The organism is Cyanobacteria bacterium QS_8_64_29, from assembly GCA_003022125.1.
Classification (GTDB): Bacteria; Cyanobacteriota; Cyanobacteriia; order Cyanobacteriales; family Rubidibacteraceae; genus QS-8-64-29.
In genome coordinates, this window is the sequence record PXQH01000069.1 from 1 (window position 1) to 46,759 (window position 46,759).

Consider the following 46,759-nt stretch of genomic DNA (forward strand, 5'->3'; position numbering starts at 1 on the left):
AGTACCGTTGGGCAGACGGGAAAAATGCTCGCTGAGGGTAAAGGTTCCGGGGAGCTGGTACAAGCTAGTTCTAGGGCCTCCCAATGAAGCGAGAATCCCTTCCTTTAGAAGGGGAGTGTCAAGTCCTAGGGGTAGAACGCCAGCTGCGGTAGCCCCTTGCATTCGTCCCAGCCGCACATGAGGTTGAGGCACTGCACGGCTTGGCCGGCCTGGCCTTTGAGCAGGTTGTCGATCACGGCGATGGCAATGGCGCGATCGGTGCGCGGATCCACCTCGACGCCCAAATAGCACAGGTTGGTGGCGCTCGCCCATTTGGTTTGGGGGTAGGTCCCCACCGGCAGCACCGCGACGCTGGGCGCGTCCCGGTAGAAGGCCCGATAGATCGTCACCAGGTCCTCGCCCACCAAGCCTGGGTCGCGCAGGGTGGCGTAGGTGGTTGCCAGCATGCCGCGCGGCACGGGCAGCAAGTGCGGCGTGAACTGAACCCGCACCTCGTAGCCGGCCAGCTCGCTGCACACTTGCTCGATTTCGGGGGTGTGCCGGTGGCCGGCAACGCCGTAGGCCCCTACCGAGTCCCCCGCTTCGGCCAGCAGCAGGTGAGTCTTGGCTTGCCGGCCAGCCCCGGAGGTACCGGATTTGGCATCAACGATCGCGCTCTCGGGCACGATCAGCCCTTGCTTGAGCAGCGGCAGCAGCGCCAGCAGGCTGGCGGTGGGGTAGCAGCCCGGACAGCCCACGAGCCGGGCCTCCCGGATGGACTCGCGATAGAGCTCGGGCAGCCCATACACCGCCATGGCGGCCGTGGCCCGATCGCGGCGCTCGATGTTGTAAGTGGCGGTGTAGGTCTCAAGGTCCCAGAAGCGATAGTCCGCCGAGAGATCCAGCACCCAGCACCCGCGCTCCAGCAGTTGCGGGGCCAGCTCGCAGGCGATCCCGTTGGGCAGTGCCAAAAAGACTGCCTGGCAGCGCTGGGCGATGCGCTCGGGCTCGATCGCTTCAATGGGCCGATCGATGTGGTGGCCCAGGTGGGGATAGATGTCGGCAAACGAGCGCCCGACGCTGCTGTTGCCGCCCAGGTAGGCAATCTCGATCTCGGGGCGATCGCTCAGCAGCCGGATAAGCTGGACGCCGCCGTAGCCAGAAGCGCCCACGATCCCAACTGAGACGCGCTCGCCCATGATCTAGTTCCCTTTGGCCGCACTTGGCCGCATTCTACTACCGCGCTCGAGCGACGAACCCCCCATCCGCGCCCGCCTCGGATCGGCAGCGGCGCGGCGAGCTACAATCGGGGGCAGCCGTCATTCATAAAAGTTTATATTTTGCGCGCGTTCGCTGCCAGCAGGCACCGATGGGCTAGTGGTCGCATTTGACAGCATTGAAGCCGCGCTGGATGAGATCCGCAACGGTCGCCCGGTGGTCGTCGTCGATGACGAAAACCGCGAAAACGAGGGCGATCTGATCTGCGCGGCCCAATTTGCAACGCCCCAAGCGATCAACTTCATGGCTGTCGAGGCCCGGGGGCTGATCTGCCTGGCCATGACGGGCGAGCGCTTGGATGCCCTCAACTTGCCGCTGATGGTGGGCGAGCAAACCGACAGCAACCAAACCGCCTTTACCGTCAGCATCGATGCAGCCGCTCACCTAGGCGTCACCACCGGCATCTCGGCCGACGATCGCGCCAAAACCATTCAAGTGGCGATCAACCCCTACTCGCAACCGGCGGATCTGGCCCGGCCGGGGCACGTCTTTCCCATCCGCGCCCACCGAGGCGGCGTGCTCAAGCGGGCCGGCCATACCGAAGCCGCCGTCGATTTGGCCCGGCTGGCCGGGCTGCTGCCGGCGGGCGCCATCTGCGAGATTCAAAACCCCGATGGCTCCATGGCGCGGCTGCCGGAGCTAGTGGACTACGCCCGCCGGCACGGCCTCAAGCTCGTCAGCATCGCCGATTTAATCGGCTATCGGCTGCGCCACGATCGCTTTGTCTACCGCGAAACGGTCTGCCACTTTCCCAGCCAGTTTGGCGACTTCCAGCTGTATGCGTTTCGCAACACCCTGGATGGCAGCGAGCACATTGCCATCGTCAAAGGCGATCCGGCCCAGTTCGAGCGGCAGCCGGTAATGGTGCGCATGCACTCGGAATGCCTGACCGGCGACGCGCTGGGCTCGTTGCGCTGCGACTGCCGCATGCAGCTGCAGGCTGCCCTCAAAACCATCGAGAATGCCGGGCTGGGGGTGGTGGTCTACCTGCGGCAAGAGGGGCGCGGCATTGGCCTGGTCAACAAGCTCAAGGCCTACTCGCTCCAGGACATGGGCCTGGATACGGTCGAGGCCAACGAGCGCTTGGGGTTCCCGGCGGATCTGCGCGACTACGGCATGGGGGCCCAAATCCTCAACGACCTGGGCATCCGCCAGATCCGGTTGATTACCAACAACCCGCGCAAGATCGCCGGTCTAAAAGGCTACGGGCTGGAAATTGTTGACCGGGTACCGCTGTTGGTGGAGGCCACCGACTACAACGCCACCTACCTGAGCACCAAGGCCCAAAAGATGGGCCACATGCTATTGCAGACCTATCTGGTCAGCGTGGCCATCGACTGGCGCGATCGCCTCGATACCCCCACCGAGCGCTACGAGCGCTTGGAGAAGCTGCGCCATCTAGCCTACGCCCACAATCTGGTATTGCAAGAAGAAACGCGGCCGGTGGCCATCGCCATTTTTGGCGAGCCCGCGCTCACGGTGCACCTGGGCTTCGACCAATCGCAGCTGGCCGATCCGGGGTGGTACTGCGATCCCGAGCATCCCTACGTGGGCGCTATTGCGAGCATTCTGGATGCGATCGCGCGCTGGCCCCAGGTGCAGCGGCTGGAGTTTTTGGTCTCGAGCGGCGACGACCCCATGAAGGGGCTGCAAGTGCAGCTCGATCGCGAGAGTTTGTCCTTTAAGCAGGTGCCCTCCGAGCTCTGCAACCGGCTGGAGACGCAAAAGATTTACAGCTTCAGCACCCCTAGTGGGGACTAAGCCCGGGCGCAGCGGCTTTTAGAATTGGGGCGGATTGGCAAGCCACAAACGCATCCGCCCATGCCCGTGGTCCACAACGAGCGGCTCCTGGACTGGCTGGGGACCGACTACAACGCCGCCGGCCTGCAGCAGCTGCGGGCCTTTTTGGCGCACCAGGGCACCCTGCAGTTCCCTAGCTTGCCCAACGGCCTGTTCCCGGCTGCCAGCGTCAGCAGCGAGACCGCCTACACCGGCTACGCCCACGTCTGGATCCGCGACAACATTCACATCGCCCACGCCCACCACGCCACCGGCCGTACGGCGGTCGCGGCCCGCACGCTCGAGACGCTGATGGCCTACTGGCAAAAGCACCGCCACCGGCTGGATGCCATCATTGCCGGCCGCGCCCATCCCCAGGACCCCATGGCCCGGCCCCAGGTGCGCTTTGACGGCCGCAACCTGGCCGAGCTGTCGCAAAAGTGGGCCCACGCCCAAAACGACGCGCTGGGCTATTTCCTGTGGCTCTACAGCACGCTGGCGCGCGAGGGGGCCATCACCCTTAGCGCCGAAGCGGCCGAGACGCTGGCGCGCTTCCCACCCTACTTGCGCGCCATCCAGTATTGGGCGGACCAAGACAGCGGCCACTGGGAAGAGACCCCCAAAATTGAGGCCTCCAGCATTGGGACGGTCCTGGCGGGGCTCAAGGCCCTGCAGTCCCTGAGCGATCGCGGCGATTGCCCGCAGCTGGATGCCCGCGAGCTCGCCGATCTAATTGCGCGCGGCGAGGGGGCCCTCAGCGAGATCCTGCCGGCGGAGTGCGTGCAGTCCCATCCCAGCCAGTACCGGCGCTACGATGCCGCGCTGCTGTTTTCGATCTATCCGCTGCAGGTGGTTGGGACCGAGATGGCCGATCGCATCCTCGAGGACGTCACCACCCAGCTGCAGGGGACCTACGGCATCCGCCGCTACCGCGGGGACTCCTACTGGTGCGGCGACTACAAGCAGAAACTGGCCCCCGAGGAGCGCACGGCCGATTTTAGCGATCGCATTGAGGCGCGCGATGCGCTGCTGGCGCCCGGGGACGAAGCGCAGTGGTGCATTTTCGATCCCATCGTCTCGACGATCTACGGCCGCCGCTATCAAGCCTGGGGCCAACCGCACGACCGGGAGCGCCAGATTCACTACCTCAACCGCGCGCTGGGCCAGCTCACCGGTCCCGACAGCGGCTTTGAAGCGCTCCGCTGCCCCGAGCTCTACCACCGCGAAGGCGAGCGCTACGTCCCCAGCGATGCCACGCCGCTGCTGTGGACCCAAGGCAATTTGGCCGTGGCGCTGGAAGCAATGGCGCAGAGCGTGCAGGAGCCCGAATGAGCGTGGAAGCGGCCACCGGCGAGACCGCGATCGCGCAGAACCTGGAGCGCTTTCTGGCGGTGCTGGCGGTGTCGCTGAGCGTCGCTACCCTCTCGCAGGTGGTGAGTTGGCTGCGCCAAGTTCCCTACACGCTGCTGCTGACTGTAGCCGGGCTGGGACTGGCTGTGTTGGACGTGCAGCTGGTCAGCCTCTCGCCCGAGCTGATTCTGGAGATCTTTTTGCCGCCGCTGCTGTTTGAGGCGGCTTGGAACATCCGCTGGCGCAACCTGCGGCGCAACTTGGTGCCTGTCCTGCTGTTTGCCGCGGCCGGCACGCTGGTCTCAGTGGTGGGCATTGGCTGGGCCCTGAGCGCGTTCACGGCGTTCTCGCTGCCGGTGGCGCTGCTGGTAGGCGCCAGCTTGGCTGCCGTGGATCCGGTGGCGGTCATCGCGCTGTTTCGCGAGTTGGGTGCTGGCGAGCGGCTGACCGTGCTGATGGAGGGCGAGAGCCTGTTCAACGATGGCGTCGCCGTGGTGGCGTTTAGCCTGCTGGTGGGTATCCCGCTGGGCACCGAGACCTTCGACTGGACGGTGACGGCCACCCGATTTTTGACCTTTGCCGGACTGGGGGTAGGCATCGGCTGCCTGGTGGGCTTTGGCATTGCCTACCTCACCCAGCGCTTTGACCTGCCCTCAGTCGAGCAAGCGCTGACGCTGGTGGCGGCGTACGGCACCTACTTGCTGGCCGAGGAAGCAGGCGGCTCGGGGGTTATTGGCGTGGTCGTCGTGGGCCTGATCCTGGGCAATTTTGGATCCCGCATCGGCATGAATCCGCGCACGCGGTTGCTGGTAAGCGAGTTTTGGGAGTTTTTGGCCTTTTTTGTCAACTCCATTGTCTTTTTGCTCATTGGGGACCAAATCGACATTGCCAGCCTAGGCGACAGCCTCGACTTCATCCTGCTGGCGATCACTGCAACGCTCATAGCGCGGGCCGCAGCCATTTACGGCCTGGGCAGCCTCAGCGACGCGCTGGCTGGCACCCAACTGGGGTGGCGCGTGCAAACCGTGCTCTGGTGGGGCGGGCTGCGCGGCTCGGTCTCCATTGCCCTGGCGCTGAGCGTTCCGGTAGCGCTGGAGGCGCGCCAGAGCATTATCGAGACGGTGTTTGGGGTGGTGCTGTTTACGCTGCTGGTGCAGGGGTTGAGCGAGCGCTGGGTGCTGCAGAGGCTGGGCATGACCGGCGACCGGGCGACCCAGCAGGCCTACGCCCAAGCGGTGGCGCGCCGCGTGGCTCTGCAGCGCGCGCTGGATTACCTCTCGCAAGCCGAGGAATCGCCCGAGATCGAGCTGGCGTCCTATCAGCCCGAGCACGAGACGGTCCGCGCCAAGCTCCAGGACGTCGAAGCCGAGATCGAGCGCTTGCAGCAAGCCAGCCCCGGATTGCGATCGCTGGATCGCGAGCGCCTGCGCGAGCGGCTGCTGGACATTGAAGCCGATACCTACGCCGAGTTCCTACAAGCGGGACGCCTCGATTGCAACCTGCAACCGCTGCTGCGCGATCTGCTAGACGAGAGCACCTAGAATTGCCTTTTGCTGTAAAGGCGCAACGCTACTATGGAAAACGCAGGCTGTTATTAGCCCTCTTTGGGGATGCCAATACTAATTGAAATATACCTGTAGTAGCAGCACTCAGGGGGAATTGTTATGACCTATAAATCCAAGGCAATCGCAAACTACTTTATCGACCGCGCTAGAGAGGAGGGACGCAGTCTTACTCCCTTGCAACTGATTAAGTTAGTTTATATTGCGCACGGCTGGCATCTTGCTATAACGGGAAACCCCTTAATAGAAGAGCGGGTTCACGCCTGGAAATACGGACCAGTAATTGAGGATCTATACCATGCCTTTAAAGAGTTTGGGGGCAGGCCAGTCGAACGGAAAGCCCAGGAAGTTAGGCCGCTAAACAATAGCTTCCATGCCGAAATCCCCGAACTGGATGAAACCGATCCAAGCTACAATAAAGCGATCGAGATACTCGACCGCGTATGGAAATCGTACTCGCACTACTCGGCTGGGAACCTTGTAGAAGTCACGCATGCTGCAGGAACACCTTGGTCCGAGGCTTACAACGAGCGTGGCCCCAATGCTGTCATCCACGATGATGACATTCGGAAATGCTTTATTGAAAAAGCGCACGCAAGGCACGCTCGAAACCATTAACGCTTGAGATGGCAAATGAGCCAGAGCAAAGCGATCCTCCCTCTGTCGAGGATATTGGCGAAACCGCACCGGACAAACCTAGTGAAGAGTCTAAAACTCTAGCTCAAGAGTTCGGTCAAACTTCCAAAAGGGATTACGATCGGGAATTACAGGACGAGAAATTAAAGCAGCAGCAGCAAGACCGTCAAGGCCGTGGAAAATTCACCTGCACCATATTTATCTTAATTTGCTGTTGGCTGGCTGGACTTATAACGATTCTGCTTTTTCAGGGATGGGAATTCTGCGGATTCAAGCTCTCGAATGCTGTTTTGATTACCTTTATTGGTGGCACAACCGGTAACGTTATTGGCCTGCTGTTTATCGTCCTACGCTATCTGTTCCCAAAAGGTTGATTGAGGAGATCTCTTTAGCAGAACGACTTTGTTCGTGAACGATATCTGTTAAAACAATTGAGAGGCTAGTGGATTTCCCACTAGCATAGGGGGTGCTGGTAAGTGGGTCGGCGTCATACCAATTTGAGCAGTGGATGCACGTTTACCAAAGAACATGACTCCCATATTGAGGGGGTTTCGAAGGTCAAAATCTAGTGCACAAGCCACGAGAATTGGTATCAGTGGGGTCGAACAGTACGGAGCCGAGGGAGTCCTCCGCTCTCTCGTCATTGAATCCTCGAAGCGCGGGATGGGGTATGGGAAAGCTCTCTGTGACGCTCTGGAAACGAGCGCGAAGGCAGCAGGCGTCACAACGCTATACCTCCTAACTGCGAGTGCAGCCAAGTTCTTTGCCGCCCGAGGTTACGTCAAAATCGACCGGAGCGATGCTCTAGTCGTGGTCCGCCGAACGCCAGAGTTTACCGATCTTTGCCCCGAGATGGCGGTCTGTATGTACAAACTGCTGTAGCTCACGCCTCCACAAACAGGAGCTGGCTTTTCGTACGTTCTGCTTTTAAGTTTGAAGTTGCATGCACTTGAAATCACATTTTATTTTACTCTTAGCCATGACTGATATCAACTACGGGTAATATTACACTTTCTTAGCGGAGCAAACCGCTCGGCTCGTCTACGCAGCAGGAAAAATTTTTTCCTGCTAGAGTAAAAGCATGCATCAAAAGGTTGTCCGCTACCGCCAGGAGCAGGAGTTGACCCAAGCTCAGCTGGCCGAGCGAGTCGGCTGCACCAAGCGTCACATCCGAGGGGTTGAAGCCGGCGAAAACGCCTCAGCGCCCTTATTCGCCGGTTGGAAGTAGCCTTGGGATGCAGGCCGCAAGACCTCATTGGAGACCATAATGAAACCTTGTAACCTCGCTGCAGCGCTAGTTGTTGCCGCAGCTACTACCGCTGCATCCGCCCCCGCGTTTGGGTATTCGAACGCAACTCGCATTAGCTTTCCCAGAGGCGGCTACTGCGGCTCTTTCTCCGGTGAGATCTCGACTCCTCATCGTTTTCTGCTGGGGCTACGTTCAGGGCAAGTGCTTAGAGTTGAAACGTCGGGCGAAACGTATCCTGTTAAAGTGGTTGTCCAACAGTTGAGGTGGCACCATCTCAGCACCACGGAGAGGTTTATAACTATCAACTGCCTGCAAGCGGCGATTATGCAGTAGCCGTTCGCTCGCAGACTGGCTACGCCCGCCTGCAGTTTTGCGCCAACTAACCAAGCGTGGTTGGGGAATTGAGTCTGGAATGTCCCAGGCTCTGCCGCAGCCGTCCTCTAGCGCCGTGGTGGCATGGCTGCAGCGCAGCCAGTAGGGCGAGACCTGCTCGGTAATGTCGGTCCAGCGGACTGCCTGCGGCAGTTGGTGCAGTCGCTGCCAGAGGGCTTTGGGGACTAGCACCGTGAGCGTCTTGTGCCTGCTATAGACCGTGGCCTAGCTGCCGCAATCGCGCGGTGCCAGGTCCTGCCAGTGCAGGTTGTAGGCCTTACTGACTCGCAACCCGCAGCGGTTACAGCAGTGCCAGCGGGACACGATCGCGCTCGGCGCTGCAATCAGCCGCTCGGCATAATCAGAGCTTAGGATGCCCCCATTGCAGGTGTCCCAAACAGCCGGCGGCGAGATGGCTGAGCCAGCGGACAAAGGGACCGCATGGGGCTGGCCCGATCCGGAGGAGCTACCCGAACCGTTGCTTCCCTAGCCTATGGTTCGCTAAGCGCCTATGGTTCGCTAAGCGCCGATAACACTACTACTTGCGAGGGAGGAGCGGCGAGTACGTTTAGTAAGCACAAAACTCGATTTTGCCGCTACGCGCGGGCGCACTCACCTCGACGATGTAGTCGCCGGCTTGCGGGATGCGATAGTTCGCTTGGTTGGGGGCCGCTTGCCACCCCGAGAGCATCCCGGTTGGCCCCGAAACGGCAATCCGATAGCTAGGCCCCAAGTTTCGCGTCACTAGCGTTTGGCCGCGGGCTAGCTCCAACAGAAACTGCCGGTCGCCACTCAATTGGCCGGCGTAGGTACTGCAATAACTTCCCCGCGGAAACTCGATTCGCGTTGTCTTGCCCTGTCCCCACGCAGGCACGCTGCTTGCAGCAAAGGCAACGATGGAAGCAACGGCGGCGTTAGCGAGGGCTCGATAGGTCATTGGATGCAGTCCCAACAGCAGCAATCGCCACTCTTGACTAGCGCTTATACGAATAGCCGAGCGCTTCCCAGGTGTCAAGCGGCAAAGCAGCACGCTCGCAACCTTGCGGTTGGTTGGCAGTGGCAAAACTACCTAGGTAGCGCTCACTTACTGAGTAGCGCTATTGACAATCCCCCTAGCGGGGATTGCGTTTTTGGCGACCTTCCCAAAAAGCTGGATTCAGCAGTCTTTGCTGCTTCAAGCAACGCCGCCATGCCGGATGGCAGCAAGGCCGGTGCCGGATTGCGTTTGACGCCAACCGCCGTGATCGCTGCCTCTACCTGCCACCTGAGGAGGCCAAGCATTACCTAGAAGGCTTAGTCGCTCCCTTCCAGCCGCCGGATGCCGAAGCGCCCCTGCCTGCCGACTGCGGTTGAGCGTTGCCTAGCGGCTCAAAACGCAAACTCCGTCCGGAGGACGCCCACAAAGACCGTATCGCTATCGCTGTTGTGGTTGGGGTTAATGAGCGCATAACCGCCGGGCGTAATGTGGAGGCGCTCCGTGATGGGATAGCGGTACTGTCCCTCAACCAACACCGAGGTCCCTTCGTCTTCGTAGGTAGCCGTATTGCCGCTACGGGTGTCCTCGAGCGTGGCGTCGCTAGCAGCGACCTTGGGCGGAATGGCAACGCTCACCCCCAACCGGTCGCCTTCCCGGGCTAGGTCCAGAAATGACAGGGTGGCACCGACGCTCCAGAGATCGGCATTGTCGCCGTCTGCCGCTATCAAATTTACGCTGGGGTCAAGACTGACGGATCGGCGACCGGTCACCTGCGGATCGGCGTTGGCATAGCTCCCCCACAAAGCGAAGTTAATGTCCTGGCCGATTTGGAAGTTGCTTTGGAGGCCGAAGCGATCGCTGGTTGTGGGAAGGGAGCCAAAGGGCTGTTGCCCGATGGGACTGCCCGCACCAACTACACTGGAGGCCGATTTGAAGTCGCTATCAGTGTAGGTGTGCGCGTAGGTAAAGGCTAAGTCGATACTGTCATTAGGCTCAAAGCGGAGTTGGGCGAGCGCGCCGGTATTGCCTTGAAACAAGCCTTCTCCGCCGGGGCGGGGATTGCGCGCATCGCCTCCAACACCATAGAAAACGCCCAAGCTCAGCGCATCCGAGAAATCAAAGCTCGTGCCCACTGAAAAATCTTGCGGGATGCCAAACACGAGTTGGTCGCGCTGCAGCATCGAGCTCAAGCTGCCGCTATTGTCCTGCCTAAAGAGTGGATTGAGCGGGCGGATGGCGCCTTCATCGGCATCGACACCAGCAGCGCCAATAAAGACGCGCGTACGCTGACCGAGGGGAAATTCGTAGGCCAGCGCATCGAGCACGATGTCATTATTGCCACCACCCAAATCCAGGGCAGTCATGTCAGTGCCGGTGGTTGCGGCGCCAAACGATTCGATATTGCGCGCTTCGTACTCTACCGCCAGCTCATCGCGACCGGTAAAGCTGCTAGTGATGGCCAAAACCGCTCGGTTGCCAAAAACGGTTTCGTCTTGGACGGCGTTGGTCCTTGGCTCTCCGTCGAAGGTCAGGTTCTCGAACTGACCGGCTAACGTCCCGACCGAATCAGCATCGAAAGCCTTAGCAAGAGTAAAAACGACCGTCCCGGAGAGCTTGGCCGTGGTGGAAAATTGGTTTTCCTCCAGCGTGGCAACGCGGCCTTCCAGGTTGTCCGCGCGCGTACCTAGCGTGGCGAGCTCGGCCTCGAATTCTTCGACTAGGCGCTGCAGTGTTTGCAGGTCCTCCTGACTTACCTGTTGCTGCTCTAGAGCCTGCAGGCATGAGTTGAAGCCGGCAACGAATTCGTAGCGGGTTAGGGCGCGGTCGCCGCGATAGGTTTGGTCTGGATAGCCCTCGATGCAGCCGTAGGTCTCGACCAGATTGCGCAGGGCTTCAAACACCCAGTCGCCTGGGGAAACATCGCGCAGTTGCGAGACGCTGTTGATCTGACTCTGGATGCGATCGCTTCGATTGCTGTAGTTCTCGATGCGATCGAGCGTTGCCGAGCGATCACTTGCCGGGACAGGGCTTGCCTCGCTGGCATTACCCCAAGTCCCAAGCAGCAGAGAAGCACCTGCCACGGCCGGGACCATCCGTTCCCAGGGCTGAACTAATTGTTTCATTACCGACTCCTCACACGAACAGAAAAACCGATCGCCCAAATGGCTGCGGCCGTCAAATGACAGGCATCGCAGTCCGGATTGGGCCAAGGCTCTCAAAGCACGATTTCGCAGCCGCCGGCTGGTAAACAATCCCCAGTGGGGGCATTGCCAATCCATTTGTAGATTGCTATATCGCGCACCCCCGCAGACGCCCCCCCTTCACAACAAAAAGAGGGACTAGGTCCCCCCCGTTTCAACGGATTGGACGCGTTCAGAGCAGGAGTGGCCATCGCTAGATACGCAGTCGTTGCCTCACCCACCGGGCCCGAGGCTTTGCTGGTGGATAGTATGGGCCTGTTACTAGCGGTAGTCGTGACCGCCGCTAATACGCTAACCAGCAAAGGATGCCGCCGCTATTGCACCGGTTCCAGTTCCGGCGAGGCTGGTTCCATTGCCTGCGGCTCATCTGGGGTGACTGGGCCTATTGGGGAGCAAGCGTTGTGCGAGTAAGTCCCGGAGCAGTTCAACTACATACTGGCAGTGCTGGAGCGGCCCCGAGGCCATTGCTTCCGACTGGTGCCCTGGCGTTATTACTTTTAAACCAAAGAAGATCACAATAAGCAGCGACGGCCCACTGGTGGAGGGCTTGCTGGATGCGGGGGGTGGACTTTGGGGGTCTGCCAAGCCCAATGCTTGCTCGCTCCCCAAGTCCCCTTATTATTGTGACTTATCTTGCTTTATACCAATTTGAGCAGCAGATGCACGCTTACCAAAGAACATGACTCCCATATTGAGGGGGTTTCGAAGGTCAAAATCTAGTGCACAAGCCACGAGATTTGGTATTAAGCTTATACCAATCCTCGTAGTTTATGCACTAGATCGCGATCCCCCCGAAACTCCTTCAATATGGGAGTCATGTTCTTTGGTAAGCGTGCATCTGCTGCTCAAATTGGTATTAATACTTCATCCAGCCGTCCAGAACGGCTTTCTCTTTCGGCACTTCCCGCGGCCAGAGCCGATTCACAAGGATGTGGATATTGTCATCGCAGGCGATATCGTTTTAGATGCGTTTTGTCCTGACAGTTATTATCCGAATTCACTTACCCCGTGGAGATGCTATAGAGACCGACAATGCCGAAGATGATCGCGGCGATAAAAAAGAGGCGAAGGCTAGTTGCCGGTTCGTTGAACAAAACAATGCCGAGCAATGCGGTTCCGACGGCGCCGATTCCTGTCCAGACAGCATAAGCAGTCCCAATCGGTAGATCCCGGAGTGCGATTGCTAGCAACACCATACTGATGATGAGTGCGCTGACGGTCCCTACTGTTGGGAGCAGTTTTGAGAGGCCGTCAGAATACTTCAAGCCGATCGCCCAAGCAACCTCGAATAGGCCAGCTGCAAAGAGCACGAGCCACGACATTTCTTTTTCTTACCGAACGGGCTATGGCTTTCGGTGTAGTAAGGTCACAACCCTTTCCATTGGAACACCGCTGTGGCGGGGTGTCGACTCGCAATTTAAGTACTAGCAGTTGCAGTTGGTTGCAGCACGCGCACACGACAGCCCCCGAGTTGCCAGATGTCCCAATCGTAAGAAAGCTGCCAGGCGCATGCCCGGCAGCGGTCAGGTCGATCTGGATCCAATGCAAGGATCGCATCATTCCCGTTATAGGGAACTACGGATTAGTCTATATGAACTGGTAAAGCTTTAAGATTTGTTTTGCCTATAACTAAGATTGGCTTTGCTGCTAGGTTGCTGTTCCCTATTGCGCCAGACGCTTATTGGAAGCGAGAGCGCAACTCGGCATCCGCATCATCGGCGAGCCCCAGCGCCCGAACGACTGCCGAGAGAATGGGGTCCCAATCGGCATTGCCTTCGCGGGTCAATGTCACAAAGTTGTTGGCAGCAAACGCGTTCTGAACGCCTTGAATGTCGGCGAGTTGGGCAACCGCATCAGGGGTGCCTTCCGGGATCTGACCCGCTTTTAGCGTCAAGGGTTGCTCGGCAATGGTTTCGTCGAGATTGAGCTTGATGGAGTTGGGATTGGGCGTTGCCTCAACCGAGGTCAGTTTCATGAGCAAGCGTTTGACTCGCGGGGGCTTTGCAGCAAGGCTATCACGTTGCCCAGCGCGCGCTCGGGGACCGCTCCAGCACCTAACGCTCCATTGGTGTAGGCCACTGCAGGCGGGGCAGCATGGGGAAAGCTATCGTGCCCTGCCCGATCTCGCGCATGAGCATTGCCCGTACCATTTGCCTGGGTTTCCTGGCGGCCATTGCGGCCGGCACGCTTTTGCTGCTGCTGCCGTTTGCCACTGACAGCAGCGGCTGGGGCGATCCGCTCGTGGCGCTGTTCACTGCCACTTCCGCGGTTTGCGTTACGGGGCTCATTGTGGTCGATACGGGCAGCTACTTTTCGGGCTGGGGCGAAGCCATCGTGCTGCTGCTAATGCAAATTGGCGGCCTGGGCTATATGACCAGCAACACGCTGCTCGTGCTGCTGGTGGGCCGCCGCTTCGACCTGCGCCAAAAATTTGCCATTCAGGAAACCTTCGATCAGCCCATGCTGCAGGGCAGCCGCAACTTGGTGGGCTCCATTGTGGTCATGACGTTGGCGTTTGAGGCTGTTGGGTTCGTGCTGCTGCTGGATTTGTTTGCTGCCGACTACGGCTGGGGCCGGAGCGCCTGGCTGGCACTGTTTCACAGCGTCAGCGCTTGGAACAATGCCGGGTTTAGCCTGTTTGAAGACAGCCTAATGGCCTATCGGGATTCGCTGCAGGCCAACGCCGTATTTGCAGCCGCGATTGTATTAGGTGGGTTGGGCTATCAGGTCATCATTGAGCTTTACGGGCGCGCGATCGACTGGTGGCGTCGCAACCCGAGGCGGTACCTGCCTTCGCTCAACTTCAAAGTCGTTACCAGTACCACGGCATTGCTGCTGGTAGCCGGCACCCTGTTGCTGTGGCTGACCGACCTGCACCGGCTGCAGGCAGCAGGGATGCTGGCAGCAGGATTTCAATCGGTGACGGCCCGCACGGCAGGATTCAACACCATCGACATCGCCCAGCTCTCCACGGCAGGGCTGTTCGCCACCATCGCGCTGATGTTTGTGGGGGCAAGCCCCAGCGGGACGGGGGGCGGCATCAAAACGACGACGTTGCGCATCCTCTCGGCTTGCACGCGCGCTACTTTGCAGGGCAAGCGCGAGGTCACGCTCTACGAGCGGCGCTTGCCCACAGTGGTGATTTTTAAGGCCGTTGGCGTCGCGTTCGGATCGGTGGCAGCCATCCTCGCCGGTACCATCTTGGTTTCGCTCACCGATCCGGGCTTTCCCTTCATTCAAGTGCTGTTCGAGGTGACCTCGGCATTCGCCACAGTCGGGCTCTCGACCGGCATTACGGGGGATCTCTCGATCCCGGGCAAGCTCGTGCTGGTTTGTACGATGTACGTAGGCCGGGTCGGCATTCTGGTGTTTGTGGGGGCAATCTTGGCGCCGCCGCGCCGGCGGGCTCTTGAATACCCGGAAGAGACGCTAATGGTAGGCTAGCACCCCCCTCGTACGGCGCTCTCAGAGAGCCGCGATCCCATGGCTACAGGCAGCGAGCGTTCCAGCGCCGAGCCAGCCCAACGGCGCTTCCACCGCGGCGGGCTGCGATCGCTGCGGTTTTTGCGCAACCTCCCCCACGACAACTGCCAGTTTGCCATCATTGGCTTGGGGCGCTTCGGCCAAGCGGTTTGCCAGTCGCTGTACCGCATGGGGTACCAGGTCCTGGGCACCGATCGCGACGAGGCGCTCGTCTCGCAAGCCCTGGGCGAGCGCATGGCCTCCCACGCCATCCGATTCGATGCCACCGATTCGGGCGCCCTGCGCGAGGCCGGCATTTTCGAGTTCGACACGGTGGTGGTTGCCATCGGCCATTACCTGCAAGAGAGCATCGTCACCACCCTCAACGTCAAAGAAGCGGGCGTCCCCTACGTGGTGGCCAAAGCCTCCTCGGCTACCCACGGCAAGCTCCTGGACCGCGTTGGTGCCGACCACGTGGTCTACCCCGAGCGCGAGGCCGGTCAGTCGCTGGCCTACGAGCTGACCAAACCCGAGATTCTGGCCCGCTTCGACCTCGACCCCGATAACAGCATTGTCGAGGTGCTGGTGCCCCGCCAGTTTGATGGCAAAACCATCGCCGAGCTGCAGCTACGCAACCGCTACGGCGTTACCGTGATCGCCCTCAGCGACGGCGACAAGTTTGACATCAACCCCGGCCCCAACCAACCGCTGCGCGAAGGCACGGCGATGGTCGTGGTTGGCGCCAACCGCGACATCCAGCGCTTGCCCAAGCACACCAAGGCCGAAGCTGCCCCAAGCGAGCGGAGCTGAGGCAGCCGGCTCAGGCCACCACCGCTGCCGGGGTGATGAGCATGGCATCCCCAAACGAGTAGAAGCGATAGCGCGCTGTGATCGCCGCCCGATAGAGCGCCAGCAGGCGCTCGCGTCCCAGAAAAGCGCTCACCATCATCAACAAGCTTGAGCCCGGGAGGTGGAAGTTGGTCATGAGCCCGTCCACCACCTGCGGCCGGTACCCCGGATAGATAAACAGATTCGTTTGGCCCTCAAATGCGCCCAGCTCGCCGCGCGCCCAAAAGGCCCCCTCCAGGGCGCGCACCACCGTGGTGCCCACTGCAATCACCCGCCCGCCGGCGGCACGCGTGCGCGCGACCCGCTCGGCCGTGGCGGCCGGCACGGCCAGCCACTCCCGGTGCATGCGGTGCGCGCCAATTTCGGCTGCCTCAACCGGCCGAAACGTTCCCAGGCCCACATGGAGCGTGAGCTCGGCAATGCCAATGCCGCACTGCTGCAGGCGCTGCAGCAGCTCATCCGTTAAGTGCAGGCCGGCCGTTGGGGCCGCAACAGCCCCCGGCGAGCGCGCATATGCGGTCTGGTATTGCTCGCGGGCCGACTGGGTGTCGGCAATGTAGGGCGGTAGGGGCATGCGGCCGTAATGGGGCAGCAGCGACTCGAGCGCGCACCCCGCTGGCAGCTCGAAGCGCAGCCAGCGCCCGCCCGTTTCGGCATCGCGATCGATGGCCGTGGCTTCCAGCGGCTGCCCGCCTGACTGCAGCGGATCGAAGCGCAGCCGCGTTCCCGGGCGCACCCGCTTGCCGGGTTTGACCAGCGCCAACCAGCAACCCGACGAGCTGGCCTCCAGCAGCAGCACCTCGACTTCTGCGCCTGTGGGCTTGCGGCCGTGGAGGCGCGCTGGTAGAACGCGCGTGTTGTTGAGCACCAGCAGATCGCCTGCCTGCAGCCACTCGGGCAAATCCCGCACGGTGGCGTGCGCGTGCGAGCGGGCCCCCACCACCAGCAGGCGCGCCCGATCACGCGGCGAAACCGGCGTTTGCGCGATCCGCTCGGGCGGGAGCGTGTACTCGTAGCTCGCGCGCCAGCGGTCTGCACCGCTATGGGGTGAGCTTGCCATGAGTCCTCGGGCGGGGTCTTTGCCTCCCCTTTCTAGACTGCAACGGTCGCCTGCCGGCCAGCGGCGCAGCCTCAGGCCCCAAACGCCGCCGGGATGTAAGCCTGTAGGGCGAGCTGGTAGCTCTGCCACAACTGCGGTGGCCCCAGCGCCGTGGCGTCCGGGAGCGGCTGCGCCGGTGGGTGCCGGAAGTACCGACTCGTCACCAGGGCCAGATTGAAGCGGCACGGCAGCTCAGCGAGCTGGGGCGAGTGGGCCAGAAACGCTTCCGCAGCGTGCCAGATCCGGCGCTGCTCGGCGGGCGTTACGGCCAGTTGGCCGCCGGCATCCCAGCTGCCGCGGCTGCGCGTTTTGACCTCGACAAACGCCAGCATGCCAGCCCCCGCCGGATGGCGCGCGATCAGATCCAGCTCGCCCCAACGGCAGCGCCAGCGGCGATTGCAGACCTGCCAGCCTTGGGCCGTCAGCCATTGGGCTGCAACGCGCTCGCCCGCTGCGCCCAGGCTGGTCTCGCTCGGATGGGATGCGGGAATAGGCGGCACGCGGCAAGCTGGTAGGATAGCTTTAGCATAGCAACGCGCCGCTTGCGCTCGCTGAAGCGATGATTGCGCCCGTTCCCAAGCAGCGGATCGCCCGTTCGGCTATCGCTCTACTGGCTGCGCTTGCACTAGTGGTGCCGGCTGCCCCGGCCGCCGCGCAAGGGGTGGGCGAGGACTACGACCGGCAGTTTTTGGTCGAGGCTGACTTTGCCGGTCAGGACCTGCGCGAGGTCAGCTTTATCAAGGCCAACCTGCGCAATAGCGATTTCTCGGGCGCCGACCTCATGGGGGCGAACCTGTTTGCCGCCAACCTGGAAGGCGCCAATTTAGAAGGGGCCAACTTGCGGTTGGCAACCCTAGACTCGGCGCGCATGAGCTATACCAACCTCAAAAACGCCATTCTGGAAGAGACCTTTGCCGCCAACACCAACTTTGACGGCGCCACCATCGAGGGGGCTGACTTCACGGACGCGCTGCTGAGCCCAGACACGCGCCTCCAGCTCTGCCAGCACGCCCAAGGCACCAATCCCCAAACCGGTCGCGCCACGCGCGAGACCTTGCGCTGCCGCTAGAGCACTCCTGGTCTCAGCTGCGTCCGGAAGCCGGGATGTCCAAGATCTGGGCGATGGAGAACTGGCGCTGCCGATCCAGCGCCTCAATTTGGCGCTGGGCGTTGTAGAACTCGCGGCAGTAGTACTGCCAGCGCTCAGGCTGAGTGTTGGGATCGAGCTGCTGCCAGCGCTGCAGGCAATAGTGCTTGTGCTTTTCGTACAGCGATCGCTCCATGGCCGCGATCGCGGCGCTCACCACCAGTGAGGCGCGGCTGATGTCGCGCTCGCCTTTCTCGTCCAGATAGAACAGGTGGGCGAGCTGCTGCCACTGCTGCGGAAAATCGGCACTTTGCTCGCGCAGCTCGGCCAGCAGCGAGTTGCCCGACGCACCATCCCCATCGGACTGGGGTGCCTGCGCGGTCAGGATTTGCTGCCACAAAAAGCGGTGGGGGGTCTGGCTGAAGGTCAGTTCCTTGGTTTCGATCGCCTCGGCGATCGCCGGCCGGTGCTGGGGACAGTGCAGGTAAATGCGCAGGAGTTGGGCTTCGGCTTCGGCCAGCAGGTTGCGCTCGCCGCGGGCGAACCAGTCAGCGCCGTTTGTAGCGTTACTGCCGCTTGCTTGGGCTGGCTGGCGGCGCTGCGGTTTTTTGAGCTGGGCCTGCAGCTTTTCTAGATAAAGCGGCATCAACCGCGAATCGCCTCCGCTGAGGCGCTCGGCGCAGGCTTGCAGGTAGTAGCTGCGCTGGTTGGGGTCGGTGAGGCGATTGAGCAGCTGCACTAGGGCCTGCGCCGCGCGCTGGAAGCCATCGGCCCGGTCTAGGGGCTCGCGTTGCAGCAGCCGCTCGATTTGCCAGTCGATCCACAGCGGTGCTTGGGCCACGAGCTCGCGGAAGCGCTCGCTGGCCTGGGGATGGGACTGCAAAAAATCATCCGCATCCTTGCCATCGGGCAAGTTGAGCACGCGCAGCTGCACCTGGCCGCTGTAAACGAGCGACTCGATCGCGCCAATTGCCCGTTCGGTGGCGCTGGCACCGGCGGCATCGGCATCAAAGTTGAGCGCGATCTGCTTGGACTCGGTATAGCGCAGTAGCTGCCGCAGCTGGTCCTGGCTTAGCGCGGTTCCCAGTGAGGCGACGGCGTTGCCAATGCCTGCTGCGTGCAGGGCAATGGCATCAAAGTACCCCTCGACGACAATGGCGCCGTCGCGCTTGGCGATCTCGCCGCGGGCCCGATCGAGCGCGAATAGGGTCTTGCGCTTGTCAAACAGCGGCGTGTCGGGTGAGTTGAGGTACTTAGGCTCCCCCTCGCCCAGCGTGCGGCTGCCCAAGGCAATCGGCCGCCCTTGCACGTCGCGGATGGGAATGATGAGGCGATCGCGAAAGCGGTCGTAGTAGCCGCTGCCGGATTTGCGCTGCTGGATCAGCCCGGCCTCTTCCACCAGCGCCAGCGGATAGCCCTTCTGCTGCACTAGGTAGCGGTAGAGGGTTTCCCAGCCAGCCGGGGCATAGCCCAACTGAAACGCCTCGATAGTGGCATCGCTCAACTGGCGCTGCGAGCGCAGGTAGGCCAGCGCCGCCTCCCCCTGGGGCTGATGGAGCGCATGCTGGTAGAAGCTCGCTGCGAGCGCCACGACTTCGTAGAGCCGCTCCCGGTGCGAGAGCTGGCGCTGCAGCTGCTGCTGCTGCTCCGGCTCGAGCGATTTGACCGGCACCTGATAGCGCTGGGCCAGTGCCAGAACGGCTTCGCCGAACGACTGCTGCTCCCACTCCATCAGGAACTTGAGCGCGCCGCCGCCGGCACCGCAGCCAAAGCAGTAATAGAGTTGCTTGCTAGGGCTGACCGTAAAGCTGGGGGTTTTTTCCTCGTGGAACGGGCACAGGCCCTGGTAATCCTTGCCCCGCTTGCGCAGCACCACGCGCTCGGAGACGATATCGACGACATCGGCCCGGCGCTTGACTTCCTCGACCGTATCCGGGTGCAGGCGGGGGGCTTGCATGGGTCGCGGGCTGCCAGGGAGCGCCCCTATTTTAGGGGGACCGCCCGCGCCGAGTGCCAGCCGGCTCCGCTCCAGCCCCTACCGCGCCGCGATCGCTCACGCGGCGCCGATGCGGCGGCAGGCAACGGCAAACGCCACGGCAATGGCAGTGACGGCCAAGGCAACGAGTGGATGCTGGCCCTGCCCGATGGCAAAGGTGGTTACGATGCCGGCCCCCACGGCGGCTGCGGCGATTGAGCCCAGCAGGTCGCGATCGCGGTTTGGATATTGCATGGGATTCCAACGGCTATCCGCACGAGCGCGCTCCAGGCAAACGGGGCGCTGCCATTGAAGCTAGCGCGCCCCCACAGACGCGATCGCGGCGATTCGGGCAGCCGCAACGAAGCTTTAAATCTGGCTACGTTTTGTAACACGCGCTACAGATTCAATCGGGCGGCTAGCCGCCGCCCGTGCGCTTGAGGTTGCCGGCGGTAACCCAAGCCCGCTGCTCGGTTTGGGGAACGTAAACTTTTTGCCAGCCCCCGTCGGCGCTGCTCCCAAGCACGATCAGCTCCTGGCCCTGCTTGACGCCCCCAATGCGCGGTACGCTTTCGCTGGGTGCCCCGCGCAGGTTCAAACCGGCCGACGGCACGACCCGGGCGCGGTAAGCCCCCTGCTGTAGCTGCTGGCGGATCGCCTGGGGCAAGCGTTGTTGCTCTGTCCCCTCGCTCCCGTCCGAGAAAGTGGGCTTGGGGGGCGCCTCCAGGTACTGACTGAAAAACCAGTAGGCAACGGCCACCCCTGTGCCTGCCAGCAGCGCAATGCCCAGCACAAAGCCCAGCAGAGCCTGGATTGTCAGGCCTAACAAACGCATGCTCGAGCCCCCTAGCGGCGGCGTATCCGCCCGATTGTGACATCTGCCTGCAGGCGCTCCAAGCCCATTCACGCCCTACCGATTAATGTGTTTTCTCAGCGGACTGCGGTAGCGTCAGCTAGGGGATGCTGGCAGGCCCCAACGCATGGGGAGTGCCGCCGATGAGCGATTACCTCCGACAAGCGGTTGAGGCCCAACAGGCGGGCCGTACCGAGCAGGCCGTGCACTGCCTGCAGTGCGCCTCGCCGGAGCAGGCGAGCGAGGCCGAGCGCAACCGGGCGCTGGAGGCCGCTTTACAGTTGCTGCAAGCGGTTGAGTTCCAACACCAATGGGCCATCGCCAAGGTCCTGCCGCGTTTCGGCACGGCCGTCGTGGCGCCGGCTGTTGCCCTGCTCGAGGACGAGCGCCTCGATCCCGAAACGCGCTGGTTCGCCATCAGCGTGCTGGGCGAGTTTGACGATGCGCGCGCCATTCGGGCACTGGCCTGGGTCTGCCAGGCCAGCGAGGAAGCCGAGCTGGTGGAAGCGGCAGCGCAAGCCCTGGTCCGATTGGGGCGATCCGCCGTGACGGCGCTAACGGCGCTGCTGCAGGCGGAATCCCACCGCCAGCTTGCCGTGCGCTCGCTAGCGCAGCTGTGCCACCCCGCCAGCATTGAACCCCTGCTGGGCGCAAGCGAAGATGCCGATCCGGCAGTGCGCGCGATGGCGATCAAAGCGCTGGGCCAGTTCCGCGATCTGCGCATTCCGCCCGTTTTAACCGCCGCCCTGGCCGATGCCAGCGCCACCGTTCGCAAGCAAGCGGTGGCGGGGGTGGCCTCATGCGCGGCCCGCGGCGAGCTCAGCGATGGTACGGCTTGGCTGCAAGCGCGGCTGGACGATTGCGACCTTGCAGTCAGCCAAGCGGCCGCTCGGGAACTCGGCAGAATCGGCACGGATGGCGCCGCGCAGGCTCTGACAGCCCTGCTGCAATCGCCCGCCGTGCCCGAGCCCTTGCAAGCCGATGCCGTCCGGGCCCTGGGTCGCATTGCCACCTCGCCCGCGCTGGAGGGGCTGGAAGCTGCTTGGCCGCAGGCACCGAGCGCTGTCTGTCAGACCGCGGCCCGCGAGCTCGCTCGCTTCGGCGGCCCGCTGAGCCAGCGGGCGACCCGAGTGGCGCTAGCGTGGCTGGAGACGGAGGCAGCCGGGAAAGCCGCGATCCGGCAGCAGCTGGCGCTGGCGCTGGGCGAGCTGGACCAAGCGCAGGCATTTGAACCGTTGCTGGTCTTAGCCGCCGATCCCGTGCCGGCGGTGCGATGGCATGCCATCGCCGCGCTGGGCAAGCTGCCTAACGCCGCTCAACGGGTGCGGCAGTACGCGAGCGACTCCCCCATCCACCAGCAAGGCCGGACCAACGTCCTGGCCGATTGGGACGGTTAGGGCAAATTGGCTTGCCGCATCTGTTGTGGCCGCACGGCTAGCCGCTGGCGTTGCCCGTCGCGCCACACGCGGAGCTCGAGCGGGCGCCCGAGTTCGCTGCTATCGACCAGCGCCTGCAAGCGGTCGGCGCTCTCGACGCGCTCGCCCGCAACGCGCGTAATGACATCGCCGCGCTTGAGGCCTCCCTCGTCGGCCGGGCTCCCGGGCATGACGCGGACGACCAGGACGCCGTTGCGCTCGGGGACCTCAATCAGCGAGTTGGGATCGCGGTTGAGGCGCCGCGCCACATCCGGCGTGAGGTCGATCATGCGGATGCCGATGTAGGGGTGGGGAACGGGCTCGCCGCGCGCGAGCTTGCCTTGGATGGCCTTGGCCTTGTCGATGGGAATGGCAAAACCGATGCCTTCGGCATTGGCGCGGATGGCGGTGTTGATGCCGATGACTTCGCCGCGCTCGTTGAGCAGCGGACCGCCGGAGTTGCCCGGGTTGATGGCGGCATCCGTTTGGATGAAGTTGAGGCGCTTGTCCGGGATGCCTACCTGCGAGCTGGAGCGATTGAGCGTACTGACAATGCCCAGCGTGACCGTGTTGTCTAGCCCCAGCGGATTACCCAGCGCGATCGCCCAATCGCCCACTCGGACGTCGCTGGAGTTGCCCAGCGGGGCAACGGGCAGCTCCTCGCCATCAATCTTAATAACGGCCAAATCCGAGAGCTCGTCCATGCCGCAGACTTCGCCGCGAAACGTTCGCCCATCCCGCAAGCTGACGCGCACGGCATCGGCCTCGCTCACTACGTGCGCGTTGGTCAGCACGATGCCGTTGCTATCGATAATAAAGCCCGATCCTTGGCCGCGCTGCCGGTACTCCTGCTGCGGCTGGCGGAACGACTCATCCCCAAAAAAGCGGCGGAAGAACGGGTCCTCAGAAAAGGGATTGGGCGCGCTTCGCCGCACGGTGCGCTCGGTATCGAGCCGCACCACGGCCGGGCCCACGCGATCAATAGCGTCCGTTACAAAGCTTCGGCGCAGCTCGGCGGGGGTGGGGGCCCGTTGGCCATCCCCATCGGCTGCGGCCGCCGCTTGCCAGGCCGGTACGCCCAGCCAGGCCAGGAGCGCGCCCAATACGGAGGCGGCGGCGAGCGCAACCGCTTGCCGCCTGCCCTGCGGGGGTTTGAATGCTTGCATTCCGATGGCGTTGCCTCAACCGATGCCTGTCAGGCTAGAGGTTCATGCCCTCCTCCAGCCAGCGAATCCAACTGCTCCCGATGCGATCGCGCATGCAGTTGCTGGGCTACAGTGTATCCGGCCGGATATCGATTCCGCCATCTTGGGGACCCTCGATGGCAACTGCCAGCACGCTCGCGTGCGGCGAGATCGGAAGCTTAGCGGGGAGCCACCTCCGAATCTTAACGGCGCACAACGCCTGCTGTGGGGGATCTGGGCGCTAACGTGGACAACGCCGACCGGATGCCCATCCCCCATGCCACTGCAACCCGCGGACCTGAAACAGTTCCAGCCTGGGGACGCGCTCACCGTGACGGTGGAGCGCTTTGGCAACAAGTATTTGGGCGAGACCTCCCTGGGCGGCAAAACCGTGCTGGTTCCAGCGGCCCTGCCCGGCGAGACGATCCGCGGCGAGGTGCTGCGCAACTGGGAGCGGCGGTTGCTGCTGCATCCGGTCGAGGTGCTGGATCCCAGCCCGGATCGGGTCGAGCCGCAGTGCCGGCACTTTGGTACCTGCGCCGGGTGCCAGTTCCAGCACCTAGCCTACGAGCGCCAGCTCGAGCTCAAGCGATCGCGCCTGGAAGCTTATTTTGAAGGCGACGAAGCAGTCTCGCCGCTGCCGCTGCGCGGCGTCATTGGCTCGCCCCAGCCCTACGGCTATCGCAACAACATCAAGCTGCACGGCCCTGGCGAGCCCGGCTTCTGGCGCGTGCTGGGCATCGATATGGTCCGCAACGAGCACTGCCCGGTTTGCCTGCCCCAGGTGGAGGCGGCCCTGCAGCAGCAGCGCCAGCAGGGCTTTGGGGCGTGGCGCGATCGCGGCATCGATAACGTTTTGATCCGGGGCACGAGTCAGGGCGAGGTCTATGTCGGCCCCGAGCAGCCCGGCGAGGGCGAAGTAGCGTGGTTGAGCGAGGAACTGGCGCACCCGCTCACAGGCGAGACCTACGAACTCGCGGTCCCGGCGCACGCCTTCTGGCAGGGCAGCACGCCCATGATTCCCTATTTGGTCGAGCAAGCGATCCGGCCAGTGCAGGCCTTTGAGCCCGAGACGCTGGTTGAGGCCTACTGCGGCATGGGCTTGTTCGGCTTGATGGGCGCTCCGTTTGCCCGCTCGGTAGTGGGGTTAGAAGACAACCCGCTTGCCGTGGCGGCAGCCCGCTACAACCGGGACGCGCAGGGCCTCGCCCACTACCAAATCTGGCAAGGGCAGGCCGAGCGCCAGTTGGGCAACTTGCTTGAGGGCCTCCCGCTGGCGCGTACTAGCGCCTTGGTCGATCCCCCGCGCAGCGGCCTGCCCAAAAAGGCGCTCAAGCAGCTGCTGCGCCATCCGCCCCAACAGCTGGTCTATGTCAGTTGCAACCCCGAGAGCTTTGCCCGCAACGTCCGGCAGTTGTGCCGCCAGACCTACCGCCTGCAAGATCTGGTGGGCTTGGACCTGTTCCCGCAAACCAAGCACTTGGAGTGCGTGGGCGTGCTAGAGCGCACCGCCTAGGCCCGAGCGCGCACCTTGGAGAGCCGCCGAACGAGCGTTTAGGATCCCGGCGAGATCGGTGTGAGGGTGCCCATGAAGCGAACGCTGCCTGCCGTGGCGCTGCTAGCGGGGCTGGGATGCCATACGGCTGCCCTGGCCGCCAGCCCAGCGCCCGAGCCCGACAAAACCGTCACCTGCGACGTTCTGGCCGTCGGCGGCGGCCTGGCCGGGGTTGCCACGGCCTACGAAGCCTTGCGCGCCGGCAAAACCGTCTGCCTGACCGAGATGACCGACTGGCTGGGGGGCCAGATCTCGGCCCAGGGGACCTCGGCGCTGGATGAGCGCACCACCCAGCGCCAGCGGCGCGTCTACCCGCGCGGTTACCTGGCGCTGCGCGAGCGCATCCGGGACGAATACGGCGAGCTCAACCCTGGCGAGTGCTGGGTGAGCAAATCCTGCTTTTTGCCGCGCGACGGCCACCAAATCCTGCGATCGCAACTGCGGCAGGCAGCGCAAGCGGGCGGCGGCGAGCTCAAGTGGTTCCCCTCGACCGTACCCAAAGCCGTCGATCGCAATGACAGCGGCAACCTCATCCAGAGCCTGACTGCCATCCGCCACCAACCGGCCCAGGGTGCGCCCCCGCTCAACAGCCGCCCGCTCTCGCAGAACTGGCGCGACTGGTACCGCTACCAGGACTCCGAGCGCTTTGACAAAACCGTGGTGCGCTTCGTCCCGCCCCAACCGAACCGGAACTGGTACGTCGTCGATGCGACCGCAACCGGCCAGTTGGTAGGCCTCACCGACGTTCCCTATCGCCTGGGTATTGATCCGCGCTCCTACCGGGAACCCTCCTCCTCCAGCACTAGCGGTGACCCCTACTGCACGCAAGGGTTTACCTACACCTTTGCCATGCAGGCAACAGCAAAACCGCAATCCCACGATGAGCCGCCTTTCTACCCCCAGCACGCGCCCTACTACAGCTACGAGCTCGAGCGCTTGGCCGACTTCGACCTGGTCTTTACCTACCGCCGCCTTCAGAGCCCCAAATCAGGCCCCGAAACCAGCTTTGGCGGCATTAGCTTCACCGAGCCCACCCCAGGCGATATTTCCATGCAGAACTGGACCTGGGGCAACGATTACCGGCCCGGCACAGCCCAAGACAACCTGATCTACACGCGCGAGCAGCTGCAGGCGCGCGGGCAATTGGCATCCGATGGCTGGATGGGCGGCCTGCGCGTTGAGACCCTGCGCAAGGCCGAGCAACACGCGCTGGGCTTTTTCTATTGGCTGGTGCGCGGCACCACGGATTCGCAGCTGGGCGAAGGGGTCAAACAGCCCCATCCCAACAACCGTTTGCTCCGGGGCTTGGATTCGCCCATGGGGACCCAACACGGCTTGTCCAAATTCCCCTACATCCGCGAGGGGCGCCGCATCATCGGCCGACCCAGCTTGGGCCATCCCAACGGCTTCACCATTTGGGAGACCGATATCTCGCGCCAGGATTACCGAAGCGCGTACTACCGCGAGGCTATTTCCGATGCCACCTACCGCCAGCTCTGGACGGAGCTAGCCGGGCGCGATGCCATTGCGGTCATCCGCGGCAAGCGCTCGATTGAGGCAGTCGAGCGGCGCGATCGCGCCCGGATCTACCCCGACTCGGTCGGCATCGGGCACTACGCGATCGACTTTCACCCTTGCATGGCCAGCAGTCCGCCCGAGCAAGCGCAAAAAGAGCGGGAAGGGACCCGCCAGGGCTCGGGCCAGGCTTACCCGTTTCAAATTCCGCTGCGGGCCACGATCCCGCAGGAGCTCGACAATCTGCTCGTGGCCGGCAAAAGCATTGCCACCAGCCACAGGGCAGCCGCTGCCTACCGGGTCCACTCCATCGAATGGTCGGTGGGGGCTGCGGTCGGGACGGCAGCCGCTTTCGCCCTCGAGAACGGGGTGCGCCCCTACCAGCTGGTGGACGATCTTCCGCAGCCCGAGCCGCAGCTGCAAGCCCTGCGGCGGCGCCTGGAAGCCAACCGCAACCCGGTCTTTTTCCCGGGGACCTCCATTTTCAACCAGGATTGGTCGAAATGGCGCTAGGGCCACAGTTCATTGAGGGCAGCTTGCAGGCGGGCGCGCAGCTGTTGGGCACGCTGGTAAGCCGCCGCCCGCTGCCGGTGCGGCGGACAACGCCCGCACCGTACGGGCGGCTGTGGCGATAGCACTGTGTAGCGCAAGCGCGCGGGCAGCGCCCATACGCCTAGCGACGGAAACAGCAGCAGTGCCAGCATCCCGCCCGAGAGCGGGAAAAAGGGCAGGCCCAGGGCGCGCGCCGCGCGCGGCCAGTTGAGGGCCCAAGGATGCAGCCCCTCGCTCCCAACGCAGGCAACCGGCACGATGGGGACCTGGTAGCGATCGCTGAGCCGCACGGCGGCTGGATGGAACGTTTGCAGCCGGTAGCGCTGCCGCCAGCCCTTGGCCGGTCCCCGCACGCCCTCCGGCGCGTACAGCACCATGCCCGGCTGGCGCACTGCCGCCTCAAAGGCATCCCCGCTGGCCGGCACGCCGCCTAGGGCTTGGGTCCAACCCGGCGGCAGCCACCATTGCATCCAGGGATGCTCGAACAGCGGCACGCCCGCGAGCGGCCGAATCGGCCCGCTGCCAGTCCGATCAAGCGCGTAGGCCAACACGAGCAAGTCCCACGGAAAGCCCATGCCGGCGTGATTGGCAGCGGCGATCGCGCGCTGGGCCTGCGGCAGCTGCTCGGCTCCATGCAGCTCGAAGCGAAAGTAGCGCTTGGCAATTGGGGCCAGGATCTCGTCGCGAAAGGCGGCTTGGTACGCGGGCTCGAACCCGCTAACCTCGCAGCGCGGCGCGCGCCGGCCCAAGCGCAGCAGCCAGGCCACATAGAACCCGCCCGGCAGCAAAAACAGCGCCAATTCTAGACCGCTCCAGCCGTCGTGATCGCAGTGGTAGTGCTGCCAGTGGCGGTTGAGCAGCACCAGCCAGCCTGGCGGGTACCAAAGGCACACCCAATCCAGGCAATCGAAGCGATAGGCAACGCCAACCATTAGGCCATCTCCCTGCACGCCGGGTGCAACCGCTCGCCGCTTAGGGCAAAGTGTAGCGGCGGAGCCGCTGCCCAGAAAGCGCCATGAGCATCGAGCAAGTCCTCTCGCGCGAACCGCTGCCCTCGCCGCAACCGCACGCAGAGCGCGTTTTGGTCCTAGGCGCTGGCATGGCCGGGCTGGCAGCAGCGCGCCAGCTCGCCCGCTGGGGCTACCGCGTCACGCTACTGGAGGCGCGCGATCACGTCGGCGGGCGCGTCTGCACCGATCGCTCGCTGGGCGTCCCCGTCGATTTGGGCGCCAACTGGATCCACGGGACGCAGGGCAATCCCATTGCGGCGCTGGCGCAGCGGTTGGGCGTTCGGTACCGGCCCACGCGCTTGGCCAACGGCCAATTCTATGACTTTGACGGTCGGCCGCTAGATGGGGCCGAAGTGCGCGCGCTGCGCCGGGATCTGGACGTGCTTCTGTCGCTCGAGCCGCAGCTCGATGCCCGGCCCGAGCGCGATCGGGCCCTGGCGGACGCTGTCGATTGGCTGTCGCTGTCGCCGTCACTAACCGACGAACGCTGGCGGCAGCGCAATTGGGTCCGCTCGACGCTGGCAACGTTTCTGGGCGCCAGCGTGACCGAGCTCTCGCGCGGCTATTTCAATGAAGACGACGAGTTCCCCGGGCCAAACGCGCTGCTCTCGCACGGCTACGACGCCATCGCGCGCGGGCTGGCCGTCGGGCTGACGGTCCGGTTCAACTGCGTTGCGCGGCGCATTGTCTGGCGCGATCGCGAGGTTTGCATCGAGACCGAAACGGCTTCGTTTAGCGCCGATCGCGCCGTAGTGACGCTGCCGCTGGGAGTGTTGCAAGCGGGTGGGCCCGCCTTCGAACCGCCGCTGCCATCGCGCAAGCAGCAGGCCATCCGGCGCCTGGGCATGGGCGTGCTGGATAAGGTCGTGCTGCGCTTCCCGTTTTGTTTCTGGTCGCCCGAAGCTGACTTTTTGGGCTACCTATCGTCGCAAGCGGGCGATTCGCCGCTGCTGCTGAGCCTGCAGCCCCACGTTGGCGTCCCCATTTTGGTGGCCTTTTTGGGCGGCCCCGAAGCGCGCCACCGCGAGTGCTGCGCCGACCGGCAGTTGGTAGCGCTGGTCATGCGCGAGCTGCGCTGCATGTTCGCCCGCACCGTGCCCGATCCCACCCGCGTGGCGATCGCGCGCTGGGCCAGCGACCCATTTGCGTTGGGCTCGTATTCGTTCGTTCGCGTGGGCGCTAGCGGCCAGGACTACACGGCGCTGTCCGCTCCCGCCGGCGAGCGGCTGTTTTTTGCCGGGGAGGCCACCCACCGCCAGTACCCGGCCACCGTCCACGGGGCCTTCCTGAGCGGACTGCGAGCAGCTGAGGAACTGGCCGGCGCCACCCAAGGACGCTAGCCGCGGCCCACCAGCCGCTACAATCGGCAGCCAATGGCAGGGGAGTGCCGATTGTGGCAACGCGCGAATCGCCTGCAATCGCGATCCGGGACCTGTGGGTGTACCGCGGGCGCGATTGCGTTCTGGAGGACATTAACCTCACCGTGCCGCCGGGCGATTTTTTGGGCCTGATCGGGCCCAACGGCGGCGGCAAAACGACGCTATTCCAGGTCCTGCTGGGATTGCTCTCGCCGCAGCAGGGGGAGGTGCGCCTGTTGGGGCAAGCCGTCTCCACCGGGCGGCGCCGCGTGGGCTACGTCCCGCAAGCCGTCGGCAGCCACCGCGACTTTCCCATTAGCGTCTGGGAGGTCGTGGGCATGGGCCGCTTGAGCCCGCACGCGCTGCTGCGCCGCCGCAGCGTGCAAGACGAGCGCCAAATCGAGCAAGCGCTGCGGCATCTGGAGCTGTGGCAGCACCGCCACTGCTCCATCGGCCGGCTCTCGGCGGGCCAGCAGCAGCGTACCTATCTAGCGCGCGCGCTGGCCTGCAACCCGCAAATTTTGCTGCTGGATGAGCCGGCCGCCAGCATTGACAGCCAAGCCAGCACCAACATTTACGCGCTGCTGCAGCGCTGGAGCGAGGGCATCACGGTGGTGATGGCCTCCCACGACATTGGCGTGCTGGCCAGCTACGTCAAAACCGTGGGCTGCCTGAACCGGCGCCTGATCCACCACGGCAGCGGCCCGCTCCCGCACGCGGCCCTGGAGCAGGCGTACCAGTGTCCCATCGAGGCGATCGCGCACGGCGTGCCCCACCGGGTCTTTCCCCAACATTCAGCCGATGAGGCTAGCTCATGAGCGAGCTGCTGCTGGAGGCAGTCGGGCGCAACGCCCTTGCGGCCGGACTCCTGGCAAGCGTTGCCTGCGGCATTGTGGGCGCCTATGTTGTGATCAACCGCATTGTCTTTGTCAGCGCTGGCATCGCGCACGCCGCCTACGGCGGCATTGGCTTGGGGGCCTGGCTGCAGTTCGACCCCGTGCTGGGCGGGGTGGGCTTTGGCATTCTGGCGGCCTTGGCCATGGGCACCGTGCAGCGCCAAACTGCCCAGCCCCCGGATGCGCTCATCAGTGCCATGTGGGCTGTGGGCATGGCCCTCGGGTTGGTGTTTTTGGAGCTCAGCGGCAGCGAGCCGGTGGCGCTGCAGGTCTATCTGTTCGGCGATATTGCCAGCATCGAGGCCGCCGATTTGGGTTGGCTGCTGGGGCTCGACGTTGCCCTATTGGGGCTAGCGATTCCGCTGTACCCGGCCATCGTGGCGATCTCGTTCGATCCTGCCTTTGCCACAGTGCGCAACGTTCCCGTGGGCGCCATTTACTTGGGAACCCTAGGTGCTGTCGCCGCAACCACTATGGCGCTGGTGAAGCTAGTCGGGCTGATTCTGGCAATTGCGCTGCTGACGTTACCGGCGGCGATCGCCGGCCAGTGGGCCCGCGATCTCAAAGCCATGATGGCGCTAGCAACTGCCATTAGCGCGCTTGCCTGTAGTGCGGGTTTGGGCGTCGCTCATGCCCTCAACTTCAGCTCTGGGGCGACCATCGTTCTGGCAGCCGGACTGGCCTATGCAGCCAGCCTGGGCCTGCGCGCGCAGCGGGATTAGCCCGCCTGCCCCAACGCCGGCAGGCAAATCGTGCTCTCACCCTGGATGACGATTTGGCCCTGCTGCCGAAGCCTGCCCATCAAGCGCGTGACGGTCACACGCGTTGAGCCGATGGCGCTGCCAATTTGCGCGTGGGTCAGCGGAAAGGGCAGGCAGTAACCGCATTCGGTGGGCTCGCCGTGCTCCTCCACCAGCAGCGTCAGAAAGCCCAGCAAGCGATCGGTGGTTTGCCGCTGGCCCAGCACGCTCAACCAGATCAGCTTGCGCTGGTGTTGGTACCGAAACGCCTCCAAAACCTCGCGCCGGAAGTGGGGCCAGTTGTCCAGATCGGCCCAATACATCCAAATGACCGAGGTGCGCTCCAGATGCGCGTAAGCCTGGAGCGAAAACGGCGACTGCGCCACAATCTCAAAGGGTTGGCCGGCGCCGACAAACCCCAGGAAGGCCTCGTCGGCAGCAGCCGGTGCCTGCGGCGAGGGAGTAGCCCCTGTTTGGGCTACCCCCACCAGGCGAACGGCACCGCGCTGCACCAAATACAGCAGTCCCGGCCGCGTCGGGATGCGCTCGTCTTTGCCAAACGTCCGTTCCCGGTAGTGTTCGCAAGCCCAGTCGAGGATGCGCTGCCAGGTCAAAAACGGTCGGGCGGTTTCGGGCGAGTGGGCAAACGCGGGCATGGTTCCATCGGGGGCGATGGCAACGCTCCAGGGCAGCCTAGACAGGCGCGGCGATAGGGGAGCGGGGTGACGGACCTATCGCTACAAGCATGGCTCCGGCGAGAAATCAGAACTGTCCTGCGGCAACGTTTCCTCGCAGAGGCGGACGCGTTACGTGGCGTACCGCACGATGCGGAAAGCTCGGACGTTTTGCCATCGCCCGAGCGGGTGCCGTTGCAGTTGTCCACTGATTCTACTGCAATTTGGTATCGCTGCGCGATCACGCTGGCCCTGGCGCGCGGGGCCCCGGAGCGCAGCCGTCCCCTGGCAACGGCGCTAGCAGGCACACTCGCCGCCCGCCTGCACCCTCTAGGCATGGGCTGTCGCATGGAAGACCCAGGGTGGCTCGATTGTTACCTAGGCGACCGAGCGCTGGCCCGCTGGTTGCAGCGCGCGCTCGATGCCGGCCCGCCTGCGGATGCCAGTTCCCATGGCAGTGCTACTGCTGGGACCTTCGCGCTGCAATACGCCCACGCGCGGTGTCGCTCGCTGCTGCAGCTGGGCCACCGCCAAGGAACGATCCGGCTGGGAGCGGCCGGGCAATGGCTGGCCCCTCAGCCGGTGCCGTGGCGGAGTGCGGGGGCCTTGCAGCTGTGCCACCCCAGCGAGCGGGCCGCCATTGCCGCTGCCATCGCAACGGCGGACGGCGAGGCAGGAGCTCGCCCGGATTGGGCGCGTTGCGGTCGCCAGTTGGGCGAAGCGCTGCTAGCCCTGCATCGGGACTGCCGCATCTGGGGCAATGTGGCGCAGCAGCAGCCCCAACTGGCCCAAGCCCGCCTGGGGCTAGTCGCCATTGGGCGATCGCTGCTGGCGCGCCTTCTGCAACGGGGCCTCGGGACTGGTACCTTGCCCGGGCTCTGAGGCGCTAGCCGTTTTGAGGCACTAGGGAGCGATCGCGGGCAGCCCGCGCCACCTCGCGCGCTTGCGCTGCCACCTCGCCGCGGGCGAGCAGTTGCTCGGCGCGCGTCAAGCCGCTTGCCAAGTCGGCGCAGGCGCCGCAGTACCACAGATAAAATCCGCCGTTCCAAATGGCGGCCGGCATGAGGTCGCTTGATCGCCCGTGCAGGACGGCGCGCAGCTCGCCAAACAGTTGTGCTTTCGATTGGAGCGCAAGGTCGGTGCCGCCCAAACTGTAGTCTTGAGGGCGCAGGTGCAATCGTTCCCAGCCCTGCTCAGTACCCGGGCACGGCAGGCCGATAATGGCCGTCCGATTGCGCGCCAGGTCGCAGCTGCCCTCCAGGCCTTTAACCGTGGCCAGATCCATCACGCCGCGCAGGGCAAGGGCCTGGCGCAACAGGGGCTCGGTGGGTGGGTGAACGAATCCCGCCACCGCGCGCGCGCTACCGCTGTAGGGCAGCCAGATCAGCTCGGCGGTTGCCACAGGCGGCCGCTTGCCGATTTGGTCCCGGTAAGGAATCAGGGCGTGGGCGGCCGGGAAGTGCGCCGGCAGATAGACAAAGCCCAGCCCCGTGCGGGCCCAGATCTGCTGGCTGCGCGCGAGCGATAGGCCCGCGATCGCCAGTCCCAGGGCCTGCCACAGCTCGCTCAGCGGCACGCCGTATTTGGTGGGCGTAACATCGCCACCGTGGGTGATGGCGGGCACCCCAGCCGCGGCCAGCAGCAAGGCCGTAATGGGCGTCACGGGCACCGTTCGGGCGCGACCGTCGTGCGGGATACCCAAAACAATCGGAGCAGGCGCTGCCGACGACGGGGGCGCTAGCTTGGGCCCCAGCTCGTCGTAGGCATCCAGCATGCCGGCTAGCTCCTCGGGCGTGGGCCGCTTGATGCGGTGCGCGATAAAAAAAGCGCCGATTTGCGCCGGCGTGGCTGCCTGCTGCAGCATCAACCGCATGGCGGTGGCGGCGTCACTGCGGCTCAGATCCCCGCCGGTCTGGCTGCCGCTGCCGATAGTTTGCAGTAAGGCCCGAAAGCGGTCGCTCATGGCAGTCGCTCCTTGCTCGCTGGCAGCGGCTCAAGCGCTGCCGTCCGAGGCACTGGGTCGATCCGGCTGCTGGGTGCACGCGCTGGTAAAGTGGCTGACGGGCGGAATTTGCAGCCGATCGCGCGTTGTAGCCAACACCACTTGACGCGTCAGCGTCCGTTCGGCACCGGCCTCGGCGCCAGCTGCAATCGGCCGGATGGCGAGGCTGGGATCGTTGCGCGCCTCCACCAAAGCCCCGCGCGGCAGCAGCGAAATCAGCTCGCCCTGGCGCACCACTCCGCGAAAGGCATCCAGGGTGTTAAGTTCCATTGCCGTTTGCAGCGTAGCATCCCGGCGCGTGAACCAGGCCTGCACCAAGCGCTGCATGCCGTACCCCTCTTTAAACGCCGCGTGCGGGTAGCGAGCCAGCTCGGGCCACGACAGCTGCTCGTACTGGGCCAGCGGATGCTCGGCGGCCATCAGTACCTCGATGGGCTCGTCGTAGAGCGGCTCCACCACCATCTCGGGGGAAGCCGCCAAAAACGAGTCGTTCATGACAATGGCCACATCGACAAACCCGTCCCGCAGCACCTTGAGGGCGCGATCGCTGCCCAGGGCCGTCACCCGCAGCTGCACCTCCGGGTGCTGGCGGCAAAAATCCTGCAGGATGGGCGGCAGGTAGTAAGCGCAGACCGAGTGGATCGCTGCAATGCAGAGCTCGGGCTGCTTGCCCGCTAGCAGATCGCTCAGCTCGCGATCAACGGCTTGCCACTCCTGATACATCCGGCGCGCGCGCGGCAGAAAGCGCTCGCCGCCCAGCGTCAGCTTGGGATGCGAGCTGCGGTGCAGCAACGGCAGCCCCAAATCCGATTCCAGGGCCTGAATTTGGCGGCTGATCGTCGACTGCGTTTTGCCGCACTGGCGCGCGGCCCGGCCGAAATTTTCGGTCTCGACGACCGCCAAAAACGCCTGCAACTGCTCGATGCGCACGATCTGCCCTGCCACAATGCTGCTTGTGGCCCCACAAGCTAGCGGATTGCAGCGCGTCGGATCGTAAGGCTCGCTACAGCTGAGGCAATTGGCGTGGGGCGCTACCCACCGCGCGAGTCGAACGCCGAGCCGATAGCCTGGGCCGACTGGAGCCAACGCTCCAGCGCCTGCCACTCTTCGCGCTCGATGCAGGCAATGAGCGCATCCAAGCTGCGCCGGTACTGCTGTAGCGAGGCCAACAGCGCCTGCCGGTTGTAGCGCGCCATCATGACGCCCAACTCGGGATTGCCGGCCCCAACGCGGCTGGTATCGCGAAAGCCTGAGCTAGCAAGGGTTTGCGCCAAGGGCTGCACGGTGGCATCGCGCTCGCTGGCACAGGCCTGGAGCAGCGCGGCGCTCACCATGACAGGGAGGTGCGAGATCCAGGCGACAGCGCGATCGTGGGCTTGCGGCGAGCAGTGCAAGACTTGGCTCCCCAGCGATTCGGCGAGGGCGGCCACCTGGCGGCAGCTGGCTGGCGGAGTCGATTCGGTGGGCGTGAGCGCGTAGGGCGCACCGGCAAACAGCCCGGCCCGAGCTGCGGCCAAGCCACTCTCGGCCGTCCCAGCCATGGGATGCCCGCCGACAAAGTTGGGCCACAGCGGGGCAACCGCCTCCAGGATGGCGGCTTTGACCGAGCCCACATCCGTCACGATGGTGCTGGGCTCGAGGTGCGGTGCCAAAGCCGCCACAGTGGGCGCGAGCGCGGCAAGGGGGGTACAGACAAACACCAACTCGGCCGCCGCCAGCGCCGACAGGTCGGTGCTGGCGCGATCGGCGGCGCCACAAGCCAGCGCGTGCTGGCAGGTTGCCGCCTGGCGCGACGCGCCCAGGACCCAGTGCCCCTTGGCGCGCAGATCCAACCCCAGCGAGCCGCCTACCGCACCCAACCCCACAATGCCCACGTTCATGGCCTGGATTGCTACTCGCGGCAACCCATCCACCCTACTACAGCCGCCGCTTGGCATAATGTGGGCGTTTCCTTGGCGCGATCCCCAGCAACGGGAGTCGATTTGGGGGCGTTCGAAGCCCAAGCCCACGCGCTGCTGCGCCGCGTGCTGCGCGCCCGAGCGTCCGAGAGCTGGCCCCACCACCTCACGATGGCCCGCTTGGTCGCACGGGCGCTGCGCTCGGGCCGCCCTGCTGCCGTTCAGGCTGGCAGTGCCACGGCGCAGTACCGAATCGGCTACCTCGTTCCTGCACTCCTGTGGCCGGGTCCGATCGCGCTGGTAGCACCCGCCTCCATCCGGGAGCAGCTGCTACGGCACGAGATCCCGGCCTTGCAACAGTGGCTGGATGCCCCCAAGCCGGTTCTAACGGAGCGGCCGGCGCGCTCGCCAACCGAGGAAGTGCTGTTGCGCTCGCCCTTGAGCTGGCTCGCCGAGTGCTTGAGCGGCGAGCGAGCTGCCATGCCAGTCATTGTGGATGGCGCCGAGGATCTAGAGCGCTGGGCTCGCCAGCAGCTGCGCGCCGGCATTCGCCCGGCCGATTGGGAGGCCCTGGTGCGCGCCTACCCCAACCGGGCGGAGCTCATTCGGGCAACGCAGGCCCAAATCGAGCGAGCGTTGGCGCGCCAAGCTCCCCGCCCCAGTGGCGCTCGTTTTGTCGCCCCCCCAGAGCAGGCGCAACTGCAGGCCCTTCTGCAAGAACTCGCGTCGCCAGTCTCGGCCATTGTCCAGCCGGCTTTCCGGCAGTTCGGGCAGCAATGGCAGGCCAGCGGCGAGCTGCTTTGGGCCCAGCCCGAGGGCGAGGCGTTCGCGCTCTACTGCGAGCCGGGCTCGGTGGCCCCCACCCTCAGCACCATCTGGCAGCAGCAGCCGTTTGCCCTCATCGGGCGCTACCTCGACTGCGATCGCAATGCCGCCAACTACCGCCAGCAGCTGGGCCTGGGCGAGCTCACCTGCGTTCAGTTTGCGCCGCAGCGCCAGAGCGAGCTGCTCCAGCTCTACTGCCCGCCCCGCCTACCCCGACCCAACCAACCGGCATTTGCCGACTGCCTGCTGCAGGAGTTGCGCTACCTGGTGCCGCTCGGCGATCGCAGCAGCGGTCCCACCGTTGTTTTGATCGGTGATACGCCCTTGCGCGCGCAGATTGGGACCCAGCTTGCCGCCGAGTTCGGTTCGCGGGTCCGCGTCGATAAAACCGGCGAACCGCCTCAAGGCAGCAGCATTTTAGTCGGCGATTGGGCTTGGTGGCGATCGCAGCGGGAGCGCGTGCCGCCGCCCATGCTAGCGATCGCGACGCTACCGCTGCCCTCACTGGAGGACCCGCGCGCGGCCGCGCCTGTCGCCTACTACAAGCGCCACCGGCAAGACTGGTTCCGCGGCTATCTGCTCCCCAATGCCCTGCGCGAGCTCCAGCAAGGCGTCATGCCCGTGCGGCAGGCGCAAGGGGCGGTCGCCTTGCTCGACAGTCGCGCGCAGCATCGCAGCTACGGCCGCGGCGTGCTGGCTGCCCTGGAGCCCTGCGCCTCGGTGAGCTACATTGATGCGCTGGCGCTGGCGAGCGCAGGTTCTTGAGTAACAATTCGCGCGCACGTGCGCTTGCTAGGCTTGTTTGCCTGCGCGCGCCCCGTCCGGATCGGGAGCGCTAGGATTGAGCCGCCATCGTGCCATCCGGAATAGCCATGGGAGAAGCCAAGCGCCGCAAGGCCACCTTAGGCGATCGCTACGGCCAGCAGTCTGAGGAACGCGTTCCTGTTTTGGGGATTAGCAAGGATACGGCGCGCCAGTTTGTCAAATGGAGCACGCGGGGAGCCTGGATCGGCATTGGGTTGCTGCTGATCTTTTGGCTGACCGTTCGCTTCATTGGCCCGGCCCTGGGCTGGTGGCAGCTCAACGCCTGACGCTGCAGCCGGCCTTAGCCCCATCTCCTGAGTCACTGCCCAGCGATGGAGTGATCCATGAAGCCCATCCGCACGTTTAACGTTTCGCCCGATTTGCCCCCCAAGCTCGAGCCGCTGCGCAAGTTGGCCTACAACTTGCACTGGGATTGGAACGTGGAGACCAAGGACCTGTTCCGGCGTTTGGACCGCGATTTGTGGGAGGCCAGCGACCACAATCCGGTCCGCATGTTGGGCTCCATCGGGCAAGCGCGGCTGGCAGAAGTGGCCACCGATGAGGGCTTTATTGCCCAAATGGAGCGCGCGCTCGAGCAGCTCGAGCGTTACCTAAGCGAGCGCAGCTGGTACGCCAAGCACCGCGGCCGCGATGGGCAAGAGTGCTACGCCTATTTTTGCGCCGAGTACGGCCTGACAAAATGCCTGCCGCTGTATTCAGGGGGATTGGGCGTGCTGGCCGGCGAGCACCTCAAATCGGCTAGCGATTTGGGGCTACCCCTAGTGGCGATGGGATTGCTCTATCAGGAAGGCTATTTCTCCCAATACTTGAACGCTGACGGGTGGCAGCAAGAGAGCTACATCGTCAACGATTTCAGCAAATTGCCGCTGCACCTAGAGCGCCAGGCTGACGGCTCGGAGCTGCGCATCCAGGTTGACTATCCGGGGCGCGCCGTGCAAGCGCGCATCTGGCGCGCTGATGTTGGCACGGTTCCGCTCTATCTGCTCGATACCAACATCGAACCCAACACCCCCTACGACCACGACATCACCGATCGCCTCTACGGCGGCGATCTGGACATGCGCATCCACCAGGAGCTAATGCTGGGCGTCGGCGGCATTCGGGCGCTCCACGCCTTGGGCTACACCCCCACCAGCTATCACCTCAACGAAGGGCACAGCGCCTTTTTGACCCTAGAGCGCATCCGCATGCTCATCCAGCAGTCGGGGCTCGATTTTGCCGCGGCCAAGCAGGTGGTGCAGTCGAGCCAGATGTTTACTACCCACACGCCCGTCTCGGCCGGCTTCGACATGTTCGACCCTGACCAGACCATGTACTATCTGGGCGAATACGCCGATATTTTCGGGCTCTCGCGCGAGGAATTTCTGGCCCTGGGGCGCGAGAACACCGGCGATCTGGCCTCGCCGTTCAGCATGGCCGCACTTGCGCTCAAAACCTCCAGCTTTATCAACGGCGTCAGCAAGCTGCACGGGCAAGTCTCGCGGGAGATGTTCCGCAACTTGTGGCCTGGGGTGCCGGTGGAGGAAGTCCCCATTGCCGATGTCAGCAATGGGGTTCACGCCCGCAGCGTGGTCGCCGAGTCCACCCAGGAGCTCTACGATCGCTACCTGGGCCCCAACTGGGCCGAGAAGGGCACCGACGACCCGCTCTGGGCTAAAGTCGACGCCATTCCCGATGACGAGCTGTGGCGCAACCACGAGATCTGCCGCTCGCAGCTGGTGGTGCTAGCGCGCGAGTGGCTGGTTGCCAAGCTCCAGGCGCGCAGCGCCACCCAGGCCGAGATCGACAAGGCCCGGGAAGTGCTGGATCCCGACGTGCTGACTGTTGGCTTTGCCCGCCGCTTTGCCACCTACAAGCGCGCCGCGCTGTTCCTGCACGACCTCGAGCGCATCGAGCGCATCATCAAAGGCAACCCGGACCGCCAGGTGCAGTTTTTGATCGCCGGCAAAGCCCATCCCAAAGACATGCCGGGCAAGGAGCTGATTCGCAGCATCGTGCACGTGGCCCGCGAGCGCGGCTTGCAAGACCATATCGTGTTCCTGCCCGATTACGACATCAAACTGGCGCGTGCCATGGTCGCCGGCTGCGACGTTTGGCTCAACACGCCGCGCCGGCCGCGGGAGGCCTCCGGCACCTCGGGCATGAAGGCTGCCCTCAACGGCGTCCCCAACTTGAGCATTCTGGATGGCTGGTGGGATGAGGCCGACTACGTTAGTACCGGATGGCCCATCGGCCAGGGCGAGATCTACGACGATACCGAGTACCAGGACGAAGTTGAGGCCAATACCCTCTACGACTTGCTGGAGCAAGAAATCGTCCCGCTGTTCTACGAACGCGATCGCGATGGCGTGCCGCGTGGCTGGGTGCGCAAGATGAAAAACGCCATCCGCAAAAACACGCCCCAGTTCAACACGGCGCGCATGGTCCGCGACTACGCCTTGCGCGGGTATTTCCCCACCAGCGATCGCTGCTTCGCCATGCAGGCAGATGGCTATCAGCCCGCCAAGGAACTGGCGCGCTGGAAGCAGGCGCTATTCGAGCGCTGGTACAACATCAAAATTCGCTCGGTCGATGTCTCAGCCCCGAGCGAGCTAACGGTCAACGAATCGGTCAGCGTCAAAGCCCAAATTGATCTGGCTGGAGTGCAGCCGGACGATGTCAGCGTCGAGCTCTATCAGGGCTCGGTCGATACCGAGGGCCACATCGTCAACGGCACGGCCCTGCCCATGCAGCATCAAGGAACGGACCAGCAGGGGTGCGCCGTGTATACGGCTGAGTTTGCCTACCAGAGCAGCGGGTTGCAGGGGCTGTCGCTGCGCATCTTGCCCCACCACCGCAACCTGGCCAACCCGCACGAGCTGGGCCTGATCCTGACGGCCCAGGAGTAGGCAGCCGTTACTCGCGGCGATGGGCGGCCTGCTCCAGCAGCGAGCGCGCAAAGGCCATGGCTTCTTGCGCCGAGCGGCCGCCGGCAAGTTGGGCCAGTTCCTCGCAGCGCCCGTCAGGCTGCTGCAGGGGCGTCACGCGCACTGCCGTCCGGGCGCCATCGCCGCCATCCGCTGCCTCTGTCACGTGCTTGTCGACCCGGAAATGCCAGTCCGCCATAGCCGCTACCAGCGGCTGGTGGGTGACGCACAGCACTTGGTGCCGCTGCCCCAGCTGGTGCAGCTTGTCGGCGATCGCGCTGGCCACGCGCCCCGAGACCCCCGTATCGATCTCGTCGAATACCAGCGTCCCGGCCTGAACGGCCGCATGGGAAAAGCAAGCCTTGAGCGCCAGCAAAAACCGGTTCATCTCGCCGCCGGAGGCTGTCTCGGCCAGCGGTTGCAGCGGCTCGCCGGGGTTGGGGCTAAAGGCAAAGGTGACGCGATCGGCGCCGCTGGCACTGGGTTCGGCCGCTTCCACCCAGCAGCGGAACCGGACCTTGTCCATTGCCAGGGGCTCGAGCTCGCGCACCAGCTGGGCTTCGAGCTGGTGCGCGGCCGCTTGGCGCTGTTGGCTGAGCTCGCGGCAGGCCGATTGCAGGGCAGCATGGCGCTCCGCAACGGCTTGCTCTAACTCGGCCAGCGACTGGCCCGAGGCAGTCAGCTCGTCCAGCTCGGCTTGCAAGTTGCGGGCGCGCTCGATGGCTTCGGCCAGGGTGGGGCCGTACTTGCGGCAAATCTGCTTGAGGGTGCGAATGCGCGCCTCGATCTGGTTCAAGCGCTCGGGATCGGTCTCGAGGGTCTCGGTGTAAGCGCCGATCTGGCGGCCGGCCTCCACCGCTTGGTTGAGCGCGCCTCGCACCATCTCCAGCACGGGCTCAATCTGGGCATCATACTGGGCCATGGCGCTCAGCTGCGACTCGGCCTCACCGAGCAAGTCGGTGCCGGTGGGATCGCCGCTGTCGCTTTGGTACAAGGCTTGGTAAGCGCGATACCCCAACTGCTGCAGCTCGACGGCGTGGGCGAGGCGCTCGCGATCGCGCTCCAGCTGCTCCAGTTCCGCCGGATCGCTCAGCGCCGCCTCGGCCAACTCGCGGCACTGCTGCTGCAACCAATCAATGCGCTGCTGGCGCTGCTGCTGGGATTGCTGCCGCTGCGCCCAGGCTTGGTAGGCGTGGCGGTAGTCCTGATAAGCCGAAGCAACGGTGGCTTTCTGTTGCTGCAGCGCGGCATCGCCATAGCCATCGAGCAGCGTCCGCTGCGCTGCCTCGCTCGCCAGCTGCGTCGTTTGCCCCTGCGCTGTAACATCGAGTAGCTTCGGGCGCAACTGGACCACCAATTGGCGGTTGACGGCTGCGCCGTTGATGCGCGCGCGCGATCGCAGCCCGTTGCGTCCCAGCGTGAGCTCGCGGCGGCAGCAGATGTTGCCCCCCTCGAGCAGGGCAATGCCCTGCTGTTGCAACCTAGCCTCGGCAGCTGGGGTGGCTTGGAACGTTGCTTCGATGCTCGCCCGCTTGCATCCCGCACGCAGCAAACCGCTGGTTAGTTTGCCACCCAGGGCGGCATCCAGGGCATCCAAGACGATTGATTTGCCAGCTCCCGTCTCGCCGGTCAGGACGTTGAGACCGGGCCCAAACGCCAGCTCCAGCTCGTCAATGAGGGCAAAGTTGTGAATCCGCAGGGACAGCAGCATGGCATTCGCTCGGGCCGTTGCCTGCCACCTGTAAAGCGGCGCGATGCGCGGCTCGCGCGCTCGGCTCTGGCAGCGCCCGGTACTGTTACAATCTTTAACATCATTGCCGCTGTCGGCCCCGGACATTATGACGCACAACACGGCGACCGCAGCCGACCAGGCACGCAACGGCCAATCCCAATCGGCCCTGCCCGAACCTTCGGCAGCTGAGGCGCCGGAATTCCACTACGGCTGGTCACGCACGCCCTCAAGCGAGCAGTGGCGCTACGACCCCGAGGCCATCAACGCGCGCTTTCAAGGGCAGCCGCTGCAAGTCCTGGGACGCATTGTCGGCGTGCTGCTACCAGCAAGCGCCTTTGGGGCCAAGTTGCTCTGGGACAAGCTGCGCGGCCGCTCAGTGCGCAACGAGCAACGCCGCGCCATCCAGCTGCGGGAGTTGCTGACCAACTTGGGACCCACCTACATCAAAATCGGCCAAGCGCTCTCCACGCGCCCAGATTTGGCCCCGCCCACTTATTTGGACGAGCTGGCGCAGCTGCAGGATCAGCTGTCGCCCTTTGCCAATGAGGTGGCGTTTCAGTTCATCGAAGAGGAGCTGGGCGCACCGCCGCAGCAGATTTACGCCGAGCTCTCGCCCGATCCGGTTGCTGCGGCCTCGCTAGGGCAGGTATATCGGGGCAAGCTCAAAACCGGCGAACCCGTTGCCGTCAAAGTCCAGCGCCCGGACCTGCACCGGCGGATCGCGCTCGATATCTACATCCTGCGCAAGCTGGCGTTCTGGGTCAAAGACAACGTCAAGCGAGTTCGCAGCGATCTGGTGGCCATTCTGGATGAGTTTGCCGGCCGCATCTTCGAGGAGATGAACTACCTCCACGAAGGCGAAAACGCCGAGCGGTTCGCGCAGCTCTACGGCCACCTCCCCGACATCTACGTGCCCGCCATCTACTGGGAGTACACCGGGCGGCGCGTGCTGACCATGGAGTGGGTGATCGGCACCAAACTCACCGATCCGCAAGCGATCCAGGCGCAAGGCATCGAGGCCACACATCTGGTCGAGGTGGGGGTGGAGTGCTCGCTGCGTCAGCTGCTGGAGTACGGCTTTTTCCACGCCGACCCGCACCCCGGCAACCTGCTGGCCACCCCCGAGGGCAACCTGGCGTATTTGGACTTTGGCATGATGAGCCAGGTCAAGCCCGAGCAGCGCTACGGCCTAATTGAGGCGGTGGTGCATCTGGTCAATCGGGACTTTGAATCCCTGGCCCAAGACTATGTCAATCTGGAGTTCCTCTCGCCCGATACGGATCTAGAACCCATTATCCCCGCCTTGGAGAGCGTCTTTCGCGACGCGCTTGGGGCCTCGGTGAGCGAGCTTAACTTCAAAAGCATTACGGACAAAATGTCGGGGGTCATGTATGACTTTCCCTTTACTGTTCCCGCTTATTACGCGCTGATCATTCGCTCGCTGGTCACCCTGGAGGGAATCGCCATCGGCATCGATCCCAACTTTAAGGTGCTGAGCAAGGCGTATCCTTACGTTGCCAAGCGCCTGCTGACCGATCCTTCCCCCCGCTTGCGCACCTCGCTTCGGGATCTGCTGTTTAAAGAGGGGAGCTTTCGCTGGAACCGGCTGGAGAACTTGCTGCGCAACGCGCGCAACAGCCCGGATTACGACCTAAGCAGTGCACTGGATAAAGCAGTGGATTTTCTGTTCTCCGAGCGTGGCGCCTTCGTGCGCGAGCGGCTGGTGGATGAAATCGTCAACCTGCTCGATCGCTACGGCCAGCGCAGCTTTTACGACTTCTCCAGCTCGGTGGGCGAGCGCTTGGGGATGGCAACCACCCAGATGCCGCCTGAGTTGCAACAGGATGCCGAGCAGTTGGAGCGCATCCAGCGCATCTGGGAACTCCTGCAGGATACGCCGGGCTTTAACGCATTCCGGCTGCTCCCGGTTGTATCGAAAGTGCTGAGCCGGGCGGAAACCTACCAAATGGGCCAGCAAATTGCCAGCAACCTGTTCCAGCGCATGCTGGCGCGTACCATCCGCAGTACGTTGGTGCGCGATGGCGAGGGTGAGGAGCGTGTCTTGCCTGGTGCAAGCGCCGCCCGCTAGAGCCTAGCTGCCTACTTCCGGGCAATGACCCAGATGGCGTGGATCAACCCCGGAATGTAGCCCAACAGGGTTAGCAGGATGTTGATCCAAAAATCGAGGCCGATCCCGACCTGCAAAAAGACCCCTAGCGGCGGGATTAAAACGGAAAGGACAATGCGGATAACATCCAACATGGTTGCGATTGGGAACTCCCTAGTGCATTGTAAGCTGGCTGCCGGTATTGCTCCTATGGCGGTGCCCTGCTACCGCCCTGACTGGGTCATGCGCCCGTCGTTCCGGTAGCTAGCGTTCGGGAACGGCCGCACCGTCCGGAAGCCAGACGCGAAAGCAACTCCCAGCCCCCGGCTGAGATGACAGCTCGATGCGGCCGCCGTGGCGCTGCGCGATCGCCTGCGCAATGGCCAGGCCCAACCCAGTGCCGCGTTCGGAATGGGACCGGGCGTGATCGGCGCGCCAGAAGCGATTGAACACGAGCGCTTGGTGCTCGGTGGCAATGCCGCTGCCCGTATCGGTCACGCTAATGCGGTAGTGGCGCGATTGCCGAGTTAGGGCGAGTCGAACGGTCCCCCCACTTGGGGTGTGCTGGAGCGCATTGCGCAACAGATTGGCCACCAAGCGATGGAGCTGATGGGCATCGCCCAGCATGCGGCCCTCAGTCTCGGTGTCCCACTGCAGCTGGATGCCTTTTGCCTGAGCCCAGGGCTCGAACAGCTCCATCGCTTCCGAGAGCACGTCCGCCAGCTCAACTGGCTGCCAATCTGGTTGGGTTGCTCCGCCATTGGCAGCATCGGTACGCGCCAGGAAGAGCAAGTTCTCGACCAAGTCGCTCATCTGGTCCGTTGCGCTGGCGATCGCATCCAGCTTTTTGGCGTCTTTGGCCTGAAAGCGCTCGGGATGGTTGCGCATGACCTCAACTGAGGTCCCAATGGCGGCAATGGGACTGCGCAGCTCATGGGAAGCGTCAGCGGTAAACTGTCGCAATTGGGCCACATTCTGCTCGATGGGCTGCATGGATTTGCGCGTCAGCCACAAGCCCCCAACTGCCGATAGCCCCAAGGCCCCAACGCCGCCCAAGCCGAATCCCCAAAGCATCTCGCGCTGAGCCGCTTCAATTTCCTGTACGTCTTGGGAAGCGCGAATGTAGCCCTCTAAGACCGCGCGATCGCTGTTGGCACGGCTGCGAAAGACCGAGACCGTGTAGGTGCGAACGCGCTCGTTGGCGTTTTCCGAACGACGCAGGTGGGGACCGACTTTGGGGGAAGCCGCTACCGAAAGCTTGCCTTTGGCCGCCAGTCGGTTGCCCTGCTTGTCAAACCATTCCAGGCTTTGCTTGTTGCGATTGAAAATATCGCGCCAGGGCACCTCGTTCATGCGCTCGAGGTACTGACTGCCGCGCGCTTTGACCTTGGCGTGCGTGGGCGTTGCCGACTGCGCCAGCGTTCGCAGTTGTTGGTCGAGCTGGCGGTAGAGGCTGCGCGTCACGTAGCCGTAAACGCCTACGCTAAAAGCGCTCAAAATTAGTGCCATGACGCCCAGATAAGACAGCAGCAACCGCAGTCGCAGCTGCCGGAACTCACCCCGATTGAGGTGGGCGAATGGTTGGGCTTTAGGTGCTTCGCTCGATTGTTTTGAGCCGATACCCCAAACCATAAACGGTTTCGATTGGGTCGGATGGCACGCCGGCCGCTTTGAGCTTGCGCCGCAGTCCTTTGATGTGCGCCTTGACCGTTCCTTCTTCAGGCGGACCATCGACCGTCCAGAGGCGATCGAGAATTTGCGAGCGACTGAGCACTCGCCGACCGTTGCGCAGCAACAGCTCTAGCAGATTGTATTCTTTGGGGGTTAGCGATAGCGGCGTGTCGCCATAGCGAACGTCGCAGCTACTGGGATCGAGCTGAATGCCCTCCCATTCTAAAACTGGAGCTTGACCGGCGCTGCCGCGCCGCAATAGGGCTCGCATTCTTGCAGCTAGGGCTTGCAGCTCGAAGGGCTTAACAACATATTCATCGGCACCTGCATCCAAGCCAATGACCGTATCGGTTGTGGTGTCGCGCGCGGTCAGCATTAAGATAGGGGTCATGTTGCGCTGTGATCGCAGGCTTTGGCAGACCGTTATGCCATCGACCTCTGGCAGCATTATGTCTAAAACAATGAGATCGTAGGCATAGGTGCTAGCCAAACTCAGTCCTTGTTGGCCGTCATAGGCCAAATCGACTGTGTAGTACCGATCGGTAAAGTCTTCTTCAAGTGCTTCGCAAAGCCGTTCGTCATCCTCAATCAGCAAAACTTTCATAACCTGCGAGCCAACACTACACCACTAATAGCAAATGGCTCTTATAGCAAAAACACGTGGATAGTGAACAGATAAATGTGCTTATACTTGAGAGCTTCGATCCCCATTTCGAGAGGCTCCTGGAGTTTCAATCAACAAGCTAGTCCCGTTCACGTTTAGTCTACGACTACTATATCCTTGCGGTTAAATACACAGGATAACAAAATAAAGCAACATCAAAAGCTCGAGCGGCTTTTGATGTTGCCTATGAATTAGCGATCTAGGTTGGTCCTTAAATGGGAGAGCTACCGATTGGCGCTTAGTATGGCCCCCCATGTTTCTGGGCCAACAATTCCATCAACCTGAAGATCCCGGGCTTTTTGAAATTCCCGAACGGCCGATGCGGTTTGATCGCCGTACTGACCGTCAACGCTTCCGTCCAAATAACCGTTCGATTTGAGGAACGCTTGAACGTTTTTAACGGCCTCACCATTACTGCCATTCGTTATACCAATTTGAGCAGCAGATGCACGCTTGCCAAACAGCATGACTCCCATATTGAGGGAGTTCCAGAGATCGCAATCTAGTGCACAAGCCACGAGAA

41 protein-coding genes are annotated in these 46,759 nt (G+C 63.5%); 20 read left to right on the top strand and 21 right to left on the bottom strand.

What is annotated here, in order from left to right; translation table 11 throughout:
* Positions 1 to 125: 125 nt before the first annotated feature.
* Positions 126 to 1,178, bottom strand: a complete 1,053-nt coding sequence (locus tag BRC58_11320; GenBank protein ID PSP15628.1) for an N-acetyl-gamma-glutamyl-phosphate reductase — start codon at positions 1,176 to 1,178, stop codon at positions 126 to 128.
* 178 nt (positions 1,179 to 1,356) lie between these two features.
* Here BRC58_11320 and BRC58_11325 point away from each other — a divergent pair, with 178 nt between their 5' ends.
* From BRC58_11325 to BRC58_11350, 6 genes are all read left to right on the top strand, one after another.
* The gene (locus BRC58_11325) at positions 1,357 to 3,018 is read left to right on the top strand and encodes a bifunctional 3,4-dihydroxy-2-butanone-4-phosphate synthase/GTP cyclohydrolase II (protein ID PSP15629.1); all 1,662 of its coding nucleotides are present in this window, start codon (positions 1,357 to 1,359) and stop codon (positions 3,016 to 3,018) included.
* 60 nt (positions 3,019 to 3,078) lie between these two features.
* Positions 3,079 to 4,368 (top strand): phosphorylase kinase, encoded by a 1,290-nt coding sequence (locus BRC58_11330; GenBank protein ID PSP15630.1) that lies wholly within the window; start codon positions 3,079 to 3,081, stop codon positions 4,366 to 4,368.
* Complete coding sequence (locus BRC58_11335) at positions 4,365 to 5,927, top strand: sodium:proton antiporter (GenBank protein PSP15631.1); 1,563 nt, start codon at positions 4,365 to 4,367, stop codon at positions 5,925 to 5,927. The genes BRC58_11330 and BRC58_11335 overlap by 4 nt, the downstream gene beginning before the upstream one ends.
* Positions 5,928 to 6,050: 123 nt before the next feature.
* Positions 6,051 to 6,566: a hypothetical protein gene (locus tag BRC58_11340; GenBank protein PSP15632.1), complete on the top strand. Its 516-nt coding sequence runs from the start codon at positions 6,051 to 6,053 to the stop codon at positions 6,564 to 6,566.
* A gap of 546 nt (positions 6,567 to 7,112) precedes the next feature.
* Positions 7,113 to 7,466 carry a hypothetical protein gene (locus tag BRC58_11345; GenBank protein PSP15633.1) on the top strand — a complete coding sequence of 118 codons (354 nt, stop codon included), beginning with the start codon at positions 7,113 to 7,115 and terminating at the stop codon, positions 7,464 to 7,466.
* A 199-nt stretch (positions 7,467 to 7,665) separates the two neighbouring features.
* Entirely contained in the window at positions 7,666 to 7,812 is a 147-nt protein-coding gene (locus BRC58_11350; protein PSP15634.1) for a hypothetical protein, read from the top strand.
* A gap of 618 nt (positions 7,813 to 8,430) precedes the next feature.
* On the opposite strand, the gene BRC58_11355 is transcribed toward BRC58_11350, so the two are convergent.
* From BRC58_11355 to BRC58_11375, 5 genes are all read right to left on the bottom strand, one after another.
* Positions 8,431 to 8,637, bottom strand: coding sequence for a hypothetical protein (locus BRC58_11355; GenBank protein ID PSP15635.1), 207 nt, complete (start codon positions 8,635 to 8,637; stop codon positions 8,431 to 8,433).
* A 136-nt stretch (positions 8,638 to 8,773) separates the two neighbouring features.
* The gene (locus tag BRC58_11360) at positions 8,774 to 9,142 is read right to left on the bottom strand and encodes a hypothetical protein (protein PSP15636.1); all 369 of its coding nucleotides are present in this window, start codon (positions 9,140 to 9,142) and stop codon (positions 8,774 to 8,776) included.
* A gap of 431 nt (positions 9,143 to 9,573) precedes the next feature.
* On the bottom strand, positions 9,574 to 11,460 hold the full coding sequence (locus BRC58_11365; GenBank protein ID PSP15637.1) for a hypothetical protein: 1,887 nt from the start codon (positions 11,458 to 11,460) through the stop codon (positions 9,574 to 9,576).
* A gap of 923 nt (positions 11,461 to 12,383) precedes the next feature.
* Positions 12,384 to 12,704: a quaternary ammonium compound-resistance protein SugE gene (locus tag BRC58_11370; protein ID PSP15638.1), complete on the bottom strand. Its 321-nt coding sequence runs from the start codon at positions 12,702 to 12,704 to the stop codon at positions 12,384 to 12,386.
* A gap of 356 nt (positions 12,705 to 13,060) precedes the next feature.
* Positions 13,061 to 13,357: a hypothetical protein gene (locus BRC58_11375; protein PSP15639.1), complete on the bottom strand. Its 297-nt coding sequence runs from the start codon at positions 13,355 to 13,357 to the stop codon at positions 13,061 to 13,063.
* Positions 13,358 to 13,512: 155 nt separating this feature from the next.
* Here BRC58_11375 and BRC58_11380 point away from each other — a divergent pair, with 155 nt between their 5' ends.
* Both BRC58_11380 and BRC58_11385 read left to right on the top strand, forming a co-directional pair.
* Positions 13,513 to 14,826, top strand: a complete 1,314-nt coding sequence (locus BRC58_11380; GenBank protein ID PSP15640.1) for an ATPase — start codon at positions 13,513 to 13,515, stop codon at positions 14,824 to 14,826.
* A gap of 39 nt (positions 14,827 to 14,865) precedes the next feature.
* Positions 14,866 to 15,654 carry a potassium transporter gene (locus BRC58_11385; GenBank protein ID PSP15641.1) on the top strand — a complete coding sequence of 263 codons (789 nt, stop codon included), beginning with the start codon at positions 14,866 to 14,868 and terminating at the stop codon, positions 15,652 to 15,654.
* A 10-nt stretch (positions 15,655 to 15,664) separates the two neighbouring features.
* Here the strand turns inward: BRC58_11385 and BRC58_11390 are convergent, their stop codons facing one another.
* Both BRC58_11390 and BRC58_11395 read right to left on the bottom strand, forming a co-directional pair.
* Positions 15,665 to 16,753 carry a tRNA preQ1(34) S-adenosylmethionine ribosyltransferase-isomerase QueA gene (locus BRC58_11390; protein ID PSP15642.1) on the bottom strand — a complete coding sequence of 363 codons (1,089 nt, stop codon included), beginning with the start codon at positions 16,751 to 16,753 and terminating at the stop codon, positions 15,665 to 15,667.
* 71 nt (positions 16,754 to 16,824) lie between these two features.
* Positions 16,825 to 17,283: a YraN family protein gene (locus BRC58_11395; protein ID PSP15664.1), complete on the bottom strand. Its 459-nt coding sequence runs from the start codon at positions 17,281 to 17,283 to the stop codon at positions 16,825 to 16,827.
* Positions 17,284 to 17,351: 68 nt separating this feature from the next.
* Between BRC58_11395 and BRC58_11400 the strand changes: the two genes are divergently transcribed.
* A complete protein-coding gene (locus tag BRC58_11400) occupies positions 17,352 to 17,861 on the top strand; it encodes a low-complexity protein (GenBank protein PSP15643.1) in 510 nt (169 codons plus the stop codon).
* 13 nt (positions 17,862 to 17,874) lie between these two features.
* Here the strand turns inward: BRC58_11400 and BRC58_11405 are convergent, their stop codons facing one another.
* Entirely contained in the window at positions 17,875 to 19,836 is a 1,962-nt protein-coding gene (locus BRC58_11405) for a DNA primase (GenBank protein ID PSP15644.1), read from the bottom strand.
* A gap of 436 nt (positions 19,837 to 20,272) precedes the next feature.
* Complete coding sequence (locus tag BRC58_11410) at positions 20,273 to 20,689, bottom strand: hypothetical protein (protein PSP15645.1); 417 nt, start codon at positions 20,687 to 20,689, stop codon at positions 20,273 to 20,275.
* 125 nt (positions 20,690 to 20,814) lie between these two features.
* On the opposite strand from BRC58_11410, the gene BRC58_11415 reads away from it, so the two are divergent.
* Positions 20,815 to 22,104 (top strand): PBS lyase, encoded by a 1,290-nt coding sequence (locus tag BRC58_11415; protein ID PSP15646.1) that lies wholly within the window; start codon positions 20,815 to 20,817, stop codon positions 22,102 to 22,104.
* On the opposite strand, the gene BRC58_11420 is transcribed toward BRC58_11415, so the two are convergent.
* A complete protein-coding gene (locus BRC58_11420; GenBank protein ID PSP15647.1) occupies positions 22,101 to 23,288 on the bottom strand; it encodes a serine protease in 1,188 nt (395 codons plus the stop codon). The two genes, BRC58_11415 and BRC58_11420, sit on opposite strands and share 4 nt — an antisense overlap.
* Before the next feature lie 295 nt (positions 23,289 to 23,583).
* Between BRC58_11420 and BRC58_11425 the strand changes: the two genes are divergently transcribed.
* Positions 23,584 to 24,822: a class I SAM-dependent RNA methyltransferase gene (locus BRC58_11425; protein ID PSP15648.1), complete on the top strand. Its 1,239-nt coding sequence runs from the start codon at positions 23,584 to 23,586 to the stop codon at positions 24,820 to 24,822.
* Between the two features lie 72 nt (positions 24,823 to 24,894).
* A complete protein-coding gene (locus BRC58_11430) occupies positions 24,895 to 26,889 on the top strand; it encodes an FAD-dependent oxidoreductase (GenBank protein ID PSP15649.1) in 1,995 nt (664 codons plus the stop codon).
* Here the strand turns inward: BRC58_11430 and BRC58_11435 are convergent.
* A complete protein-coding gene (locus tag BRC58_11435) occupies positions 26,886 to 27,860 on the bottom strand; it encodes a glycerol acyltransferase (GenBank protein ID PSP15650.1) in 975 nt (324 codons plus the stop codon). The genes BRC58_11430 and BRC58_11435 overlap by 4 nt on opposite strands.
* Before the next feature lie 83 nt (positions 27,861 to 27,943).
* On the opposite strand from BRC58_11435, the gene BRC58_11440 reads away from it, so the two are divergent.
* The 3 genes from BRC58_11440 (at position 27,944) to BRC58_11450 (ending at position 30,914) form a co-directional block, all read left to right on the top strand.
* Entirely contained in the window at positions 27,944 to 29,278 is a 1,335-nt protein-coding gene (locus BRC58_11440) for a monoamine oxidase (GenBank protein ID PSP15651.1), read from the top strand.
* Positions 29,279 to 29,355: 77 nt separating this feature from the next.
* Positions 29,356 to 30,114 (top strand): ABC transporter, encoded by a 759-nt coding sequence (locus tag BRC58_11445; protein ID PSP15665.1) that lies wholly within the window; start codon positions 29,356 to 29,358, stop codon positions 30,112 to 30,114.
* Positions 30,111 to 30,914, top strand: a complete 804-nt coding sequence (locus BRC58_11450; GenBank protein ID PSP15652.1) for a hypothetical protein — start codon at positions 30,111 to 30,113, stop codon at positions 30,912 to 30,914. Before BRC58_11445 ends, BRC58_11450 begins: the two co-directional genes overlap by 4 nt.
* On the opposite strand, the gene BRC58_11455 is transcribed toward BRC58_11450, so the two are convergent.
* Positions 30,911 to 31,588 carry a replication/maintenance protein gene (locus tag BRC58_11455; GenBank protein PSP15653.1) on the bottom strand — a complete coding sequence of 226 codons (678 nt, stop codon included), beginning with the start codon at positions 31,586 to 31,588 and terminating at the stop codon, positions 30,911 to 30,913. The two genes, BRC58_11450 and BRC58_11455, sit on opposite strands and share 4 nt — an antisense overlap.
* Before the next feature lie 354 nt (positions 31,589 to 31,942).
* Here BRC58_11455 and BRC58_11460 point away from each other — a divergent pair, with 354 nt between their 5' ends.
* On the top strand, positions 31,943 to 32,488 hold the full coding sequence (locus BRC58_11460) for a hypothetical protein (protein PSP15654.1): 546 nt from the start codon (positions 31,943 to 31,945) through the stop codon (positions 32,486 to 32,488).
* 4 nt (positions 32,489 to 32,492) lie between these two features.
* Here BRC58_11460 and BRC58_11465 read toward each other — a convergent pair whose 3' ends face one another.
* From BRC58_11465 to BRC58_11475, 3 genes are all read right to left on the bottom strand, one after another.
* Complete coding sequence (locus BRC58_11465; GenBank protein ID PSP15655.1) at positions 32,493 to 33,569, bottom strand: hypothetical protein; 1,077 nt, start codon at positions 33,567 to 33,569, stop codon at positions 32,493 to 32,495.
* A 30-nt stretch (positions 33,570 to 33,599) separates the two neighbouring features.
* A complete protein-coding gene (locus BRC58_11470; GenBank protein PSP15666.1) occupies positions 33,600 to 34,538 on the bottom strand; it encodes a LysR family transcriptional regulator in 939 nt (312 codons plus the stop codon).
* A 101-nt stretch (positions 34,539 to 34,639) separates the two neighbouring features.
* Entirely contained in the window at positions 34,640 to 35,488 is an 849-nt protein-coding gene (locus BRC58_11475; protein ID PSP15656.1) for an arogenate dehydrogenase, read from the bottom strand.
* 102 nt (positions 35,489 to 35,590) lie between these two features.
* Between BRC58_11475 and BRC58_11480 the strand changes: the two genes are divergently transcribed.
* The 3 genes from BRC58_11480 (at position 35,591) to BRC58_11490 (ending at position 40,044) form a co-directional block, all read left to right on the top strand.
* Positions 35,591 to 37,096 carry a helicase gene (locus BRC58_11480; GenBank protein ID PSP15667.1) on the top strand — a complete coding sequence of 502 codons (1,506 nt, stop codon included), beginning with the start codon at positions 35,591 to 35,593 and terminating at the stop codon, positions 37,094 to 37,096.
* A 107-nt stretch (positions 37,097 to 37,203) separates the two neighbouring features.
* Positions 37,204 to 37,422, top strand: a complete 219-nt coding sequence (locus tag BRC58_11485; GenBank protein ID PSP15657.1) for a hypothetical protein — start codon at positions 37,204 to 37,206, stop codon at positions 37,420 to 37,422.
* Positions 37,423 to 37,479: 57 nt separating this feature from the next.
* Positions 37,480 to 40,044 carry an alpha-glucan phosphorylase gene (locus tag BRC58_11490; GenBank protein ID PSP15658.1) on the top strand — a complete coding sequence of 855 codons (2,565 nt, stop codon included), beginning with the start codon at positions 37,480 to 37,482 and terminating at the stop codon, positions 40,042 to 40,044.
* A gap of 7 nt (positions 40,045 to 40,051) precedes the next feature.
* On the opposite strand, the gene recN is transcribed toward BRC58_11490, so the two are convergent.
* Positions 40,052 to 41,773, bottom strand: a complete 1,722-nt coding sequence (gene recN, locus BRC58_11495) for a DNA repair protein RecN (GenBank protein PSP15659.1) — start codon at positions 41,771 to 41,773, stop codon at positions 40,052 to 40,054.
* 127 nt (positions 41,774 to 41,900) lie between these two features.
* Here recN and BRC58_11500 point away from each other — a divergent pair, with 127 nt between their 5' ends.
* Positions 41,901 to 43,883, top strand: coding sequence for a hypothetical protein (locus tag BRC58_11500; protein ID PSP15660.1), 1,983 nt, complete (start codon positions 41,901 to 41,903; stop codon positions 43,881 to 43,883).
* Positions 43,884 to 43,894: 11 nt separating this feature from the next.
* On the opposite strand, the gene BRC58_11505 is transcribed toward BRC58_11500, so the two are convergent.
* The 4 genes from BRC58_11505 to BRC58_11520 all read right to left on the bottom strand — a co-directional run bounded on the left by BRC58_11505 (position 43,895) and on the right by BRC58_11520 (position 46,712).
* Positions 43,895 to 44,053 (bottom strand): YqaE/Pmp3 family membrane protein, encoded by a 159-nt coding sequence (locus BRC58_11505; GenBank protein ID PSP15668.1) that lies wholly within the window; start codon positions 44,051 to 44,053, stop codon positions 43,895 to 43,897.
* A 112-nt stretch (positions 44,054 to 44,165) separates the two neighbouring features.
* Positions 44,166 to 45,410 (bottom strand): two-component sensor histidine kinase, encoded by a 1,245-nt coding sequence (locus tag BRC58_11510; GenBank protein PSP15661.1) that lies wholly within the window; start codon positions 45,408 to 45,410, stop codon positions 44,166 to 44,168.
* Between the two features lie 79 nt (positions 45,411 to 45,489).
* Positions 45,490 to 46,176: a DNA-binding response regulator gene (locus tag BRC58_11515; protein PSP15662.1), complete on the bottom strand. Its 687-nt coding sequence runs from the start codon at positions 46,174 to 46,176 to the stop codon at positions 45,490 to 45,492.
* 284 nt (positions 46,177 to 46,460) lie between these two features.
* Positions 46,461 to 46,712 carry a hypothetical protein gene (locus BRC58_11520; protein ID PSP15663.1) on the bottom strand — a complete coding sequence of 84 codons (252 nt, stop codon included), beginning with the start codon at positions 46,710 to 46,712 and terminating at the stop codon, positions 46,461 to 46,463.
* Positions 46,713 to 46,759 lie beyond the last annotated feature (47 nt).

What these genes read in the sequence shown, in the direction of transcription:
- BRC58_11435 (PSP15650.1), bottom strand. Translation starts at nt 27,860, where the DNA reads ATGGTTGGCGTTGCCTATCGCTTCGATTGCCTGGATTGGGTGTGCCTT.
- BRC58_11515 (PSP15662.1), bottom strand. Translation starts at nt 46,176, where the DNA reads ATGAAAGTTTTGCTGATTGAGGATGACGAACGGCTTTGCGAAGCACTT.
- BRC58_11340 (PSP15632.1), top strand. Translation starts at nt 6,051, where the DNA reads ATGACCTATAAATCCAAGGCAATCGCAAACTACTTTATCGACCGCGCT.
- BRC58_11485 (PSP15657.1), top strand. Translation starts at nt 37,204, where the DNA reads ATGGGAGAAGCCAAGCGCCGCAAGGCCACCTTAGGCGATCGCTACGGC.
- BRC58_11370 (PSP15638.1), bottom strand. Translation starts at nt 12,704, where the DNA reads ATGTCGTGGCTCGTGCTCTTTGCAGCTGGCCTATTCGAGGTTGCTTGG.
- BRC58_11335 (PSP15631.1), top strand. Translation starts at nt 4,365, where the DNA reads ATGAGCGTGGAAGCGGCCACCGGCGAGACCGCGATCGCGCAGAACCTG.
- BRC58_11425 (PSP15648.1), top strand. Translation starts at nt 23,584, where the DNA reads ATGCCACTGCAACCCGCGGACCTGAAACAGTTCCAGCCTGGGGACGCG.
- BRC58_11430 (PSP15649.1), top strand. Translation starts at nt 24,895, where the DNA reads ATGAAGCGAACGCTGCCTGCCGTGGCGCTGCTAGCGGGGCTGGGATGC.
- BRC58_11330 (PSP15630.1), top strand. Translation starts at nt 3,079, where the DNA reads ATGCCCGTGGTCCACAACGAGCGGCTCCTGGACTGGCTGGGGACCGAC.
- BRC58_11365 (PSP15637.1), bottom strand. Translation starts at nt 11,460, where the DNA reads ATGGATTGGCAATGCCCCCACTGGGGATTGTTTACCAGCCGGCGGCTG.
- BRC58_11405 (PSP15644.1), bottom strand. Translation starts at nt 19,836, where the DNA reads ATGCAAGCCCCCCGCCTGCACCCGGATACGGTCGAGGAAGTCAAGCGC.
- BRC58_11380 (PSP15640.1), top strand. Translation starts at nt 13,513, where the DNA reads ATGAGCATTGCCCGTACCATTTGCCTGGGTTTCCTGGCGGCCATTGCG.
- BRC58_11345 (PSP15633.1), top strand. Translation starts at nt 7,113, where the DNA reads ATGACTCCCATATTGAGGGGGTTTCGAAGGTCAAAATCTAGTGCACAA.
- BRC58_11415 (PSP15646.1), top strand. Translation starts at nt 20,815, where the DNA reads ATGCTGGCAGGCCCCAACGCATGGGGAGTGCCGCCGATGAGCGATTAC.
- BRC58_11500 (PSP15660.1), top strand. Translation starts at nt 41,901, where the DNA reads ATGACGCACAACACGGCGACCGCAGCCGACCAGGCACGCAACGGCCAA.
- BRC58_11475 (PSP15656.1), bottom strand. Translation starts at nt 35,488, where the DNA reads ATGAACGTGGGCATTGTGGGGTTGGGTGCGGTAGGCGGCTCGCTGGGG.
- BRC58_11400 (PSP15643.1), top strand. Translation starts at nt 17,352, where the DNA reads ATGATTGCGCCCGTTCCCAAGCAGCGGATCGCCCGTTCGGCTATCGCT.
- BRC58_11490 (PSP15658.1), top strand. Translation starts at nt 37,480, where the DNA reads ATGAAGCCCATCCGCACGTTTAACGTTTCGCCCGATTTGCCCCCCAAG.
- BRC58_11320 (PSP15628.1), bottom strand. Translation starts at nt 1,178, where the DNA reads ATGGGCGAGCGCGTCTCAGTTGGGATCGTGGGCGCTTCTGGCTACGGC.
- BRC58_11440 (PSP15651.1), top strand. Translation starts at nt 27,944, where the DNA reads ATGAGCATCGAGCAAGTCCTCTCGCGCGAACCGCTGCCCTCGCCGCAA.
- BRC58_11465 (PSP15655.1), bottom strand. Translation starts at nt 33,569, where the DNA reads ATGAGCGACCGCTTTCGGGCCTTACTGCAAACTATCGGCAGCGGCAGC.
- recN (PSP15659.1), bottom strand. Translation starts at nt 41,773, where the DNA reads ATGCTGCTGTCCCTGCGGATTCACAACTTTGCCCTCATTGACGAGCTG.
- BRC58_11350 (PSP15634.1), top strand. Translation starts at nt 7,666, where the DNA reads ATGCATCAAAAGGTTGTCCGCTACCGCCAGGAGCAGGAGTTGACCCAA.
- BRC58_11360 (PSP15636.1), bottom strand. Translation starts at nt 9,142, where the DNA reads ATGACCTATCGAGCCCTCGCTAACGCCGCCGTTGCTTCCATCGTTGCC.
- BRC58_11390 (PSP15642.1), bottom strand. Translation starts at nt 16,753, where the DNA reads ATGGCAAGCTCACCCCATAGCGGTGCAGACCGCTGGCGCGCGAGCTAC.
- BRC58_11420 (PSP15647.1), bottom strand. Translation starts at nt 23,288, where the DNA reads ATGCAAGCATTCAAACCCCCGCAGGGCAGGCGGCAAGCGGTTGCGCTC.
- BRC58_11450 (PSP15652.1), top strand. Translation starts at nt 30,111, where the DNA reads ATGAGCGAGCTGCTGCTGGAGGCAGTCGGGCGCAACGCCCTTGCGGCC.
- BRC58_11375 (PSP15639.1), bottom strand. Translation starts at nt 13,357, where the DNA reads ATGAAACTGACCTCGGTTGAGGCAACGCCCAATCCCAACTCCATCAAG.
- BRC58_11460 (PSP15654.1), top strand. Translation starts at nt 31,943, where the DNA reads ATGGGCTGTCGCATGGAAGACCCAGGGTGGCTCGATTGTTACCTAGGC.
- BRC58_11410 (PSP15645.1), bottom strand. Translation starts at nt 20,689, where the DNA reads ATGCGTTTGTTAGGCCTGACAATCCAGGCTCTGCTGGGCTTTGTGCTG.
- BRC58_11510 (PSP15661.1), bottom strand. Translation starts at nt 45,410, where the DNA reads ATGGCACTAATTTTGAGCGCTTTTAGCGTAGGCGTTTACGGCTACGTG.
- BRC58_11520 (PSP15663.1), bottom strand. Translation starts at nt 46,712, where the DNA reads ATGGGAGTCATGCTGTTTGGCAAGCGTGCATCTGCTGCTCAAATTGGT.
- BRC58_11385 (PSP15641.1), top strand. Translation starts at nt 14,866, where the DNA reads ATGGCTACAGGCAGCGAGCGTTCCAGCGCCGAGCCAGCCCAACGGCGC.
- BRC58_11455 (PSP15653.1), bottom strand. Translation starts at nt 31,588, where the DNA reads ATGCCCGCGTTTGCCCACTCGCCCGAAACCGCCCGACCGTTTTTGACC.